The sequence below is a fragment of the Halomonas sp. DQ26W genome (assembly GCF_003339685.1).
Taxonomy (GTDB): domain Bacteria; phylum Pseudomonadota; class Gammaproteobacteria; order Pseudomonadales; family Halomonadaceae; genus Halomonas.
On the sequence record NZ_QPKI01000009.1, the window covers coordinates 1 to 56,827 of the forward strand.

General features: G+C 63.3%; 53 protein-coding genes, 1 tRNA gene and 2 pseudogenes (1 of these 56 cut by a window edge). 21 read left to right on the plus strand and 35 right to left on the minus strand.

Annotated features, from left to right (window positions below; all coding sequences use genetic code 11):
• A pseudogene (locus tag DU490_RS17145) lies at nt 1–409 on the minus strand (hypothetical protein); the annotation flags it as partial.
• A 375-nt stretch (nt 410–784) separates the two neighbouring features.
• Nucleotides 785–967: pseudogene (locus DU490_RS06410) on the minus strand (oxygen-insensitive NADPH nitroreductase); the annotation flags it as partial.
• 288 nt (nt 968–1,255) lie between these two features.
• On the opposite strand from DU490_RS06410, the gene DU490_RS06415 reads away from it, so the two are divergent.
• The 3 genes from DU490_RS06415 (at nt 1,256) to DU490_RS06425 (ending at nt 4,733) form a co-directional block, all read left to right on the plus strand.
• Nucleotides 1,256–2,119, plus strand: a complete 864-nt coding sequence (locus tag DU490_RS06415) for a sirohydrochlorin chelatase (protein WP_114573506.1) — start codon at nt 1,256–1,258, stop codon at nt 2,117–2,119.
• 341 nt (nt 2,120–2,460) lie between these two features.
• Nucleotides 2,461–3,600 (plus strand): DUF1611 domain-containing protein, encoded by a 1,140-nt coding sequence (locus tag DU490_RS06420; protein ID WP_114573507.1) that lies wholly within the window; start codon nt 2,461–2,463, stop codon nt 3,598–3,600.
• Nucleotides 3,597–4,733: an alanine/ornithine racemase family PLP-dependent enzyme gene (locus tag DU490_RS06425; protein WP_114573508.1), complete on the plus strand. Its 1,137-nt coding sequence runs from the start codon at nt 3,597–3,599 to the stop codon at nt 4,731–4,733. Before DU490_RS06420 ends, DU490_RS06425 begins: the two co-directional genes overlap by 4 nt.
• A gap of 18 nt (nt 4,734–4,751) precedes the next feature.
• On the opposite strand, the gene DU490_RS06430 is transcribed toward DU490_RS06425, so the two are convergent.
• The 4 genes from DU490_RS06430 to DU490_RS06445 form a co-directional block, all read right to left on the minus strand.
• Entirely contained in the window at nt 4,752–6,020 is a 1,269-nt protein-coding gene (locus tag DU490_RS06430) for a M20/M25/M40 family metallo-hydrolase (RefSeq protein ID WP_114573509.1), read from the minus strand.
• A gap of 146 nt (nt 6,021–6,166) precedes the next feature.
• Complete coding sequence (locus DU490_RS06435) at nt 6,167–6,826, minus strand: PRC-barrel domain-containing protein (RefSeq protein ID WP_258801393.1); 660 nt, start codon at nt 6,824–6,826, stop codon at nt 6,167–6,169.
• A gap of 316 nt (nt 6,827–7,142) precedes the next feature.
• Nucleotides 7,143–8,186, minus strand: a complete 1,044-nt coding sequence (locus DU490_RS06440) for a proline racemase family protein (RefSeq protein ID WP_114573511.1) — start codon at nt 8,184–8,186, stop codon at nt 7,143–7,145.
• A complete protein-coding gene (locus DU490_RS06445; protein ID WP_114573599.1) occupies nt 8,183–9,319 on the minus strand; it encodes an alcohol dehydrogenase catalytic domain-containing protein in 1,137 nt (378 codons plus the stop codon). The genes DU490_RS06440 and DU490_RS06445 overlap by 4 nt, the downstream gene beginning before the upstream one ends.
• Before the next feature lie 279 nt (nt 9,320–9,598).
• Here DU490_RS06445 and DU490_RS06450 point away from each other — a divergent pair, with 279 nt between their 5' ends.
• Nucleotides 9,599–10,549: a diacylglycerol kinase family protein gene (locus tag DU490_RS06450; protein ID WP_114573512.1), complete on the plus strand. Its 951-nt coding sequence runs from the start codon at nt 9,599–9,601 to the stop codon at nt 10,547–10,549.
• 12 nt (nt 10,550–10,561) lie between these two features.
• On the opposite strand, the gene DU490_RS17150 is transcribed toward DU490_RS06450, so the two are convergent.
• From DU490_RS17150 to DU490_RS06460, 3 genes are all read right to left on the minus strand, one after another.
• Nucleotides 10,562–10,705: a hypothetical protein gene (locus DU490_RS17150; RefSeq protein ID WP_181869984.1), complete on the minus strand. Its 144-nt coding sequence runs from the start codon at nt 10,703–10,705 to the stop codon at nt 10,562–10,564.
• 89 nt (nt 10,706–10,794) lie between these two features.
• Nucleotides 10,795–12,114: an acyltransferase family protein gene (locus DU490_RS06455; RefSeq protein WP_181869985.1), complete on the minus strand. Its 1,320-nt coding sequence runs from the start codon at nt 12,112–12,114 to the stop codon at nt 10,795–10,797.
• A 249-nt stretch (nt 12,115–12,363) separates the two neighbouring features.
• A complete protein-coding gene (locus tag DU490_RS06460) occupies nt 12,364–13,599 on the minus strand; it encodes a DUF3422 domain-containing protein (RefSeq protein ID WP_114573514.1) in 1,236 nt (411 codons plus the stop codon).
• Between the two features lie 232 nt (nt 13,600–13,831).
• On the opposite strand from DU490_RS06460, the gene DU490_RS06465 reads away from it, so the two are divergent.
• Nucleotides 13,832–14,725, plus strand: a complete 894-nt coding sequence (locus DU490_RS06465; protein WP_114573515.1) for a universal stress protein — start codon at nt 13,832–13,834, stop codon at nt 14,723–14,725.
• A gap of 16 nt (nt 14,726–14,741) precedes the next feature.
• Here the strand turns inward: DU490_RS06465 and DU490_RS06470 are convergent, their stop codons facing one another.
• Nucleotides 14,742–15,455 carry a DUF3581 domain-containing protein gene (locus DU490_RS06470; RefSeq protein ID WP_114573516.1) on the minus strand — a complete coding sequence of 238 codons (714 nt, stop codon included), beginning with the start codon at nt 15,453–15,455 and terminating at the stop codon, nt 14,742–14,744.
• Between the two features lie 696 nt (nt 15,456–16,151).
• Here DU490_RS06470 and DU490_RS06475 point away from each other — a divergent pair.
• From DU490_RS06475 to DU490_RS06490, 4 genes are all read left to right on the plus strand, one after another.
• Nucleotides 16,152–16,577, plus strand: coding sequence for a hypothetical protein (locus DU490_RS06475; protein ID WP_220270460.1), 426 nt, complete (start codon nt 16,152–16,154; stop codon nt 16,575–16,577).
• 85 nt (nt 16,578–16,662) lie between these two features.
• Complete coding sequence (locus tag DU490_RS06480; protein ID WP_114573517.1) at nt 16,663–17,739, plus strand: hypothetical protein; 1,077 nt, start codon at nt 16,663–16,665, stop codon at nt 17,737–17,739.
• 45 nt (nt 17,740–17,784) lie between these two features.
• On the plus strand, nt 17,785–20,622 hold the full coding sequence (locus tag DU490_RS06485; RefSeq protein ID WP_114573518.1) for an EAL domain-containing protein: 2,838 nt from the start codon (nt 17,785–17,787) through the stop codon (nt 20,620–20,622).
• A gap of 41 nt (nt 20,623–20,663) precedes the next feature.
• Nucleotides 20,664–21,521 (plus strand): PEP-CTERM/exosortase system-associated acyltransferase, encoded by an 858-nt coding sequence (locus DU490_RS06490; protein ID WP_114573519.1) that lies wholly within the window; start codon nt 20,664–20,666, stop codon nt 21,519–21,521.
• Between the two features lie 65 nt (nt 21,522–21,586).
• On the opposite strand, the gene DU490_RS06495 is transcribed toward DU490_RS06490, so the two are convergent.
• Together DU490_RS06495 and DU490_RS06500 are read right to left on the minus strand one after the other, a co-directional pair.
• Nucleotides 21,587–22,342: a trimeric intracellular cation channel family protein gene (locus tag DU490_RS06495; RefSeq protein ID WP_114573520.1), complete on the minus strand. Its 756-nt coding sequence runs from the start codon at nt 22,340–22,342 to the stop codon at nt 21,587–21,589.
• 54 nt (nt 22,343–22,396) lie between these two features.
• The gene (locus DU490_RS06500; RefSeq protein WP_258801396.1) at nt 22,397–22,987 is read right to left on the minus strand and encodes a helix-turn-helix domain-containing protein; all 591 of its coding nucleotides are present in this window, start codon (nt 22,985–22,987) and stop codon (nt 22,397–22,399) included.
• 395 nt (nt 22,988–23,382) lie between these two features.
• Here DU490_RS06500 and tdh point away from each other — a divergent pair, with 395 nt between their 5' ends.
• A complete protein-coding gene (gene tdh, locus DU490_RS06505) occupies nt 23,383–24,411 on the plus strand; it encodes an L-threonine 3-dehydrogenase (protein ID WP_114573522.1) in 1,029 nt (342 codons plus the stop codon).
• A gap of 1 nt (nt 24,412) precedes the next feature.
• Nucleotides 24,413–25,603: a glycine C-acetyltransferase gene (locus tag DU490_RS06510; RefSeq protein ID WP_114573523.1), complete on the plus strand. Its 1,191-nt coding sequence runs from the start codon at nt 24,413–24,415 to the stop codon at nt 25,601–25,603.
• Nucleotides 25,604–25,919: 316 nt separating this feature from the next.
• On the opposite strand, the gene DU490_RS06515 is transcribed toward DU490_RS06510, so the two are convergent.
• Both DU490_RS06515 and DU490_RS06520 read right to left on the minus strand, forming a co-directional pair.
• Nucleotides 25,920–26,960 (minus strand): DUF21 domain-containing protein, encoded by a 1,041-nt coding sequence (locus tag DU490_RS06515; protein ID WP_114573524.1) that lies wholly within the window; start codon nt 26,958–26,960, stop codon nt 25,920–25,922.
• 104 nt (nt 26,961–27,064) lie between these two features.
• Complete coding sequence (locus tag DU490_RS06520) at nt 27,065–27,565, minus strand: DUF305 domain-containing protein (protein ID WP_258801398.1); 501 nt, start codon at nt 27,563–27,565, stop codon at nt 27,065–27,067.
• 324 nt (nt 27,566–27,889) lie between these two features.
• Between DU490_RS06520 and DU490_RS06525 the strand changes: the two genes are divergently transcribed.
• The 3 genes from DU490_RS06525 (at nt 27,890) to DU490_RS06535 (ending at nt 29,802) form a co-directional block, all read left to right on the plus strand.
• Nucleotides 27,890–28,342, plus strand: coding sequence for an NfeD family protein (locus DU490_RS06525; protein WP_114573525.1), 453 nt, complete (start codon nt 27,890–27,892; stop codon nt 28,340–28,342).
• A 130-nt stretch (nt 28,343–28,472) separates the two neighbouring features.
• On the plus strand, nt 28,473–29,528 hold the full coding sequence (locus tag DU490_RS06530; protein WP_114573526.1) for an SPFH domain-containing protein: 1,056 nt from the start codon (nt 28,473–28,475) through the stop codon (nt 29,526–29,528).
• A 115-nt stretch (nt 29,529–29,643) separates the two neighbouring features.
• Entirely contained in the window at nt 29,644–29,802 is a 159-nt protein-coding gene (locus DU490_RS06535) for a YhfG family protein (protein ID WP_114573527.1), read from the plus strand.
• Between the two features lie 258 nt (nt 29,803–30,060).
• Here the strand turns inward: DU490_RS06535 and DU490_RS06545 are convergent, their stop codons facing one another.
• The 9 genes from DU490_RS06545 to fabV all read right to left on the minus strand — a co-directional run bounded on the left by DU490_RS06545 (nt 30,061) and on the right by fabV (nt 39,187).
• Nucleotides 30,061–30,237, minus strand: coding sequence for a hypothetical protein (locus tag DU490_RS06545; RefSeq protein WP_181869986.1), 177 nt, complete (start codon nt 30,235–30,237; stop codon nt 30,061–30,063).
• 2 nt (nt 30,238–30,239) lie between these two features.
• Complete coding sequence (astB, locus tag DU490_RS06550) at nt 30,240–31,604, minus strand: N-succinylarginine dihydrolase (RefSeq protein ID WP_114573528.1); 1,365 nt, start codon at nt 31,602–31,604, stop codon at nt 30,240–30,242.
• Nucleotides 31,601–33,070: a succinylglutamate-semialdehyde dehydrogenase gene (astD, locus tag DU490_RS06555; protein ID WP_114573529.1), complete on the minus strand. Its 1,470-nt coding sequence runs from the start codon at nt 33,068–33,070 to the stop codon at nt 31,601–31,603. Before astD ends, astB begins: the two co-directional genes overlap by 4 nt.
• Complete coding sequence (astA, locus tag DU490_RS06560) at nt 33,067–34,113, minus strand: arginine N-succinyltransferase (protein WP_114573530.1); 1,047 nt, start codon at nt 34,111–34,113, stop codon at nt 33,067–33,069. The genes astD and astA overlap by 4 nt, the downstream gene beginning before the upstream one ends.
• Nucleotides 34,113–35,183: an arginine N-succinyltransferase gene (locus tag DU490_RS06565; protein ID WP_114573602.1), complete on the minus strand. Its 1,071-nt coding sequence runs from the start codon at nt 35,181–35,183 to the stop codon at nt 34,113–34,115. The genes astA and DU490_RS06565 overlap by 1 nt, the downstream gene beginning before the upstream one ends.
• Nucleotides 35,184–35,233: 50 nt before the next feature.
• A complete protein-coding gene (locus tag DU490_RS06570; RefSeq protein WP_114573531.1) occupies nt 35,234–36,448 on the minus strand; it encodes an aspartate aminotransferase family protein in 1,215 nt (404 codons plus the stop codon).
• A 136-nt stretch (nt 36,449–36,584) separates the two neighbouring features.
• Nucleotides 36,585–37,562, minus strand: a complete 978-nt coding sequence (locus DU490_RS06575; RefSeq protein ID WP_181869987.1) for a GlxA family transcriptional regulator — start codon at nt 37,560–37,562, stop codon at nt 36,585–36,587.
• A 149-nt stretch (nt 37,563–37,711) separates the two neighbouring features.
• Nucleotides 37,712–37,921 carry a hypothetical protein gene (locus DU490_RS06580; protein ID WP_114573532.1) on the minus strand — a complete coding sequence of 70 codons (210 nt, stop codon included), beginning with the start codon at nt 37,919–37,921 and terminating at the stop codon, nt 37,712–37,714.
• A 54-nt stretch (nt 37,922–37,975) separates the two neighbouring features.
• Nucleotides 37,976–39,187 (minus strand): enoyl-ACP reductase FabV, encoded by a 1,212-nt coding sequence (gene fabV, locus DU490_RS06585; protein WP_114573533.1) that lies wholly within the window; start codon nt 39,185–39,187, stop codon nt 37,976–37,978.
• Between the two features lie 330 nt (nt 39,188–39,517).
• On the opposite strand from fabV, the gene DU490_RS06590 reads away from it, so the two are divergent.
• Nucleotides 39,518–39,907 carry a hypothetical protein gene (locus tag DU490_RS06590; RefSeq protein WP_114573534.1) on the plus strand — a complete coding sequence of 130 codons (390 nt, stop codon included), beginning with the start codon at nt 39,518–39,520 and terminating at the stop codon, nt 39,905–39,907.
• Nucleotides 39,908–39,919: 12 nt separating this feature from the next.
• Here the strand turns inward: DU490_RS06590 and DU490_RS06595 are convergent, their stop codons facing one another.
• The 5 genes from DU490_RS06595 to DU490_RS06615 are packed head-to-tail and all read right to left on the minus strand — an operon-like array spanning nt 39,920 to nt 45,039.
• Nucleotides 39,920–40,405 carry a glutathione peroxidase gene (locus DU490_RS06595; RefSeq protein ID WP_114573535.1) on the minus strand — a complete coding sequence of 162 codons (486 nt, stop codon included), beginning with the start codon at nt 40,403–40,405 and terminating at the stop codon, nt 39,920–39,922.
• Between the two features lie 26 nt (nt 40,406–40,431).
• Nucleotides 40,432–42,594, minus strand: coding sequence for a DUF3488 and transglutaminase-like domain-containing protein (locus DU490_RS06600; RefSeq protein WP_114573536.1), 2,163 nt, complete (start codon nt 42,592–42,594; stop codon nt 40,432–40,434).
• Nucleotides 42,591–43,565, minus strand: a complete 975-nt coding sequence (locus DU490_RS06605) for a DUF58 domain-containing protein (RefSeq protein WP_114573537.1) — start codon at nt 43,563–43,565, stop codon at nt 42,591–42,593. The genes DU490_RS06600 and DU490_RS06605 overlap by 4 nt, the downstream gene beginning before the upstream one ends.
• 2 nt (nt 43,566–43,567) lie before the next feature.
• Nucleotides 43,568–44,494 carry a MoxR family ATPase gene (locus tag DU490_RS06610; RefSeq protein WP_114573538.1) on the minus strand — a complete coding sequence of 309 codons (927 nt, stop codon included), beginning with the start codon at nt 44,492–44,494 and terminating at the stop codon, nt 43,568–43,570.
• Nucleotides 44,491–45,039 (minus strand): NUDIX hydrolase, encoded by a 549-nt coding sequence (locus DU490_RS06615; protein ID WP_258801402.1) that lies wholly within the window; start codon nt 45,037–45,039, stop codon nt 44,491–44,493. Before DU490_RS06615 ends, DU490_RS06610 begins: the two co-directional genes overlap by 4 nt.
• Nucleotides 45,040–45,324: 285 nt before the next feature.
• Between DU490_RS06615 and DU490_RS06620 the strand changes: the two genes are divergently transcribed.
• A complete protein-coding gene (locus tag DU490_RS06620; RefSeq protein ID WP_114573539.1) occupies nt 45,325–46,977 on the plus strand; it encodes an isovaleryl-CoA dehydrogenase in 1,653 nt (550 codons plus the stop codon).
• On the opposite strand, the gene DU490_RS06625 is transcribed toward DU490_RS06620, so the two are convergent.
• The 6 genes from DU490_RS06625 to DU490_RS06650 all read right to left on the minus strand — a co-directional run bounded on the left by DU490_RS06625 (nt 46,917) and on the right by DU490_RS06650 (nt 50,226).
• Nucleotides 46,917–48,152 carry an EAL domain-containing protein gene (locus tag DU490_RS06625; protein WP_114573540.1) on the minus strand — a complete coding sequence of 412 codons (1,236 nt, stop codon included), beginning with the start codon at nt 48,150–48,152 and terminating at the stop codon, nt 46,917–46,919. The two genes, DU490_RS06620 and DU490_RS06625, sit on opposite strands and share 61 nt — an antisense overlap.
• Nucleotides 48,153–48,227: 75 nt before the next feature.
• Complete coding sequence (locus DU490_RS06630; RefSeq protein WP_114573541.1) at nt 48,228–48,845, minus strand: LysE family translocator; 618 nt, start codon at nt 48,843–48,845, stop codon at nt 48,228–48,230.
• Between the two features lie 53 nt (nt 48,846–48,898).
• A complete protein-coding gene (gene rnk, locus DU490_RS06635) occupies nt 48,899–49,312 on the minus strand; it encodes a nucleoside diphosphate kinase regulator (RefSeq protein ID WP_114573542.1) in 414 nt (137 codons plus the stop codon).
• 136 nt (nt 49,313–49,448) lie between these two features.
• Nucleotides 49,449–49,604: a DUF202 domain-containing protein gene (locus DU490_RS17155; protein ID WP_181869988.1), complete on the minus strand. Its 156-nt coding sequence runs from the start codon at nt 49,602–49,604 to the stop codon at nt 49,449–49,451.
• Between the two features lie 76 nt (nt 49,605–49,680).
• Nucleotides 49,681–50,001 (minus strand): hypothetical protein, encoded by a 321-nt coding sequence (locus DU490_RS06645; RefSeq protein WP_114573544.1) that lies wholly within the window; start codon nt 49,999–50,001, stop codon nt 49,681–49,683.
• Nucleotides 50,002–50,139: 138 nt separating this feature from the next.
• A tRNA-Leu gene (locus DU490_RS06650) sits at nt 50,140–50,226 on the minus strand.
• A 139-nt stretch (nt 50,227–50,365) separates the two neighbouring features.
• On the opposite strand from DU490_RS06650, the gene queA reads away from it, so the two are divergent.
• From queA to secF, 5 genes are all read left to right on the plus strand, one after another.
• Nucleotides 50,366–51,406 carry a tRNA preQ1(34) S-adenosylmethionine ribosyltransferase-isomerase QueA gene (queA, locus tag DU490_RS06655; RefSeq protein ID WP_114573545.1) on the plus strand — a complete coding sequence of 347 codons (1,041 nt, stop codon included), beginning with the start codon at nt 50,366–50,368 and terminating at the stop codon, nt 51,404–51,406.
• A 135-nt stretch (nt 51,407–51,541) separates the two neighbouring features.
• Nucleotides 51,542–52,660: a tRNA guanosine(34) transglycosylase Tgt gene (gene tgt / locus DU490_RS06660; RefSeq protein ID WP_220270463.1), complete on the plus strand. Its 1,119-nt coding sequence runs from the start codon at nt 51,542–51,544 to the stop codon at nt 52,658–52,660.
• A 98-nt stretch (nt 52,661–52,758) separates the two neighbouring features.
• Nucleotides 52,759–53,088 carry a preprotein translocase subunit YajC gene (gene yajC / locus DU490_RS06665; RefSeq protein ID WP_114573547.1) on the plus strand — a complete coding sequence of 110 codons (330 nt, stop codon included), beginning with the start codon at nt 52,759–52,761 and terminating at the stop codon, nt 53,086–53,088.
• Nucleotides 53,089–53,294: 206 nt separating this feature from the next.
• Entirely contained in the window at nt 53,295–55,145 is a 1,851-nt protein-coding gene (gene secD / locus DU490_RS06670; protein WP_114573548.1) for a protein translocase subunit SecD, read from the plus strand.
• Between the two features lie 9 nt (nt 55,146–55,154).
• Nucleotides 55,155–56,084: a protein translocase subunit SecF gene (secF, locus tag DU490_RS06675; RefSeq protein ID WP_114573549.1), complete on the plus strand. Its 930-nt coding sequence runs from the start codon at nt 55,155–55,157 to the stop codon at nt 56,082–56,084.
• Nucleotides 56,085–56,162: 78 nt separating this feature from the next.
• Here the strand turns inward: secF and DU490_RS06680 are convergent, their stop codons facing one another.
• Nucleotides 56,163–56,827, minus strand: the 3' portion of a protein-coding gene (locus DU490_RS06680; RefSeq protein ID WP_114573550.1) for an inositol monophosphatase family protein. Its footprint extends 130 nt past the window's final position; 665 of the gene's 795 nt are visible here — the last part of the coding sequence; the start codon falls outside the window, past its right edge; the stop codon is at nt 56,163–56,165.

The window sequence follows — 56,827 nt, forward strand, 5'->3', positions numbered from 1 at the left end:
CTTCGGCCTGCTCGGTGGCTTCCTGCTCGGCGAGAGCGTCTGCTTCGGCCTGCTCGGTGGCTTCCTGCTCGGCGAGAGCGTCTGCTTCGGCCTGCTCGGTGGCTTCCTGCTCGGCGAGAGCATCAGCCTCGGCCTGCTCGGTGGCTTCCTGCTCGGCGAGAGCGTCTGCTTCGGCCTGCTCGGTGGCTTCCTGCTTGGCCAGGGCATCGGCTTCGGTCTGCTCATCGTCTTCCAGCTCGATTAGTAGCTCTTCCTCCATTTGATCAGCAGGTTCAGTCAGTTGACTGAGTGTGATGATCTCTTCATCGGCAGCCGACGACAGGGTCGCCTGGACAAAGGCTGGGCTCATCAATGACAGCGAGGCGAAAATTACCACGGGCTTCCTTAAAAGGTGCATGCGATGTTTCATATCGGTTCTCCTGAACCAGCACTACCCGGGCATGATGACGATTATCTGGGGTCAACGGTGCCAGCGCGGTTTTATTCACGATGTTGGTGAGCGACAAATTCCCAGTAGGCTAGCTAGCGCTAGCTGTGATTGGGGATGGTTCTGGCAAGAAGAGGAAGGCTACTTGCTGAGCAGCGCGTGCTCGTTGAAAGTAATATGGCGAGCCGATATGGGGCGTTTCCGCCTTCTTGTCAGGTCTATTCACTGTAGATCGTGGCATCCCGGTCATCTGTTCGGTAACACACATCGGCAACCTATTTTTCGATGTGGCTTTTTCCGAGAGCCCGGTTGGCATCACTTGTAAACGCCCCGCAGCAAGACGTTGATGCACTAACGCTATTTCATCTCGAAGCCGCGCTTGGTCAGAAACTCACGCATATGGACGCGCAGCTCGCTGTCGTCGGTGTAGTAGCCCTCCTTGAGAATCGCTTCCACCGGTAGCCGCGGCTTGACGTCAGGCTCGTGCGGCGGATAGCCGAGGCACATGCCGAACACCAGGTAGATGTGCTCCGGCAACCTGCTGTGGGCTCCATTGGCGGCTTCTATTGCGGAAAGCCTGATCTTCCCTGACCAATATCGTCACGATGGCGCGCCTGGCTTGTACAGCCCCTTCAGGGGCTGGCACTCAGGTGCAAAGGAGAGACCATGGCCGCCGTCTAGCAGCTAAGCCGGTGATCCTGGTGGTGGCAGAGATGAGAACGGCACCCTTGCAAATCGCGCACCGCTTGACCGGGGCACCAGTCGGTAGTGTGATGAGCCCTGGCGGCGCTTTCGCCACTCTCCTGCCTTGCCAGCCAAGAGACCTCCATGCAAAAAATACTGCTCGTCGACAACGGTTCCCTGCGCCCCCAGGCCACACTCAATCTGCGTCGACTTGCTCACGCCCTGGGCCAGGCCACCGGTGAAGCAATTGAAGCCACTTCGCTACTGCACTCCTACAAGATCCCCCCCGAAAAACTTGACGGCCATAAGGCCGTGACATTGGGGCCGCTCGCAGAGCGGCTAGCCGCAAAGGGTGTGACCGAGCTGCTCATTCTGCCGTTCTTCTTCGGTCCCAGTCAGGCACTGACCCACTACCTTCCCGAGCGCTTGGCCGAAGTACAGGCCAGCTACCCACAACTGGGCGTCAAGGTGGCCCTGCCGCTGGTCGATACTCAGGCGCCGGTGGACCTGCGCCTGGCGCAGCTGCTGGCGGAGAACGCGCGTGAAAGGATGGAAGAGCTGTCGCAACCAAAAGTCGTTCTGGTGGATCACGGCAGTCCGATCCCGGAGGTAACGGCGGTGCGCAACTATCTCGCCGGTCAGCTCAGCGTGCTGCTGGCCGATGAGGTCAGTAGCGTCAGCTTTGCCTCCATGGAGCGCCGTGACGGCGAAGCCTACCGCTTCAACGAGCCGCTGCTGGTCGATCTTCTGGCCTCTCCCAACTTGGCCCACTGCGACGTGATCCTTTCCATGCTGTTCCTCTCTCCCGGTCGCCACGCCGGCGAAGGGGGCGATATCGCGGGGATATGCGAACAGGCCAAAGCCAGAGCACCCGGCCTGAGCGTTACAGCCACCCGACTGGTGGGTGAGAATGACGCCATCGTGGATCTCCTCGTCACCCGACTGCGACAAGCCTTGGCTGGTAAGCCACTGCTGGCGGAGATGCCCTCTGCCAGCGCGTCTTCCTGACCCCTATCGACCGAGCACGGCAGCCCAAGCACACCAGAGGCGCGACATCAGAGCAGTGCTTCTTAGAGGTTGGCTGGACAGCTCTGCCACCCAGCACGCCGAGTCACTACTGCTCGGCGATGAAAGTCAGGCGCGGCGCCGGGCAGGTGATAATGCCTGTTAAACCCAAAGATACGACAGCCCCCCAATCTGTGTATGCTGACGAACATACGCCAGTCCCCAATCTGGGTATGCTTACGTACGTCCACTGATCTTGGTGGAGTCCTCTCGTTGACTGTCGGCCGTCTCGGCCGGGACCTTCCTGTCGCCTCCTCTAGGTCCAGACCTGAGGTTTGCGATTCATGCTTCCTGATTCCCTTAAAGCCATACTCGACGCCGCCACTCCCCCCGATGATGCCCGTCAATCGGCTGTTGTGTACTGCGAGGGCAACTTCTCGCGCATCGATGGCAAGACAGCCAACGGCCTGGTGCGCAGCAGCGAGCGGTATCACATTCTTTCCGTCATCGACAGCACCCTAAGCGGCGAAGACGCAGGCACCACCCTAGGCGAGGCTGCGGCGGGTATTCCCATCGTGGCCGATCTGGCGGCGGCGCTCTCAGCGACCAATGCCCTTCCCGACGTGCTCATCTTCGGACTTGCCCCGCTGTCGGGCCTGATGTCCGAGGCGGACCGCGCGGTGGTGCTGGAAGCCGTGGCCGCTGGCATCGGCGTGGTATCCGGACTGCACGAGTTCCTCGCAGACGACCCGGAGATCTCGGCGGCGGCACTCGCCAGCGGTGTAGTACTGCATGATATCCGTCGCCCTCGCCCAACCAAGCACCTGCGCATGTTCGATGGTGCGATCGACAGCGTCGACTGCGTGCGCATCGCCGTGCTGGGCACCGATGGCGCGATCGGCAAGCGCACCACTTCGACGCTGCTCACCCAGGCACTCAACGACGCCGGGATTCATACCGTGATGGTAGGGACGGGGCAGACCGGCCTGATGCAAGGCGCCGCCTATGGAGTGGCACTAGATGCCATTCCCGCTCAGTTCGGTGTCGGCGAACTGGAGGGGGCGGTGGTCGCCGCCTATGAGGGCGAGCACCCCGCCGTCATCGTGATCGAGGGTCAAGGCGCCCTCAGCCATCCCGCCTACCTGAGTTCGACGGTAGTGCTCCGCGCCAGCCGGCCACAGGCCGTGATCATGCAGCATGCCCCGGCCCGCCGAATGCTCAGTGACTATCCGCAGGTACCGATGCCGTCACCCTTCTCTGAGATCAGGCTCATTGAGCTGTTCGGCAAGACCCGGGTCATTGGGCTTGCCATCAACCATGAGGACATGACCCAGGAAGAGGTCACGGCGGCCATCGCCCGCTATGATATCGAGCTCGGCCTTCCCGCCACCGACGCGCTGTGGCACGATCCCTCGGCACTGGTGGCGATGGTTACCACCGCATTTCCCACACTCCAGGCGCGTCAATCACTGGAAACGGCGTGACCTGCCCGCGCATCGAAGTCGACCTGGCAAAGATCGAGGTGAACGCCCGCGCCCTAGTCACTCTCTTGTCCGCCCGCGGCATCGACGTCACCGGGGTCACCAAGGCGACCCTGGGCTCTCCCGAAGTGGCAAGGGCCATGCTCGCAGGGGGGGTGATGCGTCTCGGTGATTCGCGGATCGACAACCTCGAAGCAATTCGTGACGCGGGCATCCAGGCCCCGCTGACACTGCTGCGTTCGCCCACCCCCGACCAGGCGGATCGGACGGTTGCTTGCGCCAGCGTTAGTCAGGTGAGCGAGCACGAGGTGGTAAAGGCCCTGTCGGCGGCAGCGGGCAGGCTCGGTAGCATTCACGGCCTGGTGCTGATGGTGGAGCTGGGCGACCTGCGCGAGGGCATACTGCCGGAGAATGTCCTCGACTTCGCCCGTTATATATCGCGCATCCCTCATGTCACGCTTGCCGGCCTCGGCACCAACCTGGCGTGCCGTGCCGGCGTCGTGCCGAGCGCCGACAACATGGGCGAGCTCTCTGCGCTCGCGGCCCTACTCGAAGGCGCGCTGGGCCTGCACCTGCCGATCATATCCGGCGGCAATTCGGCCAATCTCGCCTGGGCCATCTCAGCGCCCGCTGGCCGAGTCAACGACCTGCGGCTCGGCGAGTCGATCCTGCTGGGCTGCGACCCCCTCACGCGCAAGCCCCTGAACGGCCTGCACACCGATGCCTTCTCCCTGGTGGTGCCCATCATCGAGTCGCTGGCCAAGCCGACGGCGCCTCGCGGCGCCATCGGCGAGGCCGCTTTCGGCGTGCCGACGCCAATGCACGAACGCGGCACCATCATCCAGACGATCGCCTCAATCGGGCGGCAGGACGTCGACCCGGCTGGTCTGACTCCCCCTGTCGGCGTCAGAGTGCTAGCCGCCAGCAGCGACCACTTGGTGCTGGAAACCCAGCACCGTCAGGCACCCGGCGAAGAAATCCGCTTCGGGCTCGATTACTCGGCGCTGCTGCGGGCGATGACCTCTCCCTTCGTCGTGGCCACGTTCACTGCGACGAAACGTCACGCGCCTTCTTTTTCACCCTTTCTTCCACCCTCTATTCCATCAGTCGTGACGCCATCCCCGGCCATTCCGTGATCTCTGTCATCGTCTTGATCACCGCTTATCTCCGTTGGCGCTTTTCTCAACTTCCGGCTTGGCCGAGCCCTGGTGTTCCAGGCGGGTGGCCTCATCGAGGCGCGGATGGTTGTCGAGAAACTCACGGTGTGGGTCCGGCAGGGCGTCCAGGGCCTGGAGGGTGTGTGTCAGCACGTGGATGGCAGCCAGTACGTCCTGGGTGTTGCCGGTCTCGGAAATGGTATGCATGTTACGGATGGGAAAGCCGATAGATGTGGCGGCGCAATCGATGGCGGCCAGCACGCCGGCCATGCCATCGGTACCGGTGTCGGCGCCGACGATGTCGCGTTGCATGGGAATGCCGTGCTTTGTGGCCGTGATTTCGATCAGGCGATTGAGCTGTTCGCTGGCGATGGCGCCCACCGACATGGTAAAGCCCTTGCCCATTTCCAGCGGCTGCATGCGCCGGTCGCCGATGCCGGGGGCGGCCGCGTAGTCGTGGTTCACGTCAACACCGATGACCACGTCCGGGCGCAGCTCCCCGGCCAGCACACGGCTGCCGAAGCGGCCAATCTCCTCGTAGCTGGCAATGGCGAACAGCAAGCGCACCTGCTCGGTACCGCCGGCCTCGGCGATCAATCGCGCCACTTCGGCGGTAACGAAGCAGCCCAGGCCGTTGTCCAGATAGGCGCCAAAGAAGGTGTCGGGACTGAAGCCGTGGCGGATGGGTCTGTCGAAGATGATCGAGTCGCCGGGACGCACGCCGAGGTTGAGCACCTGCTGCTTCTTGTTTTCGCCATGGATCTGTAGATCGAGGTAGATCTGCTCTTTCTTGATACCCTTGCTGCCGTCGCGCTGAGCCGGGTCTGAAAAGTGAATGGCGCCCAGCGCCTCAACGGTGCCGCCCTGGATGATGCGGTAGCAACCGGGGTTCTCCGGGTCCTCACTGAACAGCTTGACCTCGTGGCCGATCAACACATTGGCCAAGAAAGCGTCGGTGTTGATCCAGATCTTGCCGTCATCCCCGATGTTGCGCACCTGCATGCGAATCTTGTCGGCGTGGCCGATGATCATCACCTTGAACAGGTCGTCCCGGCCGGGGTGGGTATCCAACACCACGCCGGCATGCCCTTTGTACTGGTGCAGCTGCCAGTCGCCGGGGGCAAAGGTATCGAAATAGGGCTTGAGCACGCCGTAGGTCATGGCACCCTCCAGCCCGACGGGACTGGGAGCATCCAGAATCTGCTGCATTAGATTGAACTGCTGTTCCGGCATGGGCCGGTCCCAGGGCTTGGTCGTCTCGCTCATTGTTTCCTCTTTGCTACGTTCGGGATGGATATTATCCGTAGTCTGACAGATTCCATGAAAGCCGACCTGACGGAAAAAAGAAGGCAAGGCCTATGGCCTTGCCTTCGTTATGCTGATGGATCGGGGTCTCGAGTCTGGGAAAGCTCTTACATGCCCCAGGCTTCCGAAAGGGTCATATCGCCATCCACTTCGCTGTAGCGATCCTCATCGTACTCGTTGGTGTCTTCCAGCTCTTTCTCACCATAGGTCCGCTGGAATACCAGTTGATCGTCCTCCAAATCCATTTCCGCCAGCGGCAGGGCGATGTCTGTTCCACCCATGCCCCAGAAACCTCCAACGGTTACGACCGCATGAAGATCGCCGGTGTCGTTATGCTTGACCACGTCCTGGATATCGCCAATTTTCTTATCTTCCATATTGACGACGGTCATGCCTTCCAGTTCGCTGACCTGCATGAATCGCAGTGACTCATCCAGAGGGGCCTCGCCCAGGCGCCCTTCATCGAACGCGTCGTCAGCATCGGTCGCAGGCATTTCACCCGCCTCATCGGTTTTCAGGCTCTCGGCGTCCATGTCTTCATAATCTTCGACATCGTCACCTTCAGCATCCAGCTCTTCCCGATCATCATCGAGGGTATCCTGGGGCTCCTCCGTCACCTGGTTGGGCTGCTCTTCGCTCATTGCTGCATCGCCGTTGAGCTCGGTAGCGTCCTCGGCGTCCTGGGCCAGAGCACCACCTGCAAGGCCGGCGGAAATTGCGCCGATGGCAATCGCCAGTATTGTTCTCTTCATTTCGTTCCTTCTCATGGCACTCCCTCCTAGAGTTAAGAATTACCTTATCAACATAGGTCGCCAACCATGTCCGATACAGAAGAAGTGCGCAGCAAAACGTCAGCAAAAGAAATCGCTCCGTCACGAATCTTAAAGTTTTATTCGATCGCTGGTTATTCGTAGTGTCATAGCCCGAGGTAGGCTCCGAATGATGCGAAGCTGCCGGTGATCCATGACATCACCACCGATACCCAGAACTCTCCGACCTTCACTGGAAGCGCGAGTGCGACCATGGATCCGCTGGACAGCGACAGAAAGAGCCACTTGTCGCCATGGCAAAGTCTCACCGCGCTCAGCCGTGCCGACTGCCGAGAATATGGTGCAGGCTGCCGCACTCCACCATGGGGTCATCGCAGTTGATCACGATCTCCGAACGGGCCAGGACGTGGCTCTTGCCGGTGATAGTGTTCTCTACCACCTGGTGCTTACCGCCGGCCTCGCGGGCCTCGATGAACTGTCCGATGAAGCCCGTTTCCCGCAAAGAGACGGTTTCCAGCCGGTCGCCGGGCTTGATGGTGCCTTCGTGGTGCATCAGCGCCAGCCGGGCCGAGGTACCGGTGCCGGTGGTGCTGCGACAGATCACCCCGGGGTGCACGTAGGTGGCCGAGCGCGAACGGTAGAAGTCATCTGTCACCTGATCGACCGGCCCCATGAAATGCAAGAAGGGCAGCGGTCCCACATCGCCCAGCGTGTAATGGGAGAAACCACTGCGAGCCTGGATCGCCTCGACGATGCGATGGGCACATTCGGCCAGCGCCCGTTCCTCCTCGCGCTTGAGCGAGAAGCCCAGTTCGGCGGCATCCACCAGGGCATAAAAGCCGCCGCTATAGGCAATGCTGTAGGTCACGTCACCGATGGAGGGCACATAAATGGTGGCGCGGTGGGTGTCGATGTAGCTGGGCAGCCCGCCACAGGTGATGGCTTCCACCACGCCCTTCTCCACGTGCGCCACAATCTGCACCAGCCCCGCTGGCGACTCCAGCATGAAACGCTGGCGTCCTTCCTGCTTGGGGATCAGGCCGCTCTCCAGCAGTGCCGTGGCCGTGCAGATCGTATTGGAGCCGGAGTAGATGGGGTAGCCCATCACCTCCATGATGATGTAGCCCATGCTGGCCTTGGGGTCGGTGGCCGGAACGATGAGGTCCACCGACATTTCGGGAATGCCGTAGGGTTCGTCCAGCAGCAGCCGGCGCAGGCCATCGGCGTCGTTTTCCAGATACTCCATCTGCTGTCGCACCGTGTCGCCGGGCAGCGGATCGATGCCACCGATCACGATCCGGCTGACGTCGCCGCCGGCATGGGTATCGATCAGGCGCAGCGTCAGTTCGTGGCTCATGCCTTCTCCTCGAGTGCGTAGGGTGCGCCGTGCTCGGCCCATTGGGAGTCGGGCACGATAACGATCTTGCCCAGGTAGTTGCTGTCACGATTGACGAAGTAGGTTTCGGCCTCGTGCAGGTCGGAGAGCTTGAAGGCCGCATGCAGCACCGGCTTGAGCTGACCGGTACGAATCCATGCTATCAGTTGCTCCGCCTCGTCGCGGGTGCCGTGCGAGACGCCGAATATCTGAACCTGGTAGAGGTAGATCCGCGTCCACATGATTTCGCTGAGGTTGCCACCACTGGCCCCGGCGATGGAAAGGCGCGGATAGCTGGAGCGGCGCTTCATGTCGACGATCATGGCGTCGATGAAGCGATCCGTCATCTCGCCGCCGACCAGGTCCATCACCGCGTCGATCGGGGCGCCATCGGTGGTTTCCAGCACCCGGTCGACGAAGGTGGGCAGGTCGCCGCGATCGATCACCGCCTCGGCGCCCAGCGCGTGCAGCGCCTCTGCCTTGTCGAGTTGGCTCACGGCATAAGGGACCGCGCCGACGATACGGCACAGCTGTATCAGTGCAGTGCCCACACCGCCGCTGGCGCCACTAACCAGGACCCGGTCGCCGGAAGAAACGTTAGCCGAGGTCATCATGTGATAGGCGGTCTGGTAGGAACACATGCCCATCGAGGCCAGTTCCGCATCGCCCAGGTCGGGGTTGCCCACCGTATGGAACTGGTCGGAGGGCACCGCAACGTACTCGGCGAAGCCACCGTCTGCGCCATGGCCGTAGTAATCCGGCATCAGGTTGAGGTCGCGTCGCGCATCGGGGTAAAGATTGAAGTCCAGCAGTCCGCGCTGGCCGATACGCCCGGGGTCTACCCCTTCGCCCACGGCCGCCACACGCCCGGCCACGTCGGCGCCCTGGATGCGCGGAAAGGTTAGCGTCGCTGAGCCGCCCATGGCGAAGGAGGTCACCTCCCCCTTCTCCTTGGTGGGGTAGAGGCCTTCACGGGCCTTGCGGTCGGTATTGTTCTTGGCCGTCGCCGTGACCCGCACCAGCACTTCGCCCGGTCCGGGCCTCGGCGTGGCCACATCATCACGATAGACGAGCTTGTCGAGGCCACCATGGCCGGTGAGCAGCATCGCTGCCATCGTCTCAGGCACGTTTTCTATCAGAGTATCGGATGCCACGCTCCACCTCCTGGGTTGCCGGGAAAAGCCGATTGAACCACGACCCTAGCCCCCGGAAACATCACCTGGCCAGACGATTTCTTTCTGTATTGCATGGTTTTCGTGTCACTTCTTTCTCCTGTGTGACGGAGTGAAGAAAGGCGAAACAGGAGGCAGCCACCAATATTGATAGGGTGCATCTGCTCGGCTGGGTGGCTAAGCTCATGACTGGACGAGGCACAGGGGTAAGGAGACACCACAATGCGTGACTGGCTGATCATCAATGGCAAGGCGGGCGATGGAAAGCGCGGGGAGTCTTTCTGGAAGACTCACCTGAATGCCGCCGGCATGCACGACTTCACGGCACGCGATTTGACGGAGCCGGGCTGGGACAGTGATATCTGCGCAGGGGACCGTGTGCTCGTCGCCGGAGGCGATGGCTCAGTCAACCGTGTAGCAGCGATATGCGTCGAGCAGAAAGCAATACTGGCAGTGCTGCCCTCTGGAACGGCTAACGACTTTTCCCGCAATCTGGGCCTGCCGGAAGACCCGGCGGAGCTATGTAGGCTGGTCGCTTCGGGCCAGATCACAGCCATCGACGTGGCCTGGGTCAACGACCATCTATTCCTCAATGTCGCTCACATCGGATTCGGCACCTTCCCGGCCCGGGAGGCCTCCCATGGGCATAAGCGCCGGTGGGGCCGCTTCAGCTATCTTTTCACCTTGGCGCAGCAGTTAGGCTTGCAAAGAGGCATTCATGCCCGCATCGAGTGCGACGAGCAAGTCGCCGAGGGACGCTGGCTCACCATTGCCATTGCCTCGGGCGCCTACTTCGGTGGCGGGCACCACATTGCCGAAGCCAGAATCGATGACGGCCATCTGGACGTAGTGGCAGTGCGCCAGCGCTCCTGGCTGCCTCTGATGTTTATTTTCATCACGACTCGCCTGCTGAGACGTACACCTCGCCGTCACGACACCGTAGTGCACTTCAAGGCACCTCAGTGCCGTGTCCAGCTTCGCCACGAACATACCCTGACCGCGGATGGCGAGGACATGGGCCTCATAGCAGACGTTTTCGCCTTCACGCGGCGCGGAGTGCTCAAGGTGCTGTGCGAACAACTTACTCCGCCCCAGCCTCTCATGCTGAGGAAGCAGCGCTTCACGCCCAGCGACACACACCCGATGGCATGGTCAAGCTCCGGACCATTCTGAGGGCTCACTCGTTCACGCATTGGGCAAATGTAAAATGACACCGCGTAACCCACCACTGCCGGCCCACAGCTTGCCCAGGGCGATCGGCAACGGAACCAGCGCTTGCCGGCCGCCCCGGGTCACGCCGACAGCTGAGTCGATGCTGAAGCTTGTCATACGCCTGCTGCCCTGCTGTCCCGCTTTGCTGCTCGTACCGTGACGAAATGATTTCCCGGCGCTGTTCACGGAACTTGGTGGGCGCGTCGCTATCGTGCACGCAGCAGCCAGGAGGCGAGGGCCACACCCACCAAGCCGATGACGGCACCGGGGAAGGCGCCCAGGCCAAGGCTGACCCCCAGGCCGATGAGTAACGCCGTACCGCCCGCGAGAATGGCCGGTGTGCTGGTTGCGTGTGGCACATCCTGCTTACGGTAGCGCTCGAAGGCCACCACCACGAGCATTACCGGTGTGACCATCAGTATGCAGAGCCCAAGCCACTCCAGCCGGCCAATCCAGAAGCCCGGCTCACCGGGCAGGCCGGCATCGATCAGCCAGCCCAGGCGCATTCCCAGCCAGGTGGCAGGCAGCTCCGCGAACTTGTGCCAGAGATAGAGCTGCAACCCCAGGGCGCCGAACACCGCCATCCAGCGCCCCATGTGCTGGCGCTTGAGGAAGTTGCGCACCGGCGTCTCGAGGAGCACGACCAGGCCAACCTGGAGCCACATCACGCCAAGCAGCGCCAGGGTCGGCGGCAGCAGGTTAGTGTGGCCTCCGACGTTGCCGTTGACCATGGAGACGGGATAGCCGGCCGCCACGGCCAGCCCCAACCAGGCCAGCCCGAGCAGCAGAAGGCCCAGGCCGGTGCGACGACCGAAGAAGCGGCTATGCCACCAGGCGATACCGAGCTGCTGCGGCAACACCCAGACAAGGACAATGTTGACCCAGCCGAAATAGTCATGGGTGTCGGTGACCAGTGCGCCGAATTTGAGCAGGTCGGCGGCGCCAGTGGGCCGGGCGCGCAGCAGGTCGACGATGGCAATGAGCAGGACCAGGCCGGCAACAGCCTTGAGTCCCCAGCGACGGTCGGCCCAGACGCAGAGCGGCAGCAGCAGCTGTACCCCAAGCAGGATCAGCAGAAACCAGAGGTGAACGGTCAGCGAGTGGTTTAGGGGTCCAAGGACGCCATCCCTGGTGAAAAGAGCAGTGAGCGCAAAGCCGGTCAGAACCGCCAGGTAGCTGACGGTGGGCCGCGCCAGACCCAGGGCACGGTCCGCCCACCAGTGCAGGTGGGGCCTGCCCCTCTCCAGCCGTTGCTGCACGCCTTGGGAACTGACCGCGGCAGAGACAAAAACGAACAGCGGCACCACCTGCACCAGCCAGGTATACAGTCCAGCCGGTGCCCAGACGTCGAGGATATGGTCGGTATCCACCAGGATGCCACCCTCGACACGGGGCAAGGTCGCCGCCCAATGCCCGAGCACCACGATCAGCAGTGCCAGGGCTCGCAGGGCATCCGGGTAGGGGTCCCGTTGGTCTTCTGCCGTTTCCTTGTGTTGTGCATGGTGCTTTGGCCACGCGTCGCTCACAACCTGCCTCCCTCTCCCTGGCTGTCCTGGCTGTCCCGGCTCTTCATGCCTTGCTGCCACTTCCGGCCTTGATCCTGTCTCCCTGTCGTCGATTCCCGGCGTGAGGAAACGTCGCTTTCGCCAGCAGCCTAGCCGAAAGCGTCGCCGCCAACCAAGATAACCCCCTCCACCGATATTCGAACAAGTTCGGGTTAGCTGCTGCGTTGATTGGTCATGCACCGTGCGTGAGGCGGCCCTGCGCCCCTTCAGTCAGTGATGCTTCACACGCCAGATTCGCCAGGCCAGGAGTCCGATGATCAGCACACCCAGAGGCGCCAGCACGGCGGCGGCGGAGTAGGGGGCTATTACGATGCCAAGGGCCCCGAGGCTCTGCAGCCCCAGCTTGAACAGGCTGAAGAGGTAATAGCTGATAACGATGATCGACAGCCCCTCCACCGCCTTCTGGATCTTGAGCTGACTGCTGGCACGCTCGTTGAGGCTACGCAGAATGTCGGAGTTCTGCTCCTCGATCTCCACCTGGGCCCGGGTCCTGAGCAGGTCGTTGAGCCGCGCCACGCTCTCGGCCAGGCTCTCCTGGCGACGATTGATAGCCACGCAGAAGTGCACCGTGGGGCGGAAGCGGCGCAAGATGAAGGTGCCCAGCCGCGGGCGGTCACCGACCCGGGTCTCGCGCAGCTCCTCGATACGGGTGTAGACGATGCGGGCGTAGGCCTCAGTGGCGCTGAAGCGCTGTCGCGTGCGGGCACCGCTGTGCTCCAGCCGGGCCGAGAGCAGTGCGAGCGGCGCCAGCAGCGGGCGCGGCGTGGTTTCCTGCTGCTCGGCGTTGCGCTCCGAGAGCTCGCCGAGTTCGCTCTCGTAGCCCTGCATCTCGGCAGCAAGCTCCTTGGCCAGAGGCAGCGACAGGGAGGCCATCATGCGGTACGTCTCGATCTCCAGCAGGCGACGCACCATGCGACCCAGGCGGAAGGCGTTGAGCCGGTGGTTGACCAGTAGCAGGCGGTTGACGCCTGCCTCAGTAAGGCGAAAGTCGCTCCATACGGTGGCATCGCCCCCGCCCACCTGAGAGCCGGCTGGGTCGTTGAAGCCGTAGGCATCGGTCTTGCCGACCCAGGAGGCCTCCGACTCCACCAGCACCAGGCTGGCGTTGATCAGCGCCTCACGATGGGCCTCGACGATGGTCTCGAGCAAGCGCGGCGGGGTGGGCCAATGCGCGGCGTCGGACGATGGCTTGGGCACCAGCAGGGTGAGGGTGAAGAATTCGGTATGCCGCTCCCACTTCAGGGTCATGCCCTCGAAGGTCAGGATTTGCTGCACGGAAGCGGTATCGAGCGCCAGCCCCGTCATCTCGCCCAGCTGAGCCAGGATGGCGTCAAAGCCACCGCTTTCATCCAGAAAAGCGTAGTGGTGGAGGTAGGCCGGCTCCGAGAAATAGATGGAGGGTCGGGCGTGCAATTCGTTGTGCAGGCGTTCTCGTTGAGGGTGCATGTCGGGACCTGAAAGGTAAGTTGTTACCCGAGATTAAGGTCTCGAGACCGCCAGGCCAACCGCTATCGTGAAAACGCCTCGTCAAGCCCGACTTCATCCTGCCGTCGATACCGGGGGGCGGCATGCTGTTCGGCAAGCGGCTATTCGTACCGGACACCCGGCAGACGCCACGGGTCAATTGCGCTAATCTGGAAACCTGACTCACTATCTCTGCCTGCAAGGGAGACTTACCATGAGTGAGCACATTTCGCTCGTGATCGTGCCCGTAGATGGCTCACCCACTGCCGACGCTGCGACACGTCACGCTGTAATGCTGGCCCGCCTGCTGCAGGCATCACTGCAACTGCTGCATGTCATGCCCCTGAATCCTCCCGAACTCAGCGACCTGCCCGCCAACAGGCAAGCCGAGGCCGACCGAGACCGCTCACTGCGCCTGGAAGCCGCCAAGAATGCCTTCTCGCGTGCCAGGCAGGTCATCGCCCCGTCGTTGAAGATAGCCATCGACGAGGTGACCCTGGAGGACAACACCTTCATTCGCCATCCGGCACGCGCCATCGTCGAACACGCCCGGAGCCACGAGGCATGCCTACTGGTTATAGGTGCCCGACATCTCAGCGAAATGGGCAAATTCGTGGAGGCCAGCGTCAGCAATGAGGTGGTCCATAAGGCTCCCTGTCCGGTCACCGTGGTGCATGCCGAAGCGGCCCCCGAGGATATCCAGCATATCGGCCGAGTGCTGCTGCCGGTGGATGGCTCACGTCACAGCGACAGTGCCGCCATTCTGGCAGGCGATCTGGCACGCAGTGCCAATGCGGTAGTAGAGCTGCTGTTCTGTCGCCCGACGGGCATGCCGCTACAACAGGGCGACGACGCCACCGACGAGGCCGAACACATCTTCAGCCGCGCTCGCAAGGTGCTGGGCAATGTGCCAGCAGGTATCATCGAGCAGGTGTTGGCCGGAGAACGCTATGCCGAGGCCATTATTCAGCAGGCCAGGCGCCACGAGGACTACCCGGTGATCGTGATGGGCCGAAGGGGGCTTGGCACATGGCGGGAAAAGCTGATAGGAAGCGTCAGCCATCGGGTGATCGACCAGGCGCCATGTCCGGTCACCGTTGTGGTCTGAGCCGACCAGCGGCCTATCAGCCGCCTGCTTCGTAGGCGGCCTTGAGCCGGTAGAACTCGGTGACGATATCCTCCATGGCTGACGCGTCATAGTCACACAGCCCGCTGACTACCAGTTTCTTCGAGCCGCTGCCGACCTCCTCCCCACCATCGGTGATGCGAAACTGCAGGGTCACGTCGCCGCGCTTGCCGTTCACCGCCATGCTCGACTCCACCAGATCAAGCGATGGCCGGACCAGCTCCACTCGTTGCAGCGAGAACCCCATGCAGTCGTAGATCACCAGCGGGCGACGCGGATTGAACATGACGCCCTTCTCTTCTAGCAGCGGCTTGAGCACGTGGGGAAAATTCTTGCCCGAAAAGGCCACGTAGCAGCGGGTGAAGGCCTCCACCGCAGTCTCGTCCTGTGTCGTTTCACCGCTGCGGGTCACATCGAGATAGCGCTTGCCGCCATCGTCGCTGACACCGATTTGCCCGCTTTGATCCTCCTCCAGGCGCAGCGTAGTCCCGTCACCGACCATGCTGCGGAAATGGAAATCCATCTCCCGGGAAAGGCCGAAGCGACTTAGCACCAGGGCGAACAGCAGATCGCCAGGAACACAGAAGCGACGCGCTTGCGGGTCGTGAATAGGATTGAAGTCGCCCGCGACACTCTTGGCGAAGTCGCTCGCTTGCCGTGCGGTGATGCGAACGCGCGAATCCGTTTGCGTATAGTAGGAATCAAGAAACATATGTGGTCCGGCCAGCCCTGGATTATGTGCCACAAAGTAGCGGTGACGATGCCATAAAAACCCCGCACGCGCAGCCACGGGGCCAGACATGGATTTACAGGAATCGTACAGTTTATAAAATCCCCGCTCGCGAAGCCACGGGGATCATGGTGCTGATGGGCACCAATTTCCTGCTCAACCGTGCGTGGACGCAGCGCTGGATCGACCGCGAACTGCCCCATGTCTCGGTAACCTGGTCCGCCGGCTGGAGCCTGTAGCCGGAGCGTGGAAGATGCGCGTTCCGAGGCAGATGCCCGTCAACCGCTTCACCGGGCTGGCAACAGGCGATGGAAGGCATGCCCGTTTCAGATCCGCGCTAGGAGGCTGAAAGGTATGCTATCTTGGCAAATCTTTCGGCTTGCGTTGACGGCCCAGATGCAGCGAGTTCACCACTTCATGACGCAATGCGTCTATTGTGCAGATATGTAGCATTGATGTAAGACTGTTACATTCGAGGAGCATGACATTGCCGAGGGCCGAATCAAATCTCGGCAAGGGATCGGGGGAATTCACTATCAATACGCGCAAGATGTCCTGGCCAATGCCGTCACGCCTGAGGCCAGAGATACGGAGATCATCGCCGTTATGCATAGGGATGGTCTCGACAGTTCTATACACCGCGCCGCGCTACACGCCCAGTCTCGGGGAAGGTTCCGCGTGCCTGCATTGAAGCGACTTCTGCTGCTGGCCCTGCTGCTGGCACCCTCCGTCAGTGCCAATGAGCATCAGGTATCGCTGATCGCTCACCCGGATGTCGATACTCGTACCTTGACCCGCGATATCACACGCGCCATCTTCGCCATGCGCCAGCGTACCTGGCCTGATGGACAGGCCGTGCGCGTATTCGTCCTGCCTAATAATCACGCCGTGCACGGACGTTTTACCAAGGAACGCCTGGCCGTCTATCCCCACCAGTTGCAGTTGGCCTGGGACCGCATGGTCTTTTCGGGTACCGGGCAAGCACCCAATAGAGTCAGCAGCCAATCCGAAATGCTGGAGCGCATCGCGACCACGCCCGGCGCCCTTGGGTATCTGGAAAGGGAGTATCTGGATGATCGAATCCAAGTTATTTCGATGGAGTAGCCGTTGCTCACCCCTGTTGGCTGCACTGGCACTTGGGGTGCCGGTCGCTGCTGCGGAGGAGGAGAGTCCATTAGATACATTGCAAATGCATGGATTCCTCAGTCAGGCTCTGGTCATCACGGACAGGAATGACTTCTTCGGACCCAGCAGCAGCGGCTCCGGCAGCCTCAAGTACACCGAGATCGGTGCCAATGCCTCGTTCCGCCCGCATCAGGACTTCCTGGTCGCGGCCCAGGTACTCAGCCGCCGAGCCGGCGGTGACGGCAGGGACGCGCGACCGGTGCTCGACTATGGGGTCATCGACTATCAGGTGCACTCCAGCCAGCAGCGCACCCTGGGCATCCAGGCCGGACGTTTCAAGAACCCCTTCGGCTTTTACAACCAGACACGGGATGTCGCTTTTACGCGGCCGAGCATCCTGCTGCCACAGTCCATCTATTTCGATCGCACCCGCTCGCTGGGGCTGTCTGCGGACGGGGGCAGCGTCTACGCCGAGGAGCGCCTGGAGAGCGGAACGCTGAGAGCCAAAGCCGGCATCGGCACACCGACGACCCGGGGACTGGAGAGCCAGTTGTTCCCCCCCGGCATGGGCATCCATGTCGACGGCAGCACCTCCTACATCGGTCAGGTCCTCTATGAGCACGGCAATGGTCATTTCACTGCCGCCCTGAGCGCCGCGGACGCCAACCTCGAACTCGACTCCGGTTTCGGTAGCGGAGAGCTGAACTTTCAACCCTGGATACTCTCCCTGCAGTACGATCGGGAAAACTGGGCATTGACGGGCGAGTACGCGATACGCAACGTCTCACTTTCCGGTGACATACGCCAATCCGATACCACCGGCGAGAGCTGGTATGTGCAATATACCCACCGGTTTCATCCCGACTGGCAGTGGCTACTGCGCTACGACAGCCTGGTAATCGACCGTAGCGACCGCTCGGGCAGCGCCTACCAGGCTCAGGGCCTGGGCCCTGCTCACTCACGATATGCCGATGACATCACCATGGGGTTGCAGTGGAATATCGCCCCCAGGGTGCTGCTGGCAGCCGAGTACCACCATATCGACGGCACCGGCTGGCTGCCGCTACAGGACAACCCGGACACGACCGAGACTCAACGGCGCTGGAACATGGTGTTGTTCCAGCTTTCGCTTCGCTTCTGATCCGCCATACTGGTTTTCTCAACACTGGCTAGGGATAGGGCTTGCATGAGCGCATCGAGATCCCAGGGAATACGCCATAGACTGAGCCTCACATGGCGAGTCATCACCCTGAGCAGCCTGCTGCTCCTGGCACTGGTTGTGCTATTTACCTGGCTCGGTCATGCCAATCTCACCCGCCAGTTCGAGGAGAGTCGCGATGAGTACAGCGCCCGGCAGGCCCGAGAGATCCAACTGGCACTCCAACGCTCCGAAGACAGCCTGCAGCAGCTGGCCGCACTGACCGCCGCCTCCCCTGACCTGGGCCCCGCGCTACAGAATGATAACGCGGAGGCGCTGTTTCGCTCCCTCTCTTCGCAGTGGCCGACCCTCCAACTCGAAGCGGGCATCGATGAAATTCTGGTATTCGATGCCGAGGGCAGCCTACTGGCGGAGTGGGGCCAGGGGCAGCCCGACAATGAGCGACCGATCCAGGCATGGGTCGACCAGGTGATGTCGACCGAATTCCCCATCTCAGCGCTGCGCTGTGCCACCGACTGCCGTCAATATGCCGCGGTGCCAATCCTGGTCAACGGCATGAGTGTGGGCATGGTCATGCTGTCACGCTCGCTGGCAGACGTGACCCGGCAGATCCAGCAGGTGTCGGGCAGTGATGTCGCTCTGCTGGTCACCGGCACGCCAGAGCCGGCCACGATGCCAGAGCGACACCTGGATCGCTGGAATGGCAACCTGATCGCCATGACACGCCAGAAAGCCTATCTACTTCTTCTGGAAACGGCGGCCGAGAAAACCTCCCTCAACGAGCTTCTCCAGTCCCCCCTACACTTGCAACACCAGGGACACGATATCGAACTCTCTGCCGTCCATATGGCCTCGGATGAGGATCATCGCAGCAGCGGTTTCTTCCTGCTTGCTTCCAATATCACCCCGCAGATTCGCGGCATCAACCAGAACACTCGAACCCTCCTCGCTGCCGGCATCGTCGGCTGGCTCGCTGCCGAACTCCTACTGCTGACCATTTTGCTTCGCCCCATGTCACGACTGCGCCGGCTTGCCGGCGTGTTGCCAGCCCTCGCCCATGGCGGCTTTGGCCAAGCCCGCAGCGCCATCCCCACCCCGCGCAGCCGCCTCCCCGACGAGATCGACGTGCTGGAAGGCACCACGCTCGAGCTTTCAAACCAGCTGGAAACCCTGGAGCGAGAGGTAGGTGCCAGGGGAGCTCAACTGGCCGAGCGCGTCGAAGAACTTGCCCGGGAGCGCGACTTCGTCAGCAGCCTGCTGGATACGGCGCGGGTTTTCATCATCATTCAGGATGAGCATGGCCGCATCAGCCTGGTCAACGACTACGCTCTCTCGATCATGGCCACCCAGAAGGAAAAGTTGCTGGGCCGCCTGTTCGACGATGTGTTCGCCGCTCGCGACAGCACCAGCCTCGACGAGAGCAACATTCAGGAAGAGCGCAGTCTGCTCACCATGGAAGGACGACAGCGCACCATCGCCTGGTATCACGCCCCACTGCCGACACGCCTCGAGGGGGGCGCCTCCCGTATCTCGGTGGGTCTCGACATCACCGAACGCAAGGTGGCGGAAGCCCGCCTGACCTGGCTTGCCGAACGGGACCCCCTGACCGAACTCTACAATCGCCGCTATTTCCATGAGGCGCTCGCCATTGCCATGCAGCGCGGACGTTGCGGTGCCGTACTGCTGCTCGATCTCGATCAGTTCAAGGACGTCAACGAACTCAGCGGCCATCACACCGGCGACCGCCTGCTGCATATGGTGGCGGACACCCTGTTTCAGGTGTTCGGGCATCGTGGCGTTATCGCACGGCTGGGCGGCGACGAATTTGCCCTGCTGCTGGAAGGTGCCGATGCCAGACAGGCCATGTGCGTCGCCCAGCAGATCCTCCCCCAACTCGAGAACACCGGCCTGGACGCTGGCGGTCAGCGGCACCGTGCCGCTGCCAGCCTGGGTATCGCCCTCTATCCTGACCATGGCAGCAATGCCGCCGACCTGATGGCCAGCGCCGACCTGGCCATGTACAAGGCCAAGGATAGTGGAATACAGCGTTGGCATCTGCTCTCTACCGTCGAGAATGCCAAGGATGAACTTCAGGAGCGGGTCTATTGGGTAGAGCGGATACGCCAGGCCATTGAAGAGGATGGCTTCGAACTGATGGTGCAACCCATCGTCCGATTGAACGACAGGAATGTTCGTCACTACGAGATCCTGCTGCGCATGCGAGGCCCCAAGGGAGCACTCATTGCGCCACTGAACTTCATCCCCATTGCCGAGCGCAGCGGCCAGATCATTCAACTCGATCGATGGGTGCTTCGCCATAGCCTGAAGGCACTGAAGCACGTACAGGACAAGGGTATCAGCCTGGCGGTCAATCTCTCGGGACAGACGCTTCATGACGATGGACTAAAGCAGTACCTGATTGAGGAGCTTGCTGCCAGTGGCGCCGATCCGAACTACCTGATCCTGGAGATCACCGAGACCGCCGCGGTCACCGATTTCTCAACGGCGCGTGGCGTACTTCAATCCATCCGCGACCTTGGCTGTCGCACCGCCCTTGATGACTTCGGTGTCGGTTTCAGTAGCTTCCACTATCTCGGCGAGCTACCGGTGGATTTCATCAAGATTGACGGCGCCTTCATCCGCAGCCTGCCGACCAATCCTGACAGCCGCGTCATCGTCCGTGCGATCGCCGATATTGCCGCCGGATTCAGCAAGCAGGCCATCGCAGAGTTCGTGGATCAGGAAGCGCTGGTCCCGCTGCTCGAATCCTATGGGATCACCTACGGGCAGGGCTACCATCTTGGCCGACCGGTGCTACTGACTGATGTCATTCCGGAGGCCCTGGGCGATACCAACCGGGCCTGAACTACCAATGGAAGTTCAACAGGAAAGGATGCCGGTGAGATATGACCAACGACACAGCAAGAAAGGCCCAGCGCCTGGATGAGAACAACCCGCTGGCGTCTTTCGCCAAGCAGTTCCGATTCTCGATCGCCCATGACAAGGCGTCCCGCTATCGAGCCTACGCCCTTCGGCACAAGGTATTTCGCCAGGAGCTGAACTACGATCTGGGGGAAAACACCGATATCCCGTTCGAGAACGATGCCCACGACAAGCATGCCATTCTATGCCTGTTGAACCACATCCCCAGCGGGATCGATACCGGCTGCCTGAGGGTGGTACTGATTCCCGGCAACGCGACTCAGCCACTCAACACGCTGCCACTCGAGCAGAGTTGCGGGCATAGCCTCGACCACCCAAAGCTGCATCCCAGTCTGTTTCATCGCTCCACGATCTGCGAAGTTTCCCGCCTCGCCGTCCACTCGGCATTCCGTCGAAGCAGGGACTGTGTCATCGGCCTGAATGAACACGACATCCGGCAGCTCTCCGGCCATGATGTCAAGCCCTTCTCACCGCTACTGGGGCTAAGCCTGTTCCTCGCAGCCACCGCCATCGTCGGGCTGTCGGGAAGACGCCATGTGTTCGCCATGATGGAGCCACGCTTCTCACGACTGCTCAAGATGTCGGGCCTAGCCTTTCACAAGGTAGGCCGTGTGATTGACTACTGCGGACCCCGGGCAGCCTACTACATCGATCAGCACCAAGCCGAACGGGACATGCATGACACCTTGCGCCCCTTGTACCGACACATCGTGGCCGAACTCTCCCCCCAGCTCACAGAGTCTTCCGCACAGCGCCTGATCGGCTTTTCCAGCCGCCCTCTGGATCATAGCCCAATCACCGACAATTCAGACCCCGGGTAGCGCCTGGCAACAGCACAACGCAGCAGGCAGTTCCAGAGGGACGGGGGACACACCGGTAAGAAGGCCTATGCCTCATCCTGTCTGTCTTCAGACCCACTGCGGCCACGCTTCTGGCGGATCATCCTGACCTTCGCCTTGGTTCGAACCGACGGTGGTGACGTCTCGCCACGCCCCATATCGTCTACCGCCGGTGCCGGAGACGCTATCTCCACCCAGGCGAACACCGGCAGCGACAGATGCCAGTGGATGGCCGCCAAGCGCAGGCCAAGCGTCACCAGCAGCGCCAGGGAGATCGTCAAGACCCAGGGAGCCTCGAGCGCAAACAACACGACATAGGTGATGCCCCCGGCAATGGAGGCCGTGGCATATACCTCCTGACGCAGCACCATCGGCACGCGTCGCGCCAGCACGTCACGCAGCATGCCGCCGGCCACGCCCGTCAACAGCCCCATAAGCACCGCCACCGCACCGGGCGCGTCGAGTTGCAGGGCCTTGTGGGCACCAATAACGGTGAACAGCGCCAGGCCGAAGGCATCAGCCACCGGCAAGAAAATTCGCGATAGACGATGAATATAGTGGAAACCGATGATCGACACCCCGACGGTGGCCAGGATCACCCAGAGGTAGGTGGGATCCACTACCCAGAAGACCGGGCGTATGCCCAGCACCAGATCGCGCAGGGTACCGCCACCGATACCGGTCACCGCCGCTAGAACCAGCATGCCGAAGGGGTCCATTTGCGAGCGACAGGCGAGTATGACGCCCGATAGCGCAAAGATGATCACCCCCGCCATGTCCAGCCAATACACCAGCTCCGTCACGACACTCTCCCAAACCGTACGTTATCCGCACTGCGCCTGATTTACGCCACATCCTTATTGATAGGTCACGACGAGAAAGCTAAGCAACTCTCCCTCACCCCGGTTTTCAATGGTGTGTTCCAGGTCGGCATGGTAATGCGCCGAGTCGCCCGGATTCAGCTCGCAGTGATTCTCTCCCGCCACAATCCGCGCGCGGCCCTGGTTAACGGTCAGCAGTTCCCGGGTTCCATCGAAGTGGGCGGCGCTCTGCAGGCGCGCTCCCGGCGCGAGCCGGATCTCATAGAACTCCACGTTCTTCTCCATGTGCAGCGGCGAGAGCGTACGAATGCGGCACTCGTGGTCGTCGCGAAAGAGCTGGCTGGCATCATCACTGCGCACCACCTCGATGCGTGAGGCCGTCCAGGGCTGGTCCACCAGGTCGCCGATGTTCATGTCGAAGGCCTGGGCGATACGCAGCGTCACCGCCAGGGTGGGATTGGCCCGGCCACGCTCGATCTGACTGAGCATTGAGCGACTGACCCCCGAAGCCGCCGCCAGTTGCTCCAAAGTCAGGTTGCGCTTCTTGCGCAGCTCGATGACGCGGCTGGAAAGCACCTGACTTCCCGTTTCTCCCTGCGGCTCGGCTGCCCTCGTTCTGTCGTTCAACACCACGCTCCTCTATACCGATACCTATGCCATCGATACCTGTGTCTACATTAATAGCGGCCAATCTCACTCGACCTGCTTCGTTAAAGAGGCCCACTATTCGCCTCATCAGATCGATAAACTTGACTCGAAACCCGAATCTCTCGCTACGATCGGTCAGATCCGACAACCTTCTAAGACCGCAGTACACAGCCACGGAATTCCATTATGAAGGAATATATTCTTGCATGGTGGAGATATTCTGCGATACTGGATTTATCTCTCTTATAGTAAACGCCCTGGCTTGAATTACCAGCCGCTCGCTCAAGCAAGCAATGTTCGTTACGGTTCGAAAACCTTACCACGGTCCAGAAGCCGCATGGCGACAAGCCATCATCTACAAAAAAGGTAGAGATATGAAAGCACTGGTCAAGAAAGAGGCAGCACCAGGCCTCTGGCTAGAAGAGGTACTGGACCCCACGGTCGGTATCAACGACGTCCTGATCAAGGTAAAGCGTACCGCCATCTGCGGGACCGACATGCACATCTACAACTGGGACAGCTGGGCCCAGAAGACCATCCCGACACCGATGGTGGTGGGCCACGAGTTCGTCGGCGAGATCGTCGAGGTGGGATCCAACGTGAACGACTTCAAACCGGGGCAGATCGTTTCCGGCGAAGGGCATGTGGTCTGTGGGCGCTGTCGCAACTGCCTGGCGGGACGTCGTCACCTCTGCGCCTTCACCAGCGGGATCGGCGTCAACCGCCCCGGTGCCTTCGCCGAGTATGTCGCCCTGCCCATGTCCAACGTCTGGGAACATGCGCCGGGCATCGACCTTGACGTGGCAGCGCTGTTCGACCCGCTGGGCAATGCCGTACACACGGCGCTTCAGTACGACCTGCTCGGAGAAGATGTGCTGATCACCGGCGCAGGACCGATCGGCGCCATGGCGGCGGCGGTATGTCGCCATGCCGGCGCACGTCACGTCGTCATCACTGACCTCAACCCAAGCCGCCTCGAGCTGGCCAAGCGTCTGGGTGCCACGCGCACCGTGGACGTGCGCCACGAGAGGCTTCCCGACGTACAGCGCGAACTAGGCCTGACCGAAGGCTTCGACGTGGGCCTTGAGATGTCCGGCAGCCCCGCCGCCTTCCGCGACATGCTGGCCAACATGTGCCACGGCGGCAAGATAGCCATGCTCGGCATCCCCACCGAGGAGATCGCCATCGACTGGAACACGGTGATCTTCAACATGCTGACGCTGAAGGGCATCTACGGCCGCGAAATGTACGAGACCTGGTACAAGATGTCAGTGATGGTCCAATCCGGCCTCGACATCTCGCCGGTGATCACCCATCGCCTGCCCTATACCGAGTTCCAGCGCGGCTTCGATGCCATGCTGAGCGGTGAAGCAAGCAAGGTCGTTCTCAACTGGGAGTCATGACATGTACGGAGCCTTTCAGCAGCACCTGCGCAGCGAACTCGAGGCTATTCGCCAGGCCGGACTTTACAAGCACGAGCGCAAGCTGACCACCCCCCAGGGCGCCCATGTTGGCATCAATGCCGGCCAGGAGGTGCTCAACCTGTGCGCCAACAACTACCTGGGCCTGGCCCAGCACCCCGAGGTCAATGCCGCCGCCAGGGGCGGCCTCGACAAGTGGGGCTACGGCCTCGCCTCGGTGCGCTTCATCTGCGGCACCCAGAGCCTGCACAAGCAGCTGGAAGAGAAGCTCACCGAGTTTCTGGGCACTGAGGATACGATCCTCTACCCCTCCTGCTTCGATGCCAACGGCGGCCTGTTCGAGACCCTGCTCGGCGCGGAAGACGCCGTGATCTCCGACGAACTCAACCATGCCAGCATCATCGACGGCGTGCGGCTCAGCAAGGCCAAGCGCTATCGCTACCGCAACCGCGACATGACCGACCTTGAAGAACAGCTCAAGGCCGCCGATCGCGATGGCGCCCGCTTCAAGCTGATCACCAGCGATGGCGTCTTCTCGATGGATGGCTATATCGCCCCGCTCGACGAGATCTGCGACCTGGCCGAGCGCTACTATGCCCTGGTGCACTTCGACGACTGCCATGCCACCGGCTTCATCGGCGATGGCGGCCGAGGCACCCATGAGTACCGCGGCTGTATGGATCGTGTGGATATCACCACCGGCACCTTGGGCAAGGCGCTGGGCGGCGCCAGCGGCGGCTATACCAGCGGCAAGCACGAGGTGATCGAATTGCTGCGCCAGCGCTCGCGCCCCTACCTGTTCTCCAACACCGTGGCCCCGCCGGTGGTGGCCGGAGCACTGAAGGCCATCGAACTGGCCGCCGAATCGCGTGAGCTACGCAGCCAGCTCAAGGAGAACACCGCCTTCTTCCGTGAAGGGCTTGAGCGGCTGGGCTTCGAGCTGCTGCCCGGCGAGCACCCCATCGTGCCGGTGATGCTGCACGACGCCACCGTGGCCGCCCGTTTCGCCGAGGAGATGCTCAAGGAGGGCGTCTACGTGATCGCCTTCTCCTTCCCCGTGGTCCCGAAGGGCCGAGCCCGTATCCGCACCCAGATGTCGGCGGCACTGACCCGCGACGACCTGGAGTTCGCCCTGGCCGCCTTCGGCCGGGTGAAAGAACGCCTGAAGCTGTAGTGCTCCCACCCACCTCAACATACTTGTGCAGCCCCTCCGCTACTTCCAGGTCGTAGAGCCGTGTGGGGGGACCGTCGGCGGTAAATCCGAGCAAGCTGATATTCGCCAAAATGTAAGCCTGCGGACACCGCCGTTACCATGGATGCTACCCCGCTCTGCCGTCAAGACTATCGACAAGCAGCGCCTGCAACGCGATCTGCCGGCACCGGACCCGACACGGTTGCGACGCCTGAATCTGGCAAGTTATTGCCCAGCGGGCAAGAAGTTGCCTAATTATTATTAGCAACCAAAGGTTGCTTTCTGTGAGTGCAGGCGGCTACGACCCACAAGTCACTATCCCGTGAGAGGGGGCGTTCCTGGCGATGCCGCGCAATAGATAGCCGAGCACATCGGAGCCGGTAAGAATGCGCTTCTCCTCGCCCCAGAGCAGGATCACATCCTCGTCGAGTACGTCATCCTGGCGATGGGCGGCATGAACCCGGAAACGTCCAATCACATCGCCCAGCGGGATGCTTGGATCGCGCACGATAATGGGACCATGACAATAGGCCAGCGGCGTGAAGCCGTTGGCGTCGAACAGGGCTGCCCGCAGGAAAGCATCGGCATCGATGACAAGACGCGGCTCACCGGCTTCGTCTACCACCACCGCCCGGCTCCTGCCGCTGGCCTGCAGGCGCCGCAGAAAGGCATCGTGACGGGTACGCTGGATTTCGGGGAAGATCGGCATGGCACCGTGGAAAGGCAGAACGATAATGCTGTCGGGATCCAGCCGTTCTCCCTCTCGCCCCAGAGGCACGTCGTCCAGCGTCAGGAAGTTCATGGCGCCGCGCCCCTCGACCCGGTCGATCTCGGTTTCGGACGACTCCATGTGAAGCCGGATCAGTTGATGCAGATCCCGCTCCTTGAAGTAGGGGATCGCCTCCGGACCCAGCCAGCGATCGAGCGCCCAGGCCGTGGGACGCGCCACCGGCCAGAGCACGAGCTGATAGAAGCGAATCATTGGTGCCAGCAGGGCGGCCATGCGCAGCGCATGGCGCGAGAAGAATGCCTGAGGCAGTATCTCGGCAAATAGGGTAATGATCACGGTCGAAAACAGGAAGGCCGCCACAGCCCCCATGACCGAGCCGGAGAGCAGGGCCAGCAGCACGTTCACCGCCACGTTGCCCCACAGGATCGTCACCAGCAGGTAGTTCGAATCCTGACGCAGCCGATGTACCTGACGAGCCTGACGATTGCCTTTTCGGGCCTCGATTTCGAGTTCCAGCTTGTTGATCGAGAAGAAGGCGAGATTGAGTCCCGAGAACATCGCCGACTGGGCCAGGCAGAGGGCAATGCCGATCCAGGTCAGCAGTGTCATCGGACCTCCTTGGTTACGGGCGAGGATGGCAGCGCGACAGGTACCTGACGCGAACAGGCGGCCCGGAGGCCGCCTGCACAGATTACCACTACCCCCGGCGGGGGTCAGTCGACGTCGTGACCGCGCTCATCTAGCCAGTCCCGGAGGAAGGCGATTTCTTCTTCCTGAGCGTCGATGATCTCACGGGCCAGGTCGCGAATCGCTTCGTCCTCGCCATGCTCGAGCACGATATTGGCCATGTCGATGGCACCCTGATGATGAGGGATCATGCCACGAGCGAAGTCCACGTCGGCATCGCCGGTGAAGTCGCCCATCATGCCTTCGTGCATGCGATCATTGGCTTCGCGATAGGCCTGCACAGCCGGGTTGTCGGCATGCTCGTTATCTGCATAGGTTTCGCCTTGATCCTCGTGGCCATGATCATTGCCATGATCATCGCCATGGCCATGGCTGCCGGCATACGCCGGCTGGGCCAGCAGCACGGCCCCGGCCAAAGCGACTGCACCCAGAGCAAGCGTCCACTTTGGCATGCCTTGGTAGCGGCTGGTGGAAATCATACGGATCTCGTCGTTATGGTGCGGATGACGCGGCTGACGATGGGTCATCGAGAGCTCCTTTGGATGTGGATCGAAACACCTGACAATCCCATTCTGAAACCTCCAGGTGGCACCTGGAGCAATTGCTCCAGTTGCCATACTTTGAGGCATTGACACGGGACAAGTTCCTCAGAGCCAATCCAGCCCGGGTTGGCCAACTATGAGGGGGCGTCGCTACCTAGCTGAATGAGGCGATCAGGTCATCCAGAAAGGCAAGTCTCTCGCGGGCATAGCCCACGACGCGGTAACCGAGTACCCTCGTGGTGATTTCCTGACACGCGCTCTACCTCATTTTTTCCAAGTTACATTCTGCCCCGAGCTACGGAACGCCCCATGGACTGGAACCCTGCCCTGATCTGGATTGCCATCGCCCTGCTGCTGGGGCTTGCAGAACTCACGTCGGGCGGCATGGTACTGCTGGCTCTTGGCGGTGCCGCCGCGTTTACGGCGGCACTGGCCGCCCTGGGTCTGTCATTGCCCTGGCAACTGCTCGGTATGGGCGTATTCTCGGGGCTGCTGGTGCCGCTGGCGGTGATGGTCATCCGGCCGTGGTTCTCACCACGGGGCGTTGCCTACGGTACCACCGGTACCGGCGTTGAGAAGGGCCGCACCTATACGACACTCAAGCGTGACTTCGATGGTGCCAGTGGCGTCAAGATCAACGGCGACTTCTATCGGCTGCGCGTCGACGAAACCGGCGAGACCGACCTGCCGGAGAACACCCTGGTTATCTTCAAGCAGTTCGAGGGCACCACGGCCATCGTCAGCCACTGCCAGCAGGAGTAACCCGTGCTGTGATTTATGGTTAACTCCACCCCAATCCATGGGTGACCGCCCTCCAAGGCGCCCTCACCAAAGCGTGCAACGAGTCGCTTTCTGCAAGACTTCTCTTCCAATACTTAAGGAGCAGTAAATCGTGAATACGGATCTACCCTTCAGCCCCGGGCTGATACTCACCCTGATTATCGTCGTCATTGGCATTCTGATCATCGCCAAGGGGCTGGTGATCGTCCGCCAGTCCGAGGTGATGGTCATCGAACGGCTGGGGTCGTTCAATCGGCTGCTGGAAAGCGGGATCAATATCATCATCCCCTTCATTGAGCAGCCCCGCGCCATCACCATGGTTCGCTATCGCAAGATGGGCGAGGACTATCACCCGATCACCAGCAGCGAGGTCCGTATCGACCGTCGTGAAACGGTGATGGATTTCCCGGGCCAGCCGGTGGTGACCACCGACAACGTCACGGTGAACATCAACGGCGCGCTCTACTATCAGATCATCGATCCGAAGCGCGCCGTCTATGAAGTAGAGAACATGAGCCAGGCGGTAGAGGTGCTGGCCAAGACCACACTGCGCTCGGTAGTCGGCAAGATGGAGCTCGACAAGCTGTTCGAGTCCCGCGCCGAGGTCAACAACGAGATCCAGGCCGCCATGGAAGAAGCCGCCTCAAAATGGGGCGTGAAGATCTCGCGGGTCGAGGTTCAGGACATCGCCATGCCCGAAGAGGTGGAGTCCGCCATGCGCCTGCAGATGGCCGCCGAGCGCAAGCGGCGTGCCACCGTCACTGAGGCCGAGGGGGAGAAATCCGCCGCCATCGCCATGGCCCAGGGCCAGCGTGAGTCGGCGATCCTCAACGCCCAGGGGGACAAGGAGTCGGCCATACTGCGCGCCCAGGGCGAGCAGGAGTCGATCAAGCTGGTACTCAACGCCATCGGCGACAGCGACGAGCACAAGCGCACCGTCGTGGGCTACCTGCTCGGCCAGAGCTACATCAAGGGGCTGCCCAACATGGCCAAGAACGGCGAGCGGGTCTTCGTGCCCTACGAGTCCTCCGCCCTGCTCGGCTCCATGGGCATGTTCCGCGAGATGGCCGGTTCACCGGAAGACGCCGTCTCCCGGCATCTTCGGTCCAGCGACAACCAGAGCGGTCTGCGCGGCGGCATCGTCGGCGGAGGTGGCAGCGCCAGCTAGTCGTTCAAGCCAGGGCACCGGCGACAGGCTGGTGCCCCGGCACCGTTCGGCAAGGAAGCATCAAGGGCTCATATGCGTTAAAACACGAACTAACCGGTGAAATCGAGGCAATCCTATGACCAAGGTATCCCTCAAGACCAAGCAGGACTATTTTGCCAAAGTAAAGCAGAGCAACTTTGCAGCCAGTCTGCAACTGGAGGGGTTCAGCACATCCGACGCGCCTCGCGCTCTTCCCAGCAAAGCCGCCACTCTGGAAAAATATCGCCAACGTTGAGCCTGGCCGATAGCCACTGCTAATGGACAAGGTAACGCCAGGGCGCAGCGACTTCCCTTCGAACACTTGATCATCAATTGCGGTTACGTGATCTCATGGGCCGGGCTGGATCGTGACGAGTGGATTCGAGCCAACATTGCCGCTTACTACTGTGATTACGACCCCAAGATCGCGGTTTTCATGCAATGCATCGGGCCGCTGCTTGGCGAATAACGAAGCCGGTTTGGCAGCAAAGCTGACTCAATTCTCTCAACACTTCTACTCGCCTGCAGGCAGCCCGACAAACCGCGCCAGCTGCATCTCCTGCAGGCGGCTCAGGGCGCGACGGCAGGCGTCGAGGCGGGCGGCGGCAACCCGCTGTGCCTCGTACGGGGCGAAGCCCTGGCGCTCCACCGCCTCCCGGTACAAGGCCAGGGGCGAGTTCGCTGCCGTCATGCTCAGCCCAGTTGAAACGGATAGACCGAGCCGATCTCCAGGATCCGCGTCAGCTCGTCCAGCGCCGTCAGGGTCTCGTCGGCCAGTTGCGGGTCGGCCAGATCGTCGGGGGCCAGGCGTTCGCGATAGTGACGCTCGACCCAGGCGGTCAGCTCGTCATGAAGCCCGTCGTTGAGCAGCACCCGGCCGGTCAGTGCCGATCGCTCCACCTGCGAAAGTGCCACCCGCAGGCGCAGGCAGGCAGGCCCACCACCGTTACGCATGCTCTGTTTGACGTCCTTGACGACGACTTCGCCGATAGGGTTGTTACCCGCCAGCAGGTGGTCCTGAATGGTCCGCCACACCGCCTCGCGCTCCTGGCACTCGCCGGGGACCACCAGGGTCATGCTGCCGTCCGGGTTACTGAGCAGCTGGGAATTGAACAGGTAGGAGGCCACGGCATCTTCGAGGCTTACCGCCTCCAACGGCACCCGCACAGGAATCAGGGGCGTCGCCATCTTGGCCCTCAGTTCATCCAGCGTGGCCTGTTCGTCGAGGAAGGCCATTTCGTGATAGAGCAGCACCGGGCCGTTGCCCACCGCGATTACATCGTTGTGAAACACGCCGGCATCGATGGCGTCGGGAAGCTGCTGGGCGAATACTGTCTGGTCGGTGCTCAAGCCATGCTGTCGCGCCACGGCCTGGCTCGCCTCCAGGGTCTGGCGGGCCGGGAACTTGCGCGGCTCGATGCGCCCGCCGAAGGCCTGGCGGCCGTAAACGAAGAGGTGAACCCCGGGGTCACCGTGCTCACCGCAGAGGCGGGTATGGTTGGCCGCTCCCTCGTCGGAGAAAGCCGGGGTCGCCGGCAACACTGAATGGTGGGCGAAGTGGCTCTCGTCGTGGAAGATCGCCGCCAGCACGCGACCGGTGGTCTCCGGCTCCAGATAGCGGTGAAAGCTCGACTGCAGGTTGGCCGGGGTGAAGTGTACCCGACCGTCCGGTGCATCGCGGCTGGGTGTCACCGTGCCGGCATTGGCCGTCCACATGCTCGAAGCCGAACACACCGCGCGCAGCACCTGGGGCGCTTCGCTGGCCGCCCGGGCCAACACCTCGGAATTGCTGCCGGAAAATCCCAGCGCCCGCAGGGCGCCGAGGTCCGGACGCTGCTGGGGCGGCAGCACGCCCTGAGCGTAGCCGGCGTCCATCAGCGACTTCATCTTGGCGAGCCCCTGCAGTGCGGCTTCACGGGGATTGGAGACCAGTCCGCCGTGGGACATGGACGCCACGTTACCGTGGGCCAGGCCCGAGTAGTTGTGGGTCGGCCCCACCAGGCCATCGAAATTGACTTCCCGGTAGCCCTCGTCGTGCAGCGTCACAGCGTCGCTCATAACACCACCCCCGGCGGCAGTTGGTCAGGCAGATGCAGCTCGCCGCTCTCCATGGAGGCCACCGGATAGGCGCAGTAGTCGGCTGCGTAGAAGGCACTTGGGCGATGGTTACCGCTGTCGCCCACCCCACCGAAGGGGGCATCGCCGGAGGCGCCGGTGGTCTGACGGTTCCAGTTGACGATGCCGGCACGAATGCGCAGCAGGAAGTGATCCCAGTCAGCGCGCTCGCCGCCAATCAGGCCGGCGGAGAGACCATAGCGAGTGTCATTGGCGATAGTGATCGCTTCGCCCCAGTCTTTATAACGGTATACTTTCAATAGCGGACCGAAGTGCTCCTCGTCGGGTACATCCAGGCCGGTGACGTCGATCAGTGCTGGCGACAGCAGGCTGGTGCCCTCCTTCAGGCACTCCATGCGTGCCAGCACCACACCACCCAGCGCCTCCAGCTCATCCTGGGCCTTGAGCAGCCCCTGGGCCGCCGCCGGGCTGACCAGGCCACCGTAGAACGGTGCCGGTTCGGCGAACTGGCCGGCCACGTGCAACCGACCGATGGCGTCCACCAGAGCGTCAAGCAGGTGATCGCCGACCTGACCCTCGGGCACCATCAGCCGACGGGAACAGGTGCAGCGCTGGCCGCCGGAGAGGAAGGCCGACTGCAGAATGGTCAGCACCACAGCATCCTGGTCGTGCACGTCCTTGACCACCAGCGGGTTGTTGCCACCGAGCTCCAGGGCCAGGATCTTGTCGAACTGATCGGCGAACTGCCGGTTGAGCAGCCCGCCCACCTTGGCGCTGCCGGTGAACAGCAGGCCGTCGATACCCGGGTGCGACGACAGCGCCTGGCCCACCGGCGCGCCACCCTGCACCAGGTTGATCACCCCAGCGGGCAGCCCCGCTTCCTGCCAGCACTGCAGGGTGAGGTCGGCAGTCAGTGGGGTCTGCTCGCTGGGCTTGAACACCACCGTGTTGCCGGCCAACAGCGCAGGCACCATATGCCCGTTGGGCAGGTGTCCGGGGAAGTTATAGGGACCGAATATCGCCATCACCCCATGGGGTCGGTGACGCAGTACCGCACGAGTGTCGCCCACGTCACGGCTGCGCTCGCCGGTGCGCTCATGGTAGGCCCGCACCGAGATCGCCACCTTGCCGATCATCGCCCCCACCTCGGTACGGGCTTCCCAAAGCGGCTTGCCGGTTTCCGCGGCAATGGCTCGGGCCAGGTCCTCGCGGTGGGTTTCCAGCAGCCCGCGGAAACGCTCCACCACCGCCAGCCGCTCGTCGAAGGAGCGCCGTGCCCAATCCGCAAAGGCACCACGGGCGGCAGCCACCGCCGCCGACACCTGGGAGTCGCTGGCGGCATTTCCCTGCCACAGGGTTTCGCCGGAAACCGGGTCCTGCTTGGTGAGGCGCGACGCAGCGCCCGCCTGCCAGGTGCCGTCGATCGACAGTTGCTGCATGGCTTTCATGGTGTCTCCTCGGTATCCAGTACGCGCAAGGGGTCGCCGGCGGCAACGTCTAGCCGCTGCGCCTCCTGCTCGCTCAGGGTGATGGTGTCGTCCTCGTTGGGTCCGCTCGCCACCCAGGCGGCGCGGAAGGCGGCCATGTCGGTACTTGCCGCCAGCCATCGCGGCCGTGCAGCGGGTGGCTCGCTGCCCGCATGGACCTCCACCCGGCAGCGGCGCGACTTGCGCACCGCGCGCACGTCGTCGATATAAGCTTCGACGGTGGGGCCGCCGTCGAAGATGTCGATGAAGCCTTCCCAGCGCAGCCCCTCCTTCTTGAGCATGGCCAGCGCCGGGCGGGTATCGCGGTGCACCTGGCCGATGCAGGCGCGTGCCTCATCGGAGAGGAACGGGGTATAGATGGGAAACTTGGGCATTAGCTCACCGATGAAGCTCTTCTGCCCCAGCCCGGTCAGGCGGTCCGCCTCGTCGAAATCCAGCGGGAAGAAGTGGCTGCCCAGGCACTCCCAGAAGGGGCTCTTGCCCCGCTCATCGAAGACACCACGCATCTCGGCCAGCACCTTGTCGGGAAACTGATCGCGAAACTCGGCGATGAACAGCCAGCGCATCATCGACAGCAAGGCGCCGTTGCGCTGATGGCGCCGGTCCTCGCCACGGTACTGGGGGCGCAGGAACAGCGATGCCACTTCGGCATCGCCGGTGTGGTCAGAGCTGAGAAAGAGAGTATCGATGGTACGGTGCAGGTCGAGCTGTACCGATGAGTGGGCCAGGGTGCCCAGGCGATAATGGTAGAAGGGCACCTCTCGCCCCACTTGCCCTTCGATGGCGCAGCAGCCCGCCAGCGCACCGCTGGCCTCGTCCTCCAGCACGAAGAAATAGTTGCGCCGGTCCGACGGGGAGCACTGCTCGAAGGCGGTCACCGCCAGGTCGATCTTCTCGGCGAGAAACTCGCGGTTGTCGGGCAGCGAGGTGAAACCCACCCCGGTCTCTCGCGCCAGAGCCTGCAGTTCGTCCAGGTCGGACTCGGCAATCGCTCGAATGCGCATCACAGCTCTCCCTCGTCGTAGCCCAGCTCGGCCTCGTCCGCTGCCAGAGCCAACGGCGCCACCAGCACCGCACGCCCCTCCTCGACGCCCAGCAGTTCGGCGTGCTCCGACGAGAGCATCAGCTGGCCGGTGGGTGACAGCGCGTAGCGGGCCACCACGCAGCGGAATTCACCCAACCGCTGGTTGGCGATCATGGCTGGCTCGGCATCCGGCAGCACATGGGCCGGGCGCACCCGCACCGGGTGCCAGGCGGCACGGCGAAAGCTCGCCAGGCGGTCGCGCTCACCCTTGATCACCGGGCCGGCATCAAAGATGTCCACATGGCGCGAGCGCAGGAAGCCCTCGGCCAGCATCTCGGCCATGGCGCTTTCGTGGTCCGGGTGTTCACGGCCGATCGCCGCCCGGGCCTGGGGCGTCAGCAAGGCCAGGTAGAGCGGGAACTGCGGCATCACCTCGGCGATGAAGCTCTTCGAGCGCACCCCGGCCAGGTAGTTGATTTCGTGGTAGTCGCGCACGAAAAAATGGCGCCCCACGCTGTTCCAGAACGGCGACTCGCCCTGCTCGTCCAGGTAACCGGGAAAGGCCATCGCCAGCACCTCGGCGAAGCGCTCGGGGTACTGGGCGATGAACATCAGTCTGGCCCGGCGCAGCAGGCTCTCGGCACTGGTGCCGCGGTAGCGCGGCTCGATCGACAGGGCACAGAGCTGAGTGGTCTCGGAGACCTCGTGGGAGAGCGCCAGGGTCTGCACCTCGCGGCGCACGTTGAGCTGCTGCGAGGCATGGATCAGGGTCTCCTGGCGGTAGGTGTAGTAGGCCTCGCGGGCCCCGGCCTCGGCGCGGATGGTGGCGGTACCCACCACCTCGCCGCGCTCCAGGTCCTCGAGGACGAAGGTATAAAGCTCGTCGCCGGGGAAATCGACTTCGCGGCTGAAAGAGTGTCGCGAGCGCGCGATGCGCTCCTCCAGCCTGTCGCGATGGGCCGGCAGGTTGGTCAGGCTCGGCGAGGCGGTGCCCGCCAGCCGCTCCAGTGCCGGCAGGTCGGCCGGCCGGACGGGGCGTACGACCATCATGGCAGGGTCTCCGGGTCGGTTGGCGGCATCGTGCAGGGTCTGGCCGGCCTTCACTTGGCCGTCACCAGTCGCTCCACGGCCCGCTCGAGGCGCGCCATGCCTTCGCTGATATCGGCTTCGGGAATCACCAGCGACGGCGCCATGCGCAGCACGTTGGGCCCGGCGATCAGGGCCATCAACCCCTCCTCGATGGCCAGCGGCAGGATGTCCTTGGCCCGATCGGTGTATTCGGGCGCCATCTCGGCGCCGACCAGCATCCCCATGCCGCGTACTTCCTTGAACACGCCATGCTTGCGATTGATCGCCTCCAGATGCTCGCGGAACAGGTCGTGGCGCTGCTTGACGCCATCGAGAACCGCCGGCGTCGCGATGTACTCGACCGCGGCCAGGGCCACGGCGGAAGCCAGCGCATTGCCGCCGTAGGTGGAGCCGTGGGTGCCGATGGCAAGCGCCGGGGCGACACGATCGGTAGTCAGCATCGCCCCCACCGGGAACCCGCCGCCAAGGCCCTTGGCACTGGTCAGGATATCCGGGGTCACACCGAATTCCATGTAGGCGTAGAGCGAGCCGGTACGGCCCACGCCGGTCTGCACTTCGTCGAAAATGAGCAGGGCATCGTGGGCGTCGCACAGGTCGCGCAGCCCCTGCAGGAACTCCTGGGTCGCCGGGACGATACCGCCCTCGCCCTGCATCGGCTCGACCATCACCGCACAGGTGTCGTCATCGATCAGGTCACGCACGCTATCGAGGTTATTGAACTCGCCGTGGACGATGCCGCCCGGCACCGGTCCGAAGCCCTGTGAGTACTTGGGCTGGCCGCCGACGCTGACGGTAAAGAAGGTACGTCCGTGAAACGACTGCGAGAACGAGACGATGCGACTCTTGTGCTCACCGCCGTTGTCATGGGCCCAGCGGCGCGCCAGCTTCAGCGCCGCCTCGTTGGCTTCACCACCGGATGAGCACAGGTAGACCTTGTCGGCGAAGGTGCGCTCCACCAGCGTCCGGGCCAGGGCCAGCGCCGGCTCGTTGGTGTAGACATTGGAGAGGTGCCAGAGCGTGTTCGCCTGCTTGGTGAGCGCCTCGACCAGCACCGGATGGCAGTGGCCGAGGGAGTTGACCGCAATACCCCCGGCGAAATCGATATACTCGCGCCCCTCCTGGTCCCACAGGCGACTGCCCTCGCCGCGCACCGGGATGACCTTCTGGGGAGAATAGTTAGGCACCATGTACTGATCGAAGTCGGCGCGGGTCGGGGTCTGGCTCATGTCGGTCTCCATTCCAGCAAAAAAGGGCAAACGAAGCGCTACTGTCATTCGAGTATACGGAGCCCCAGCCATCCGGGCTTTCAGCTATGGGACTCCATCTTGTGAAAATGGCTGTCGGCACGGCCGCCGGCGGTGCTTAGTGCAGCCGCTCCTCCCGGGGCGTCACCCCAAAATGATTGCGATAGGCGGTGGAAAAGTGCGCCGGGGAGGAGAAGCCCGTCTTCATGGCGATCTCGCCGGCGGGCAGGTCGCTGTCGCGCAGGAGTCGCCGGGCTTCCTGCAGGCGAAGGTCGAGGTAGTAGCGGCCGGGCACGGCCTGGAGATACTTCTTGAACAGCCGCTCCAGCTGGCGCCGGGAGATGCCCAGGTGTTCGGCCAGCTCGTGGGTGGTCAAAGGCTCCTCGATATTGGCCTCCATCAGCATCACCGCATCCACCAGCGGCGCCGGCGCATGGCCCAGGCGGGCACGCAGCGGCACCTGCTGGGGCTCGTCTGCCATGCGGATCCGCTCCAGCACGAAATGCTCGGAGACCCGCTCGGCCAACTCGTTGCCGTGGTGGGAGGCGATCAGCGTCATCATCATGTCCATGGCCGCCGTACCGCCACCGCAGGTGAGCCGGTCACGGTCGATCTCGAACAGCTGCTGGGAGAGCCGGACGCGAGGAAAGTCGCGGGTGAAGGCGGTGAAGCGCTGCCACGGCAGCGTGGCGCGGTAGCCATCAAGCACACCGGCACGCGCCAACAGCTCGGTGCCACCGCCCACGCCGACCAACACGACACCGCTTCTGCCCAGTGCGCGCAAGCGGGCAACGAGGGCGCCATCGGCATTCGCTGACAGAGGTGTCGGGGCACAGACGACCAGCATGTCTAGCTCGGCTTCCGCCTCGTCGAAAGGCTTGCCCGCCGCCAGGCTGAGTTCAGCAAGGCTTGGCGTCTCGCCACCGCCGGAACTATAAGCCAGCACACGATAGAGACGCCTGCCGGCCAGCTGGTTGGCCATTACCAGCGGTTCCAGGGCGCACGCCTGGGCAAGCAGGGAGAAGCCCGGCAACGTCAGCGCCCCGACCCGACGGGTCGCTGACGTGCTAAGAGTGACGGTGGGGGTGTCGGGCATGGAACGCTACGCCGTGAGCCGGAACGGGACTGTGATCTTACTCGATCGGCAGCGTTAGCGACGAATGCAGGGTGAGTGACGAATGCAGGGTGAGTGACGAAACACCCCGCGACTCAGGGACGCAGGGTGTTGGTGGAGGCAGCAAACGGTCAGGCCAAGAGCGCCGAGAACAGCCGGTAGATCAGAAAGCCACCCGCCAATACCGCCGTTGCCAGCAGCAGCCAGTGCCAACCCTTGGCCGGCCTCCTGGCCTCCGGCTGAGCGGCATCAGGCTCGGGATGCTCGAAGTCCTCCGGCGTCCTCACTTCCTTGAGGTGCTGGTACTCCTCTTGAGCGGTCTTGCTTTCCTTCGTGTCCATCGTCGTCTCCTTCTTCTGCCTGCAACGCGAGCATCTCAGTCTCGTATCAGCAGGCTATAAACTCACGACATCAAAGGTCACCTCGGGGTTCACATCGGCATCGTAGTCCACGTCGTCCCGCTCGAATCCGAACAGCTTCAGGAACTCGTGCTTATAACCAGCATAGTCGGTGATCTCGAACAGGTTTTCGCTGGTCACCTTGGGCCAGAGGTCCTTGCACGCCTGCTGTACGTCGTCACGCAGTTCCCAGTCGTCGAAGCGCAGGCGGCCGGCTTCGTCGGTGACGAACTCGCCGCCCTGCCCCTGCGGTGAATAGAGGCTCTCACCGAACAGGCGGTTGAGCTGGTCGATGGTGCCCTCATGCAGCCCCTTCTCCTTCATCACCTTGTAGACCATGGCGATATAGAGCGGCATCACCGGAATCGCGGCACTGGCCTGGGTCACCACCGACTTGAGCACCGCCACGTTGGCGCCGCCGCCCGTGGCCTTGAGCCTGGCGTCGATCTCGCCGGCGGCGCGATCCAGGTCCTCCTTGGCCTTGCCCAGGGCGCCGTGCCAGTAGATGGGCCAGGTGATCTCGGTGCCGATGTAGCTAAAGGCGACGCTGCGTGCCCCGGGCGCCAGCACGCCGGCCTGGTCCAGGGCATCCATCCACAGTTCCCAGTCCTCGCCTCCCATGACGGCCTTGGTGTCCTCGATCTCCTGCTCGGTGGCCGGCTCGACCTCGGCTTCGATGATTACATCCTTATTGGTATCGATGGCGGTGGCGCGGTAGGTCTCGCCGATAGGCTTGAGGGCAGAGCGCTTCAGCTCACCGCTGTCGGGCAGCTTGCGTACCGGCGACGCCAGCGAATAGACCACCAGGTCGACCTGGCCCATATCCTGCTTGATCAGCTCGATGGCCGTCTCGCGGGCTTCGTGGGAGAAGGCATCGCCGTTGATCGACTTGCTGTAAAGCCCCTCGGCCTTGGCGAACCGGTCGAAGGCAGCGCTGTTGTACCAGCCAGCGGTGCCGGGCTTCTTCTCGCTGCCCGGTTTCTCGAAGAAGACCCCCAGGGTATCGGCACCGTAGCCGAAGGCCGCGGTGATACGCGCCGCCAAGCCGTAGCCACTTGAGGCACCGATCACCAGGACCTTCTTCGGACCCGCGGTTGGGTCAAATCCACGGGCACGAGTTGCCTCGATCTGCTCGAGCACGCTCTTCTCGCAGCCGATGGGGTGGGTGGTAGTGCAGATGAAACCGCGAACCTTGGGTTTGATGATCACGTCTAACCTCATTGTCATGGCCCGCCGCTGGCACAGCAGCATCGGGCGGATGTGAGTGGGCTGTGGTGGCATTCTAGCAGTCTGCCGGGCTTGACCGGTCGTCGCGAGAAAGTCGGATTTCGAGCCAAGTTTATCAATCGGATGAGGCGAATAGCCCGCTATTTAACGAATCCGATCGAATGAAATTGGCCGAAAGCCCGGATTTCGCAGCAGATCAGCGTTAAGTCCGGCAGGCTGCTCGCGTCCGTCATCCCTCCTGTCCGCTCTTGAGCCGGGCCTTCGAGTGGGGCAGGATACATTTCCCGGGTAACGCGCAGGCAGGAGAGAACGATGGATGCACAGACGCTGGTCGATGAGCGCGGCGAGCTGTGGCTGGCACTCGCCCCGCTATGGCTGGACCGTGAACCCGGTGAGCGTGAGTTCACGCACATGGTGGAAGTGATCCAGCGCCACGACCTGACACTTCATCAACTGGAGTGGATCTTCCGCCTGGAACTGGCCCCTGTGCTGTCGCGAAATCAGATGTCGGTCGCCAGCGAGTGGCGCAAGTTCGACGACTATCAGCTCATGAAACGCCTGGTCGCCCACAACATGCGGCTCAAGGGCTGGCGGCGCAAGAGCTGGGCGCTGTTCTCCGGCTTGACCACCATGATGACCCGTCACCGCTGGAACGAACTGATGATGCGCGTGATGCTCGAACGCGGTGAGTCTCCCAGTTAGGGTCGCGCCTGTTCAGGTCTCATCCAAGGCCAGCTCCAGAGCCAGCTCCAGAGTAACGCCGTGCTCGCCCGGCGCGAAGCGCCGTATCACCCGGCCATCCCGGCCCACCAGGAACTTGGTGAAATTCCATTTGATCATCGTGGTGCCGAGCACACCCGGCGCCTCGCGTTTCAGCTCCTTGAAGAGCGAATGAGCCTGCGAACCGTTGACCTTGACCTTCTGCATGACCGGAAAGGTGACGCCGTATCGGGTCGAGCTGAAGGCGCAGAAATCCATGGCCGACTCAGGCGCCTGACGGGCAAACTGGTTGCAGGGAAAAGCCAGCACGGTTAAACCACGATCGCGATGGCGGCCATAGAGCCGCTGCAGCTCATGCAACTGTGGCGTAAAACCGCAACGGCTCGCCACATTGACGATCAGCAGCACCTGCCCCTTGAGGGCCTGCAGATTGAAGGGCTCGCCGCGATAGGTGCGGCATTCGTGTTCGTGAATGGCCATAGGTCGCCTGCCTTGCTGACATCCTTTCACGATGCCACGTCATCCCCCGCGGCACCAGCCCGGCGGGCTCGATAGCGCGGCGTCGCCAAGTACCGCCCTATCTCCTTGGTGGCCTGTCGTAGCCGCCGCCGACCAGCGCTCCTTTCCGCCTCGTTCAGCGGTGCATAGGCTAATCGCTCATACTCCTCGGCAATGGTGCGAAGGGCCGCCCCCACGGAGCCGAGTGCCGGGGCAACACGCAGCAGGTGGCCGGCCGGGGTCTCGCCGGAGGTAGGTCCCAGGCCCAGGCACACCAGTCGGCCCCGCAGATACCCCAGCATGTCGCTTTCGTTACGCCAGCGGCGCTGGTGCAAGCCGATACGCAGCAGCCATGTCAGGCCAGCCAGCCCCAGCACTGTGCCTCCCAGCCAGGCCGCACCCCTCCAGAGTGCCGAGCGTAGATATGTACTGAGCCAGCCGTATCCTGCCTCCAGCCGTTCGCCAAGGCCCAGCATGAACTCCCTGGCGGTGGCCCGTTGGTAACCGATGACGCCTCGCTGCCACTGGTACTCCAGGCTCTCCCACCGCAGCCGCAGGCGGTTGACCCAGCCCAGCTCGCGCAGGCGCAGCGAGGAAAAGGGCGAGTCGGCCAGAAAGACCTCGGCGCCACCCTCGACGGCCTGGGGACCCAGCTCGATCCGCTCGGGGGCAATAGCAGCCGTGGGGTCCAGGCGCTGCCAGGCGCCATCGAGCCACACCTCGACCCAGGCGTGAGCGTCGTAGTCGCGGACGGTGAAGTAGCCATCCGGATGGCGTTCACCGCCCAGAAAACCGACCACCAGCCGTGCCGGAATTCCCGCTGCCCGAATCAGGGTCGCCGCGGCCGAGGCGTAGTGGGTGCAGTAGCCGGCTCGACTCTCGAACAGGAATTCATCGACCCGATGGCGGGAGCCCAGGCGTGGCGGCATGAGCGTATAGCGGAAGGGGGACTCACCGAAGTGCGCCATGATCGCTGCCAGAAAGGCACGTTTATCGCCCCCGCTCTCCTGCCACAATTGCTCACCCAGCGCCCGGGTCCGGGGATTGACCTGGCTCGGCAGCAGGCTGTTCCAGGCGTCGCCAGCGGGGTCGGCATTGGCCGGTGCCGCCCCGCTGCTCTCCAGGCGCAGCAGACTGCGTGAGCTCTGCGACGTCAATCGCTCCAGGGTGCCGTCGGCCAGGTAGCGCTGTTCGCTGTCGCTGGCCAGCGGCGTGCCCAGCGAGGGGAGCCAGGGCCGACTGTCCGGCTCCAGCAGCAGCTCGGCGCGAAAGCGGCCTGCTTCGGCTGCTTCATCTACCCAGGGTGACCGGCGCGCCTCGCGGACGAACGCGCCTTCGCTTTGACCCAGCGTGGCGGCCAACTCGTCGGGCGGCGCGCGAAACCAGCGCCTGCCATCGGTGCCGGAGAGCGTATAGACACGCCAGTAGCGCTCATGGGTCGCTGGCTCTTCGCCGTCGAATGACACGCGAAAGGCCCGGGCATCGCTGCGCGACAGTTGTGCGATATCTCCCGGTGACACCTGGTCGGACAACCCAGTGGAGGCACGATCCATCTGTGGCATGCTCCATAGCGGACCCAGGCGCGGAACGGCCAGGAACAGCACCACCATCAATGGCGCCGAAAACAGCAGCAGCCAACCGGCTTCGACCCAGGCGCAGCGTGCATCTGGGGCACCGGCCAGTCGGGTCAGCGACTGCAGCAGCCAGGCCAGCGCCATCAGGGCGCCCAGCGCCATCAGGATCCCCTGTTCGTGCAGGAACGCAACGCTGGTCGCGATGATCCCGATTACCACCACCACCCGTGCATCGCGTCGGTTGTGGGTCTCCAGCAGCTTGAGCAGGTAGACGCCCAGCAGCAGCCCGATCAGCCCATCCATGTCGTGCAGTACGCCGTACTGCAGCCATAGCGCGCCCAGCAGCAGCGCAACGCCCCCCAGGCGCAGCAGACGCCCAGCCCGAGGCACCCGCTGACGCAGCTGGAAATAGCGCCAGATCGCCACAGCCAAGGCCAGCCCTACAAGCCAGGCCGGCATCCAGATCAGATGCAGCGCCAGCACCAGGCACTGGCCAATAAACAGTTGGCGCAGCATGCCGGCACCGAGTTCGTGCCCGTCTGCCAACACCGCCACCTCCGGGGGTTGACGACGGCGACCCACCAGCCAGTCGATCATTCGCCGTCCGCTCCTTCGGTGGCGGCCGGGAACAGCGCCAGCGCATCCAATGCAGTCCGCCGCTGGCTTTCGCCCTCCCCCTGGGGCAGTTCCAGCCCTGGCAGCCGCAGGCCATAGCGATCCCCGGCTCGATGATGCGCCAGCACCCGGGCACAGAGCAGTGACAGGCGGCGTTCGGGGCTGCCCCGGCAATTGGCGTAATCCAGCCACAGCTGCTGACGAGGTGGCACACTGAATACCTTGGTGGTAAGGATGCCGCTGCGGCTCCACTGTTTCCAGGCCACTCGCGTGGCGCTATCGCCACGTTCGAAGCGGCGCAGTCCGGCAAAGTCGGTGGCGTCCAGCCCTTCACCGAGCTGGCGGCGCTCCGGCCCCGCCACCTCCAGCGGTGCCGGATAGACGAGTAGTTCAGTGGTTGGCTGCACCCAGGCCACTGCCCGCACCAGCCCCAGTGGCCAACTGGTCTCCAGGCGCAGGGTGGGCGGCAACTGCCAACCACGCTGCCCGGTGCGCCAAGGCAGGCTTGCCGTGGCCTCAGTTTCCAGGCGCGGCAGCGTGGCGCCATGAACGTCCAGAACAAGCCCGATGGCGGTTCGCGGGCGTGCGGCCCTTATCACCACCCGGAGCCGCGACTCGCGTCCGACGAAGGCCTCCCGGGGCAACTGGAGCTCGACGGTGACACCCAGCAGGTTGCGCCAGGTACGCACCAGTACGACCACTGCCAGCCCCGCCAGCCAGAAGGCCAGCGCATAAGCGAGGCTGTTCTGGTAGTTGACGCCGAAAAGCAGCAGTACTGCCACCAGGGCGATCCAGACCAGGCCGAAGCGAGTGGGAAGCAGGAAAAGCCGACGCTGCGGCAGGGGTTCGCCGGGAGCGATGGTCAGGCGTCGACCGAGCCAGGCACGCAGCCCCCTGGGGACGCTCGCCCCTCGCCTACCGGGTACTGACGCGCCGACCTTGGCCGTGGACATGGTCAGGCCTGGACCGGTACACGACCGAGCAAGTGCATGGCCAGCGCCTCGCCCTCCTCGCGATGACCACTGCTCAGGCGATGGCCGGCTACCGGCCTCCAGACGGCCTGTACGTCCTCGGGCAGCACATGGTCGCGTCCGGCCAGTAGCGCCCAGCCACGTGCTGCCTGCACCAGCGCCAGCAGGCCCCGGGTCGATAGCCCCCAGGCCAGTTCGGGGCGCTCACGGCTGGCCCGCCCCAGGGCCTGGACGTAGTCGAGCACACGGTCGGCGACATGGATCGTCGCGACCTTCGTCTGCCAGTGGCGCAGGCGTTCGCCGTCCAGCAGCACATCCAGCTCGTCGAGCCGGCTACGACCCGCCAGGCCGCGCAGGATATCGCGCTCGGCGCGAAAATCGGGATAGCCCAGCGACAGCCGCATCAGGAAGCGGTCCAACTGCGACTCCGGCAATGCAAAGGTGCCGGCCTGGTCCTGGGGGTTCTGGGTAGCGATGACGAAAAAGGGATCGGGAAGCGCGCGGGTCTCGCCCTCCACGGTGACCTGGCCCTCCTCCATCGCTTCGAGTAGTGCGCTCTGGGTCTTGGGCGTGGCGCGATTGATCTCGTCGGCCAGTACCAGGCCATGGAAAATCGGCCCGGGGTGGAAACGGAAACTCGCCTCACGCGGGTCGAAGACCGACACCCCCAGCACGTCGGCGGGCAGCAGGTCGCTGGTAAACTGTAGGCGCTGCATATCGAGCCCCGTAACCCGCGCCAACGCCTGGGCCAGGGTGGTCTTGCCCAGCCCCGGCAGGTCCTCGATCAGCAGGTGGCCGCGACAGAGCAGGCAGCACAGGGCCAGGCGCACCTCCCGGGACTTGCCCAGCACCACCCGGTCCAGAGTGGCGATCACGGCCTCCAGGTCCCCCACCGACGTCAATGCATTCATCGCCCCGTCTCCAGCCAACCGGACGCGATCAGCTCGTCCACGGCCTGGCGGGTATCCGGTGTGATCTCCTCCAGCGCCAGCGCCTCCTCCAGGGAACACCAGAAAGTATCGGCGACCTCTTCCACCTGCAGGGTGAGAGGGCCATCGTACTCGACCAGATAAAGACTGCCGAAGATGTGGTTGCCGCCCCGGTCGTACCGGAACTCCCCGGCATGACTCAGGGGGACGCCGCAAATGCCCAGCTCCTCGGCCAGCTCACGACGCGCCGCCACATGCACGGCCTCGCCGGCACCGACCACGCCCCCCGCGGCCAGGTCGAGTCCGCCGGGAAACACCTCCTTGATCAGGGTGCGGCGCTGAACGCAGATCTCACCCTGTCGATTGAGGATGACCACGTAGGTGGCCCGGTGCCAGAACTGGAAGCGGCGCATCAGCGCCCGGGGGGCGCTACCGCAGGGGCGGTTGCGGGCATCCACCAGCTGGATGGACTCATCGGCCACCAGCGGCGTCGGCAGAATCGGGTCGAGAGGGGTCTTGGCCGTCACGGTCACCTCCGCAGGTTCGAGCCACAAGCCTACCCAGTGGTGCCGCCGTCGTCACGCTCGACGTCACATTGACCCCGCCCGATGCACTGACCATGCTTCGGAACAATCCCCTGAAATACTGACCGCAAGGGAAACGCTGAACAAATCGACGAGCGAGATGAAGCGCAAGGCGCGCGGAGCACAGGACCCGGAGCATATGGGGTATATGTGAGGACTCCGAGCACCGCGCAACGCAGCGATTCGCTCGCGCAGGCATTTGTGCAGTGTTTCCCAAGGAGCTCCGCCATGAACCGCTCGTCCCCCCGAACCCGCATGGCGACCCACGAGGTGCTCAACCAGCCCGCTCCCCGGGGCGACCGGGACCTGCTTGCCGGGGACCTGCCGCTGCGCGAGGCGCTGGCCAGGGAGGCCCCGCCGTGGGTCGCCGAGCGCCTCGCCCCCCTGGGCCGAGAAACCGGCAGCACCCGAGTCGCAGCCTTGGGAGAGGAAGCCAACCGCCACCCACCGGAGCTGCACCTTTTCGATCGCCACGGCCGACGCCTGGATGAAGTGCACTACCACCCCGCCTACCACGAGCTGATGACGATGGCGATGGCGGGCGGCTGGCATGCGGTGGCCTGGCAGGAGGAGGGGCGCGGGGGCCACCAGGCCCATATCGCCGCCCTCTACCTGCTGACCCAGGCCGAGCCAGGCTTCTGCTGCCCGGTGACCATGACCCACGCTGCCATGCCGGTGCTACGCCACAGTCCGGACGTGGAGGCCGCCTGGGCACCTGGCCTGCTGGCCAACGCCTATGATCCCCGCCCCCTGCCAGCCGCACAAAAGCGAGGCCTTACCTTTGGCATGGCCATGACCGAGAAGCAGGGGGGCAGCGATGTACGCAGCAATTCCACACGCGCCGAACCCGACGGCGAGGGTTGGCGACTAACCGGTCACAAGTGGTTCTGCAGCGCGCCGATGTCCGATGCCTTTCTCACCCTGGCCCAGACCAACGACGGCCTCTCCTGCTTCCTGGTGCCGCGTTTCACGCCGGACGGAGAGCGCAACGCCATCGAGCTGCAGCGGCTCAAGGAAAAATGCGGAAATCGCGCCAATGCCTCCGCCGAGATCGAGTATCGTGGCGCTTGGGCGACCCCGTTGGGCGATCCCGGCCGCGGCGTGGCGACCATCATCGACATGGTCCAACAAACCCGGCTGGACGCGGCCACTGCACCGGTGGGTATGATGCGCCTGGCCCTGACGGAAGCCTGGCACCACACGCGGCAACGACACGCCTTTGGAAAAGTGCTGGCCGAACAGCCGCTGATGCGTAGCGTTCTCGCCGACCTGGCGCTGGAGGTGGAAGCCGGGATCGCCCTCGCCATGCGCACCGCCCATGCCTTCGACGGGGTTGCACGAGGAGACGACCGACAAACCGCCCTGGCCCGGCTGCTGCCGTCACTAGCCAAGTACTGGCACAACAAGCGCGGACCCGGTTTCATGGCCGAGGCCATGGAGTGCCTGGGCGGCATCGGCTACGTGGAGGAGACGCCGCTGGCGCGGCTCTACCGTGAGGCGCCCGTGAACTCGATCTGGGAGGGGTCGGGCAACGTGATGTGTCTCGACGTGCTGCGGGTACTGGCCCGGCACCCGGAGTCGATTGAGGCACTGCGGGCCGAGCTGGCCGCGGCCCGGGGACAGCAGCCGGACTTCGACTTGGCGTTGGCTGGACTGGAACGCGACCTGGCGCTGCCCACCGGCGCACTGGAGGCCAGGGCACGCTGGCTGGCCCAGCGCCTGGCACAGTGCTTGCAGGCGTCACTGCTGCTGCGCCATGCCCCCAACGAGGTGGCCGAGACCTTCTGCCGCTCGCGCCTTGGCGTGGAAGCCAGCCCGGCCTACGGTGTGATACCGGCCGATGCCACGCTGGCGACGATCCTGGCACGGATCGGTGACTGATCCGAGGCCAACTCGGGAATCATGTCGGCGGGGACAGGCCGCGACAGGCCAAAACCCTGCACATGGGTACAGCCAAAACGGGCCAGGGTCGGCAGGCAGTCGAGCTCCTCGACCCCTTCGGCCACCACCCGGATACCCAGGCGGCGCCCCAGCAGGGCGACCGCCTCGACGATGGCCGCATCCTGGGAGTCCTGCTGCAGGTGACTCACGAAGCTACGGTCGATCTTGAGTTCGCTGATCGGCAGCATCTGCAAGCGTGACAGCGAGGAGAACCCCACGCCGAAGTCATCTACCGACACCTCCATCCCGTTGAGGTGCAGCCGGGCGGCTATTTCCGAGCCCAGCAGTTCGTCATCCATGGCCGCGGTCTCGGTGATCTCTAGCACCACCTGGGGCGGCTCGCCCGGCCGCCAATGGTGTATCATCGAGAGTAGCTGCGACTCCATGAGGTCATCGGCGGTAACATTTACCGACAACGACAGTACAACGCCCATGCTAGCCCACTGCGCAGCATCGGCAAGCGCCTGCTCAAGCACGTGGCAGGTCAGGCGACGGCTCTGGCCGACGGTAAGCATGGGCAGGAAGCTGGCCGGCCCGATCAGCCCGATCTCGGGGTGCGACCAGCGCACCAGCGCCTCGACACCGCTCAAGCGGCCCGTGGCGAGCTCGAACTGCGGCTGGTAGTGGAGGGTGAGTTCGTGCCGCTCCAAGGCTCGGTCGAGCTCTGCGGCGGAGAAGAAAGGGTCATCCTCGGGCGCAATGGCCGGTTTGCGCCCCAAATGCAGTCGGTCCAGCCGCTGGCGCAGTTCGGCCAACCGCATCGGCTTTTCCAGCGAACCGAGCATCTGCAGGCCCAGGGTATGCCCCACCCGTTCGGCGATGCGCGAAATCTTGCGCTCGACGCCGCCCAGCAGCAACACCCAGCCTGCATAGCGCCGTTCGGCCAGCAGGCGCAGCAGGGCTATCCCGTCCGGGTCGCCGAATTCCAGCCCCATGATGACCAGTTGAGGGTCACATTCGGAGATCTCCTCCAACAGGAGGTCAGCCCGACGATAGCAGCGGCTTTCCATACCCAGCACATGCAGCTGGAGCGACAGGACTGCCACTACATCGGGATCCTCGTCCAGAACAACGACCAGGGCGCGGTCCTCTTCTTCTATCGACAACACGTTCATGGGGGTTTCCGCTTGCGAATAGCCTCGAGGCTATCATCATCCCCGACGCTAGGGCCGGGGCGGCTGTCAACGCTATCAACCGAGAGGGCCGACTACCACCCGCAGGGCAAGGGCCAGCAGCATCACGCTGGTAATGCGATGGATCCAGTGGGCGCGGCTCTGGAGCCAAGGCAGCACCCGGGAGTGCGTCAGTGAAACCGCCACCAGCACATACCAGCCGCCGTCGATGATCATGGCAGTGAGCACGATGATCGCCTTCGCCGCCAGGCTCATATCCGGGGCCACGAACTGGCTGAGCAGTGCAATGAAGAACAGGATCAGCTTGGGGTTGCCCAGCGCCACCAGCATGCCTTCCCGCGCCGCCTGGCTGCGGGTCGTGGCCGTGGCCTTCGCCTCAAGGGCGCTGACCCGCCCGGCGCGCAGCGCCTTGATGCCGAGCCAGGCCAGGTAGGCCGCGCCCGCCCAGGTGATCGCCTGGAACAGGGCCGGGAAGCGTGCGATCAGCGCTCCCAGCCCCCATACCGTCAACAGGGCATAGAACCCCACGCCCAGCGCATGAAAGAGCGCCGCCGCCACTCCCGGCGCGCGACCTCCGCCCAGGGTGTGGCGCAGCACCAGCACCAAGCTGGGCCCGGGGGACATGGCCCCCATGGCACAGACTGCCACCAGCGACATCCATAGCGAAAACGGCATTCCGATCCTCTCCTCGATGCAGCCGACGCCGCCCTTCAGCACCGCTCATGTCCTCAGCGGTGAAACTGCCCTTCCCGCTCCGGCTGCCACAGGATGGCGTCGATGCGTAGCTTGGTCTCGCCGCCTCCGGGCAGCGGCCAGTCAATGACGTCACCGATACGCAGGCCGATCAGCCCCGCGCCGATGGGCGCCATGACCGAGATACCGTCTTCGGTCTTGGCCAGGGCATGAGGGTAGACCAAGGTGCGGATGATCTGCCGATTGCGGTTCAGGTCGGTGAACTGCACCTGGCTGTTCATGCTGACCACATCATCGGGGATCTCTTCCGGGTCGACCACCTGGCCCCGTTCGAGCTCCTCCTCAAGGCAGTCGGCGACGAAGCGGTCTTTCTCATCCACCTGATCAATCAGACGCTGCAGGCGATCAGCATCCAGACGGTTGATGAGAATGGGGGGACGGGGTGACATGACGACCTCCTTTTGGCCGGTCGGCGAGGTGAACACGCTGCCGGCCCTACAACTAAAACAGCCCTTCGCCCGCATTGGGGAGAAGGACTGTGACGATAGCGACATGATAAGCCCGACCTCGGGCCTTGTCAGGCCTTCACGGCCGGTTTCGGCGGCCTGTAAAGATTACCACGACGCCCAGTACGGCCAGCGTCAACCCGACGAACATCGCCGGGTTCTGGGTCTGAAAGCCGAACAGGGTCAAACCTACCCCCAGCACGATCAATGCCGTGGCGAACCACTTCACACCCATGACGCACTCCTCGCAAATCAGTATAGCCACCAGCATGACGTCGATACTGAGGCATATCAAGGAAATAGCGGAAGGCTCACATCACGCCAAGGGTCTCCAGCGCTCTGCGAGTCGCCTCGAAGGGAACAAAGAGTGCCTCTGGAGAGAGGTTCAGTACCACCATCAGCAGGGCGAAGGTCACCGCGCTGCCGATAAGGAAGCTCACCACGTGGAAACCACGCCGCCCGGCTTTCTCCACCGAGCGGCTTCTGCCTTGATGCGCACGGGGTGGAAAGTCCGCCTCGTCCGCGAACTCCTCGCCGGCACTTCCGCGGCCACGCCTCAACCATCCCGGCGGCGGCCGGCCCTCCCGCCGATCCCCCTCCCTCCAGCTCTCCTCCCGGTCTTCCATACTCATGCTCACACCCTCGCCGGTAGCGCCACTGCTTCACATTATCATAGCGGTGAAGATGGCTTGGGGTGTTGAACACGTAAAGGGCTGGAAAGCAGAAGGCCAGAAATGCAAACAGCCGCTCGTAAGCGACTGTTTTTCAAGTGGTACCGGCGGTCGGACTCGAACCGACAAGGGCTTGCACCCGGCGGATTTTGAATCCGCTGCGTCTACCAATTCCGCCACGCCGGCAGCGCGGTGCATTATACGTGGCCTTCACGGCAGGTCAATCGGGTTGCCTGACGACGCGGTCATTTTTCGGTATCCTTGCGGGCTTGTCCGGCTGCCCGCCAGCCGCTTCTGACGACCTTTCCTGCGGAACCGAACCTGCATGCAGCGCGCCGATTTCCATTACGAGCTTCCCGAGGATCTGATCGCTCGCTACCCCTCCGAGCAGCGCAGCGACTGCCGCCTGCTGTGCGTGGCTGGCCCAACCGGTGATCTCGCCCACCGCCGCTTCGTTGACCTGCTCGGCCTGCTCGAGCCCGGCGACCTGCTGGTGTTTAACGACACCCGGGTGATTCCCGCGCGGCTGCACGGCCACAAGGCCAGCGGCGGCAAGGTGGAGATGCTGCTGGAGCGTCCGTTGGACGCCTATCGCGGCCTGGCCCATCTGCGCAGCAGCAAGTCGCCCAAGCCCGGCACCGAACTGATCTTCGAGGGCGACATCCATGCCGTAGTGGAGGGCCGCCGCGATGCGCTGTTCGAGCTGCACTTCCTGGGCGAGACACCGCTGATCACGCTACTAGAGCGTCATGGGCATATGCCGCTGCCGCCCTACATCACCCGCGAGGACGAACTGGCCGACCGCGAGCGCTACCAGACCGTCTACGCGCGACGCGACGGTGCCGTGGCCGCCCCCACCGCCGGGCTGCACTTCGATGAGCCGCTGCTGCAACGTCTTGCAGCGAAGGGCATCGACAGTGCCTTCGTCACCCTGCACGTGGGGGCCGGCACCTTCCAACCGGTACGCGCCAACGACATCCGCGAGCACCAGATGCACAGCGAATGGATCGACGTGGGCGAGGCAGCCTGCGAGAAGGTCCGCGCCGCCCGCGCCGCCGGTCGCCGCGTGGTCGCGGTAGGCACTACCAGCGTGCGCTGCCTGGAGAGCGCCTGCGCCAACAGTAGCGACGGCGAGATCGCCCCCTACAGCGGCGAGACCGATATCTTCATCTACCCAGGCTACGAGTGGCACTGCGTGGATGCTCTGATCACCAACTTCCACCTACCCGAATCGACGCTGCTGATGCTGGTGTCGTCGTTTGCCGGGTACGAGGCAACGCTGGCCGCCTATCGCGAGGCCGTCGCCGAGCGCTACGCCTTCTTCAGCTATGGCGATGCCATGTTCCTGACCCGCAAGACGAGCTGAGTTCGATCATGCTGAGTTCAACGCCGACTCATTCACAGCCGATAAGCGCCGTGAGTTCACCGGGGCTTGCCTCGCCCGAATCTGCTCAGCACGCCCTGTTCTTATACCGAGATAGCCATGCGTAACGAATCCTTCATGTCCTTCGAGCGGCTGGCCAGCGACGGCCGTGCCCGCCGCGGCCGCCTCACTTTCCCCCGCGGCACGGTGGAAACGCCAGCTTTCATGCCGGTAGGCACCTACGGCACGGTCAAGGGCATGACTCCCGCTTCGGTGGAGGAGATCGGGGCCGAGATTATCCTCGGCAACACCTTCCACCTTTGGCTGCGCCCGGGCACCGAGGTGATCGAAACCCATGGCGACCTGCACGACTTCTCACAATGGCACAAGCCGATCCTCACCGACTCCGGCGGCTTCCAGGTCTTCTCGCTGGGCAAGATGCGCAAGATTACCGAGCAGGGCGTTCACTTCCGCTCGCCGGTGGATGGCAGCAAGGTGTTCATGGGTCCCGAGGAGTCGCTGGCGGTGCAACGCTCGCTTGGCTCCGATGTGGTGATGATCTTCGACGAGTGCACGCCCTACCCGGCCACCGAGCAGGAAGCCGCGCTTTCCATGGAACGCTCGCTGCGCTGGGCCAAGCGCTCCCACGAGGCTCATGGCGACTCGCCTTCGGCGCTGTTCGGCATCATCCAGGGCGGCATGTATCCCGAGCTTCGCCGCCGCTCCCTCGACGGCCTGCTAGAAATCGGCTTCGACGGTCTGGCCATCGGCGGCCTCTCCGTGGGCGAACCCAAGGAGGAGATGATCGGGGTGCTGAACTACCTGCCCGAATGGATGCCAGAAGAATATCCACGCTACCTGATGGGCGTGGGCAAGCCGGAAGACCTGGTGGAAGGCGTGCGCCGCGGCATCGACATGTTCGACTGCGTGATGCCCACTCGCAACGCCCGCAACGGCCACCTCTTCACCGCCGAAGGCACCGTCAAGATCCGCAATGCCAAGCACCGCCACGACACGGGGTCCCTGGAAGAGGGCTGTGACTGCTATACCTGCCAGCACTTCTCCCGCGGTTACCTGCACCATCTGGACCGCTGCGGCGAAATGCTCGGCTCGATGCTCAATACGATCCACAACCTGCGCCACTATCAGCGGCTCATGGCCGGTTTGCGCGGTGCCATCGAAGCGGGTACATTGGCGGACTTCGTGGAAGGCTACTATGGGCAGCGGGGGCTGCCGGTACCTGCCGCACCGAATTGATGATCGACCGACTGCCGTGGCCCACCGGCCCGCAGCATCGCTCGGTCAACGTTTCTCGCACGCAACCTTAACTTACCCTCTCAGGAGACACGCCTCTCATGCTGGATTTCTTCATCTCTCCGGCCATGGCCCAGGACGCTGGTGGCGCCGGTGGCGGCATCGCTCAGATCGTCATGCTGGTCGGTTTCGTACTGATTTTCTATTTCCTGCTGTGGCGCCCTCAGGCCAAGCGGGCCAAGCAGCACCGTGAACTGGTCGGCGGCCTCTCCAAGGGCGACGAAGTGGTCATCGGCGGTGGTCTGCTGGGCCGGATCACCAAGGTTGGCGATGATTTCATCTCCCTGGAAATCGCGGACAATACCGAGGTCAATGTACAGAAGAGCGCTGTGGCGAACGTGCTGCCCAAGGGCACCATCAAGTCCATCTGACTTCGACGCTCCTCGTCCTTGCCGATCGACCCTCCCCGGTCGGGTAACGGCGAGGGTCGCAATCCGGCCGATGCCCCAGGCGCTCTTCGCGCCAACGGGCATACGGCCGTATTGTCGTCTCGGTAGCCGCTGTTTCAGCCAGCTCTTTGCTTTTTCAGCAACCCGTTTTCAGCAACCCGTTTTCAGCAACCAAGGGCAGGGCTCGCATGCTCAATCGTTATCCCCTGTGGAAGTATCTGCTGATAGGCATTGTGCTGCTAGTAGGCCTGGTCTACTCGCTGCCCAACCTCTATCCGGAAGACCCATCGGTACAGATCAGTAGTGCCCGCGGTGATGCCACCATCAATGCTGGCCAGCTCGACAATATTCGCCAGTCGCTGGTCGACGCCGGGATCGACATCAAGAGCGTGGAGAGCGAGGACACCCGGGTCCTGATCCGCCTGGACGATCCCGATGACCAACTGCGCTCCCGCGACATGATTGCCAGCATGCTCGGCGACGAGTACGTCGTGGCATTGAACCTGGCCGAAGCGACGCCCGGCTGGCTGCAGGCGCTCTCCGCCTCACCCATGACCCTGGGGCTCGACCTGCGCGGCGGCGTGCACTTCCTGCTGGAAGTGGACATGGATGCGGCACTCGAGCAGCGGCTCGAAGTGAATGCCAGCGCCATGCGCGAACAACTGCGCAGCGAACGCATCCGCTACCGCGGCACCGAGATCGAAGGCCGCACGCTGACCATCACCTTCACCAACCAGGAAGATCGCGATACCGCCCGCCGGCTGATCGCCCGAGAGTTCCGCGACTTCGACTACGAGAGCGCCGGCGATGGACGTGGCGCCCAACTGGTCATGACCATGACCGAGCAGGCGGTCAACGATCTCCAGGACTACGCCGTCAACCAGAACCTCACGACCCTGCGCAACCGGGTCGACGAGTTGGGTGTAGCCGAGCCCATGGTGCAGCGCCAGGGCCCCGACCGTATCGTGGTCGAGCTGCCCGGCGTGCAGGACACCGTGGCCGCCAAGCGGGTGGTGGGTGCGACCGCCAACCTGGAATTCCGCCTCGAGGCTCACCCTGATACGCCGGACATCGAGACCCAGCCGTTCAGCTTCCGTAATGATCCCTCGCGCAACGCCGACTTGTTGCGCGACGTGATCATCACCGGCGATAGCGTCTCCAGCGCCAGCCGCAGCTTCGATGAGAACGGCCGGCCCCAGGTCAATATCAACCTGGACGGCACCGGCGGCACGCTGATGAACCGCGCCACGCGCACCAATATCGGTCGCAACATGGCTGTGCTGTTCATCGAGCACCGGACACGCGATCGCACGGTGATCGAGAACGGCGAGGAAGTCACCGTTCGCGAGCCTTACACCGAGCGCGGCCTGATCAGCCTGGCCACCATCCAGAGCGCGCTGGGCAACAGCTTCCGCATCACCGGGCTCGACTCGCCCACTGAAGCGGCCGAGCTGGCCCTGCTGCTGCGCTCCGGCTCGCTGGCGGCACCGATCTACTTCGTGCAGGAGCGCACCATCGGCCCGAGCCTGGGTGCGGAAAACATTCAGCGCGGCGTGATGTCGGTGCAGATCGGCCTGCTGCTGGTGGTGCTGTTCATGCTGGTCCGCTACAAGGTGTTCGGCATCTTCGCCAACGTCGCCCTGGCGCTCAACCTGACCCTGCTGATTGCCGCCATGTCGATGCTGGGTGCGACCCTTACCCTGCCCGGCATCGCCGGCATCGTGCTGACGCTGGGCATGGCAGTAGATGCCAACGTGTTGATATTCGAGCGAATACGCGAGGAGCTGCGCAGCGGGCTGTCGATTCAGCAGGCGATACACGCTGGCTACGAGCGCGCATTCACCTCGATCGTCGATGCCAACATCACTACCCTGCTGGTGGCGGTAATCCTGTTCTCGATCGGCACCGGGCCGGTCAAGGGCTTCGCGGTGACTCTGTCGCTGGGGATCATCACATCGCTGTTCACCGCCCTGCTGGTGACACGCTCGATGGTGAACCTCACCTACGGTGGCAAACCAGTCAAGAAGCTCTGGATATAAGAGGTGGTAATGAAAACCCTCATCAATCGACAATTCGACTTCATGGGCAAGCGCCGCATCGCCTTCGCGGTGTCGGCGGTGCTGATCCTGGCGTCGATCGTCTCGCTGCTGTTCCAGCAGCTCAACCTGGGGCTGGATTTTACCGGCGGCACCCTGGTAGAAGTGCGCTACAGCGTGGCGCCTTCGCTCGAGGCCATCCGGCTGATCCTGGAGGATGCCGGCTTCCGCGACGTCTCGGTGCAGACCTTCGGTGCTTCCACAGAGGTACTGATCCGCCTGCAGCAGGCCTTCGACCCCGAAGTGGGCGACCGCGTCGTCAGCCTGCTGCGCGCTGAAGGCGACACCGTCGAGCTGATCCGTGCGGAGTTCGTGGGCGCTCAGGTGGGTGAGCAGCTACGTGACCGAAGCGGCCTTGGGCTGCTGGTGGCACTCGGCGTGGTGATGCTCTACGTCGCCTTCCGCTTCCAGTACAAGTTTGCCATCGGCGCCCTGTTGGCGCTGATGCACGACGTGATCATCGTGGTCGGCATTTTCTCGCTATTCCAGCTCGACTTCGACCTCACCGTGCTGGCCGCCCTGCTGGCGGTAATCGGCTACTCGCTCAACGACACCATCGTGGTCTACGACCGTATCCGCGAGACGATTCGCAAGTCGCGAATCGACGACATGCAGGCGATCTTCAACGAAGCGATCAACCTCACCCTGTCCCGTACGCTGGCGACGTCCGGTACCACCTTGCTGGTACTGATGGCACTGCTGCTGCTGGGTGGAGACATGATCCACTACTTCTCGATCGCACTGATCATCGGCGTCGTGGTGGGTACCTTTTCCTCCATTTATGTCGCCGCGGCGCTGCTGCTCGCGGTGAAGCTGCAGCGCGAGGACCTGATCCCGGCCAAGAAGGAAGACCTGGAAGAAGGCGAGGAAGAGCTACCATAAGGCGCTTGTCCTTGGCTAGAACGAGGACCGCCCCCGCAGCATCGCTGCGGGGGCGGTTTCGTTGGCACCCTGAACGACTCAGAAGTGCGGCTTGAGCTGCTGCACCAAAGCCTTGTAGAGGCGCGGACCGGCGGCCATGAGCCTGCCGTCGTCTTCCACCGAGGGCTGTCCGTCGGGTGTGCCCATCAGGGCGCCGGCTTCCTTGAGCAGCAGGCTGCCGACCAGGCGGTCCTGCTCCTCCAGACCCAGCACGAAGGCGGCATCGACGCGGCCCGCGGCGAGCTCAGCCATGTCGAGAAGGCCGCTGCCGGTGGCCAACTGGAGCTGAACCAGGGGGCCGAGCTGCTGGACCAGAGTGAGGTAAGCGGGCAGATGACGGCTGCGCTGGTCGAACTCAGGCAGGCTCATGGCCAGGCTGGCGCCGGCAATGGCAGTGGTCTTGGCCACGCGAATACGCTTGCCATTGTGCTGGGCACCGCGGCCTCGGCTACTGAGATATTCATCATCGCTGAAGGGGCATACCACCACCGCATGCTCCGGGCGGCCCTTTACCAGGCAGACCAGGGACAGGGCGAAGCCCTTGCCGGCCACACCGAGGCTGGAATAGCCATGGAAGGGCTCGATCCGCCATTCGATGTCCAGCCCTTCTCCCTCGCCGGCACGGTGGGGGGTGAAGCGGCCGGAAATACCGTGCTGCGGATAACCGCGGCTGAGCTGATGGGCGATCAGCGTCTCGGCATTGC

Coding starts and splice junctions, on each gene's coding strand:
- DU490_RS06450 (WP_114573512.1), top strand. CDS start 9,599: ATGCGTGACTGGCTGATCATCAATGGCAAGGCGGGCGATGGAAAGCGC.
- DU490_RS06545 (WP_181869986.1), bottom strand. CDS start 30,237: ATGACGGCAGCGAACTCGCCCCTGGCCTTGTACCGGGAGGCGGTGGAG.
- rnk (WP_114573542.1), bottom strand. CDS start 49,312: ATGTCACCCCGTCCCCCCATTCTCATCAACCGTCTGGATGCTGATCGC.
- DU490_RS06435 (WP_258801393.1), bottom strand. CDS start 6,826: ATGAGAAGGAACGAAATGAAGAGAACAATACTGGCGATTGCCATCGGC.
- tgt (WP_220270463.1), top strand. CDS start 51,542: ATGTCCTTCGAGCGGCTGGCCAGCGACGGCCGTGCCCGCCGCGGCCGC.
- DU490_RS06620 (WP_114573539.1), top strand. CDS start 45,325: ATGAACCGCTCGTCCCCCCGAACCCGCATGGCGACCCACGAGGTGCTC.
- DU490_RS06605 (WP_114573537.1), bottom strand. CDS start 43,565: ATGTCCACGGCCAAGGTCGGCGCGTCAGTACCCGGTAGGCGAGGGGCG.
- DU490_RS06470 (WP_114573516.1), bottom strand. CDS start 15,455: ATGTTTCTTGATTCCTACTATACGCAAACGGATTCGCGCGTTCGCATC.
- DU490_RS06420 (WP_114573507.1), top strand. CDS start 2,461: ATGCTTCCTGATTCCCTTAAAGCCATACTCGACGCCGCCACTCCCCCC.
- DU490_RS06485 (WP_114573518.1), top strand. CDS start 17,785: ATGAGCGCATCGAGATCCCAGGGAATACGCCATAGACTGAGCCTCACA.
- DU490_RS06575 (WP_181869987.1), bottom strand. CDS start 37,562: ATGCCCGACACCCCCACCGTCACTCTTAGCACGTCAGCGACCCGTCGG.
- DU490_RS06535 (WP_114573527.1), top strand. CDS start 29,644: ATGACCAAGGTATCCCTCAAGACCAAGCAGGACTATTTTGCCAAAGTA.
- DU490_RS06570 (WP_114573531.1), bottom strand. CDS start 36,448: ATGAGCCAGACCCCGACCCGCGCCGACTTCGATCAGTACATGGTGCCT.
- DU490_RS06440 (WP_114573511.1), bottom strand. CDS start 8,186: ATGAGCCACGAACTGACGCTGCGCCTGATCGATACCCATGCCGGCGGC.
- DU490_RS06480 (WP_114573517.1), top strand. CDS start 16,663: ATGCATGGATTCCTCAGTCAGGCTCTGGTCATCACGGACAGGAATGAC.
- DU490_RS06465 (WP_114573515.1), top strand. CDS start 13,832: ATGAGTGAGCACATTTCGCTCGTGATCGTGCCCGTAGATGGCTCACCC.
- queA (WP_114573545.1), top strand. CDS start 50,366: ATGCAGCGCGCCGATTTCCATTACGAGCTTCCCGAGGATCTGATCGCT.
- DU490_RS06625 (WP_114573540.1), bottom strand. CDS start 48,152: ATGAACGTGTTGTCGATAGAAGAAGAGGACCGCGCCCTGGTCGTTGTT.
- DU490_RS06490 (WP_114573519.1), top strand. CDS start 20,664: ATGACCAACGACACAGCAAGAAAGGCCCAGCGCCTGGATGAGAACAAC.
- DU490_RS06520 (WP_258801398.1), bottom strand. CDS start 27,565: ATGACCCATCGTCAGCCGCGTCATCCGCACCATAACGACGAGATCCGT.
- DU490_RS06595 (WP_114573535.1), bottom strand. CDS start 40,405: ATGGCCATTCACGAACACGAATGCCGCACCTATCGCGGCGAGCCCTTC.
- DU490_RS06630 (WP_114573541.1), bottom strand. CDS start 48,845: ATGCCGTTTTCGCTATGGATGTCGCTGGTGGCAGTCTGTGCCATGGGG.
- astD (WP_114573529.1), bottom strand. CDS start 33,070: ATGAAAGCCATGCAGCAACTGTCGATCGACGGCACCTGGCAGGCGGGC.
- DU490_RS06525 (WP_114573525.1), top strand. CDS start 27,890: ATGGACTGGAACCCTGCCCTGATCTGGATTGCCATCGCCCTGCTGCTG.
- DU490_RS06430 (WP_114573509.1), bottom strand. CDS start 6,020: ATGAGCGAGACGACCAAGCCCTGGGACCGGCCCATGCCGGAACAGCAG.
- astA (WP_114573530.1), bottom strand. CDS start 34,113: ATGCGCATTCGAGCGATTGCCGAGTCCGACCTGGACGAACTGCAGGCT.
- DU490_RS06510 (WP_114573523.1), top strand. CDS start 24,413: ATGTACGGAGCCTTTCAGCAGCACCTGCGCAGCGAACTCGAGGCTATT.
- tdh (WP_114573522.1), top strand. CDS start 23,383: ATGAAAGCACTGGTCAAGAAAGAGGCAGCACCAGGCCTCTGGCTAGAA.
- DU490_RS17150 (WP_181869984.1), bottom strand. CDS start 10,705: ATGACAAGCTTCAGCATCGACTCAGCTGTCGGCGTGACCCGGGGCGGC.
- secF (WP_114573549.1), top strand. CDS start 55,155: ATGAAAACCCTCATCAATCGACAATTCGACTTCATGGGCAAGCGCCGC.
- DU490_RS17155 (WP_181869988.1), bottom strand. CDS start 49,604: ATGGGTGTGAAGTGGTTCGCCACGGCATTGATCGTGCTGGGGGTAGGT.
- yajC (WP_114573547.1), top strand. CDS start 52,759: ATGCTGGATTTCTTCATCTCTCCGGCCATGGCCCAGGACGCTGGTGGC.
- DU490_RS06610 (WP_114573538.1), bottom strand. CDS start 44,494: ATGAATGCATTGACGTCGGTGGGGGACCTGGAGGCCGTGATCGCCACT.
- DU490_RS06645 (WP_114573544.1), bottom strand. CDS start 50,001: ATGAGTATGGAAGACCGGGAGGAGAGCTGGAGGGAGGGGGATCGGCGG.
- DU490_RS06415 (WP_114573506.1), top strand. CDS start 1,256: ATGCAAAAAATACTGCTCGTCGACAACGGTTCCCTGCGCCCCCAGGCC.
- DU490_RS06460 (WP_114573514.1), bottom strand. CDS start 13,599: ATGCACCCTCAACGAGAACGCCTGCACAACGAATTGCACGCCCGACCC.
- DU490_RS06590 (WP_114573534.1), top strand. CDS start 39,518: ATGGATGCACAGACGCTGGTCGATGAGCGCGGCGAGCTGTGGCTGGCA.
- DU490_RS06580 (WP_114573532.1), bottom strand. CDS start 37,921: ATGGACACGAAGGAAAGCAAGACCGCTCAAGAGGAGTACCAGCACCTC.
- DU490_RS06600 (WP_114573536.1), bottom strand. CDS start 42,594: ATGATCGACTGGCTGGTGGGTCGCCGTCGTCAACCCCCGGAGGTGGCG.
- secD (WP_114573548.1), top strand. CDS start 53,295: ATGCTCAATCGTTATCCCCTGTGGAAGTATCTGCTGATAGGCATTGTG.
- DU490_RS06565 (WP_114573602.1), bottom strand. CDS start 35,183: ATGATGGTCGTACGCCCCGTCCGGCCGGCCGACCTGCCGGCACTGGAG.
- DU490_RS06445 (WP_114573599.1), bottom strand. CDS start 9,319: ATGGCAGCGATGCTGCTCACCGGCCATGGTGGCCTCGACAAGCTCGTC.
- DU490_RS06515 (WP_114573524.1), bottom strand. CDS start 26,960: ATGACACTGCTGACCTGGATCGGCATTGCCCTCTGCCTGGCCCAGTCG.
- astB (WP_114573528.1), bottom strand. CDS start 31,604: ATGAGCGACGCTGTGACGCTGCACGACGAGGGCTACCGGGAAGTCAAT.